Raw genomic sequence first — 55,956 nt, 5'->3', positions numbered from 1 at the left:
GAGCGGATAGGTGCTCGCCAGTTCCTCGAAGCGGGATTCCTCGCCATAGAGGTCCTTGGCGCGCTTCTTCAGCATGTTGAAGATGCGGTCGGTGTTGACCGGGCCGGGATTGACGCCGACGACGCGGATATTGTCGTCGAGGCTGGAACCGCCGAGCGCGCGGGTGAAGTGCATCAGGCTGGCATTGCCGACGGCGCCGGCGATGTAGCGCGGGTCCGTCACCTCGCCGCCATTGCCGATATTGTTGATGATGACGCCGCCGCCGGCCGCCTTCATGCGCGGATAATAGAGCCGGCAGAGATTGATGTAGCCGAACACCTTCAGTTCCCAGCCGGCGCGCCACTTGGCTTCGTCGATGTCGAACAGCGAGCCCGAGGGAATGACGCCGGCATTGTTGACGAGAATGTCGACATCGCCGACCTCGTCGATCAGCGTCTCGGGCGCGCCCGGCACGGTCAGGTCGAGCGGCACCAGCTTGATCGGCAGGTCGGGGTAATCAGCCTCGATATCGGCCTTCACCGCTTCGAGCTTCTCGGTGTTGCGGGCGGTGAGCGCGAGATGGCAGCCCTCCTCGGCGAAGGCCCGCGCCAGCCCGGCGCCGATCCCCTGCGATGCGCCGGTGATGAGAACCGTCTTGCCGGTCAAACGCAGATCCATGGAAAGTCTCCTGTGGTGGTGTGTTGGTGTGGCGGGTCCTTCCTTCGCCTCCACCCTCGCGGGGGAGGTGGGGGGAGACCCAGCTGTCCGGTTGCGCAATCGTCGACGCCCCGCTCGTCGCCCGGCAGGGCGGGCGTTTGGTTGACATCGTCGTTGGCCGCGGGTGCGTCCCCTCTCCCGCGAAGCGGGGGAGGGTTAGGGAGGGGGCGAGCTGCCGAAGCCTGCGTGGTGGAACACCCTTGCTTCTCCCTCCCAATAAAGGGGAGGGGACAAGGAAGATTGGCCGGCCGACTCACGCTTCCACCTCCCGCGTCGCTTCCAGAACGACCGAGAGAGGGACGGGGCGGAGCGGGATGCGGGGGGCGTTGAAGCCGGCGGCCTCCGGTGTCGTGCTGGTGATCCGCGCGGCGATTTCGGCGATGCCCCAGCCGCAGACGCGGCCCTGGCAGCGGCCCATGCCGGCGCGCGTCCACATCTTGGCGCCCGAAACGGCCTGCGTTCCCGCATCGAGAGCGGCGGCGACATCGCGCTTCGTCACTTCCTCGCAGCGGCAGAGCACCGTGTCGTCCTGCGCGAGATCGGCGAGGCTTTCGGGCGGCGCATAGAGCCGGCCGAGGCCATAGGCGAAGCGCCGCGCGGGCATGAGTTTCGCAACGGCCTCCGCCTGCGCGGCGGCGGGGTCTGAACCAATGAAGCCGAGATCGGCGGCGGCGGCGAGGCCGGCGAGGCGGCCGGAGAGGCGCGCGGGCACCGAACCGGCAATGCCGGTCACTTCGCCAGCGGCATAGACGTGTTCGACCGATGTCCTGCCGCTCTTCGGATCGGTGGCGCAGAACCAGCCGCCTTGCGCGCGGTCATACTCATGCCGGCAGCGCAGCAGCGCCGTCACCTCGATCATCGGCCGGAAGCCCCAGCCGACCAGTAGCGCGTCGATGCCGGCGATCACCTCGGCGTCGTCATGCGCGATCACGCCATTGGTCGCGATCGGAGCGATGCGGACGGCGGTGACGCGCTCCGTGCCGAGCGCTTCGGTCACGATCCAGCCCGCGCGGCGGTCGGGTATGGCGCGCGCCGTGGCGAGCAGTCGCGCTGCCTCGCGCCAGCGCGCGGGATGGCGCGCCATATGGGCGAGGATGCCGGCATTGGTGCGCTTCGCCTCAATGAGCGCGATCGGCGGTTTGCCGATCTTGGCCAACGTCTCGGCGACGGCGAGCAGGAACGGACCGCTGCCGGCCAGCACGACGCGGTCGCCGGCGCTCATTCCGCCGAGCTTGGCGAGCCGCTGGCCGGCGCCGGGCGTCATCACGCCGGGCAGCGTCCAGCCGGGAAAGGGCATGACGCGATCATGCGCGCCGCTCGCCACGATGATCGCGCGCGGCACGATCTCGAACGGCCCATCCGGCCCGTTGGCGCCGATCTTCAGATCGGGAAACACGGTCCAGACTTCGGCGCCGGAATGGATGGTGACGCCGGCGGCGCGAATGGTCGCGATCGCGTCGCGGCCCTCGCTCACCTGATCGGAGAGCGGCGGGGCGCCGGTCGGGTCCTGCATCCAGTATTGGCCGCCGGGCAGGAAGCCGGCATCGATGATGTCGACCCTGGCGCCGGCCTTGGCGGCTGCGAGCGCCGCCGAGAGTCCGGCCGGGCCGCCGCCGATGATGGCGATATCGGTCTTGAAAACCTTCATGACCGCCTCGTCTCGACGCGCATGCCGTCGCGGACCGGCGTGACGCAGGCGCGGACATTGGCCCGGCCGTCGATCGTCACGAGGCAATCGAAGCAGACGCCCATGCCGCAGAAGAGGCCGCGCGGCGCATGGCTCTTCGGCGTCTCGCGCAGCACGGCGTTGGTCTCGCGATGCAGGATCGCGCCGAGTGGCCGCCCGGCTTCGGCCGTGACGGCGCGTCCATCGATGTGGATCACGATCGTCATGCCGCCTGCCTCCGCTCGAAGCGGGCGGGATCGTAGAGATCGGTGCGGAAGGGCGAGGGCCGGCCCTCGATCTGGTCGGCGATGATCCGTCCCATGCCGACCGACCGGCAGAAGCCCACCCCGCCATCGCCCGCCGCAATATAGAGGCCGTCGGGGCCGACCGGGCCGGTGAGAAAACGATCGTCCGGCGTCACCGCCTCATAGCGCACCCAGGAGCGCAGCAGCTCGATCTCGGCGAAGCTCGGAAAAAGGAACAGCAGCGTCTCGACCGAATCGCGGATGAAGGCGCGATCAACCTCCGGCACGGCATCCGGGCTGCCATGCGCCGTCACGCCACCTTCGAGGACGGTATTGAACAGGATCTGCCCGCTCATCGCCTGCTGGATCTGGGTATAGCCAGCATCGACGCCACCCTCGGCCTTGCAGGCGCCAACGACGGTGCGGATCGAGCGCGGTTGTGAGACTGTGGCAAGGCATTGCGCCTTGCGCGGCACGATCGGGAGATCGACGCCGGCGGTCGCGGCGAGCTTCGCCGTCCAGGGCCCGCCCGCGATCACGACATGATCGCCATCGATCGGCCCCGCGCTGGTCTCGACGCCGATGACGCGATCGCCCTTGAGGCGCAGCTTCGTCGCCGGCGCGCGGCTGGTGAGTCTTACGCCCTGCGCCTGTGCGGTTTCGAGCAGCATGCGCACGGCGAGGAAGGGGTTCACGACCGCCGAATTGGGCGACCAGGTCGCGGAATGGATCGGCCCGGTCAAAAGCGGCTCGATCCGGCGCACCTCGGCCGGATCGAGCAGTTCGGGCGCGAGGCCGGCGTTCCGCTCGACATCGATCCAGTGCCGCGCCGAATTCAGCTCGCTCTCCTGCTTCAGGAACCGGAGCTGGCCGCAGCGGTCATATTCGAAGGTCGGCGTGTGCGCGTCGAAAGCGGCCCATTCATCGCAGCACCATTTGAGGAACGGCAGTTCCTCCTCGTCGTTCATATGCGTGCCGATGCAGGCGAGGCTGGCGCCGGACACGGCGCCGCCGGGCAGGCCCTGCTCGACGACGTGCACGCTACGGCCGGTCCGGCTCAGCGCCTCCGCGACCGCCGCGCCGACCACGCCGGCGCCGACGACGATGACATCCGCGCCCGCTACCACGATCGGCCCCGGACTGCCTCGGGGGCCGCGCGCCAGAAGCGATCGTCGACGAGGCCGGCCGCGTCACCAACGGCGTGACCCTCGACCTCGCTCATGGCGATCAGCGCCTGCGTCACGTGCCTGGGGTCGGGGAAGCCGAGGCCTTCGGTCAGCGTCGCGCCGGTGAGCGACAGAGCGCGGATGTCGCCAAGCTGGCCCTCATGCTCGAGCCGGCTCATATCGGGGCGGAGCTTGCTGCAAAGCTCGATCGCGGCGTCGAGTTCGTGGAACGCCTTGGTCCAGCCGGTCAGCACCGCGTCGATCACGGCCTGCGTCTCGGCCGGATGGGCGGCGACCCAGTCGCGCCGGGCGATCAGACCGTCCTTCAACAGCGAGGCGTCGTAATCGGCCGCCTTGAACAGTACGAAATCGTCGAGCGAGCCGCTCGCGTGCTCCAGATGATGGATCTCGTGATAGGTCGTCATCTGCGCGCAATCGACCGAGCGGTCGAGCATGGCCGCAACGGTATCGCCAACCGGCACGCGCTCATAGGCATCGACGGAAAGGCCGGCGCGATGCAGCATCCAGGTCAGCTCGAGATCCTCGCGCCCCGGCCAGACGCCGAGCTTGTGGCCGGCGAGATCGGTCGGCTTCTCGATGCCGGCGCTCCTCCGCGCGGGATAGACGAGCGAGCTCGTCTGCTGGATCGCGGCGAGGAAGACGAGTTCGTCGGCGCGGCCCGATTCCAGCATATGCGACGGGCTCGCGACCGCGAAGGTGACGTCGCCATCGAGCAGGGCCTGGATCGGCCCCTTGGCGAAATCGAGCGGCACGCATTGGATGGCGAGGCCGGCATCGCGCGCCAGCGCCTCGTGCTCGGCAATCAGATAGCCGGCAAACTGCGCCTGCGGATGCCAGAGCAGCCGGATGCGGATCGTGGTCAAGGGGGCGTCGTTCATCCGTATCGCTTTCCACCGGCAAACCAGTCGTCGAAGCCGGTCGCCGTGCTCACCACGACGTTTCGCTTCCGCTGGTAGCTCTTGAGCGCGTCCCAGCCGTTTTCCGTGCCGTAGCCGCTATCGCCGAAACCGCCCCAGATCGAGCGCGGGTCGTTCTTGTGATGATCATTGACCCAGATCATGCCGGCGCGGACCTTGCCGGCCATGCGATGGGCGCGGGCGACATCGCGCGTCCAGATCGAGGCGCCGAGCGCATAGGGCGTGTCATTGGCGAGGTTCAGCGCCTCCGCCTCGTCGCGGAACGGTGTCACTGCGGCGATCGGCCCGAACACTTCCTCGCGGAAAAGCGTCATGCTCGCCGTCACATCGGCGAAGACGGTCGGCTGGACATAATTGCCGCTGGAGAAGGGAGCCGGCAGGACGGGCGTGCCGCCGCCGGCGACGAGCCGCGCCCCTTCGGCCTGCGCGCGCTCGATATGGGCGCGGCAGCGCGCCTGCGAGGCGGCCGAAATGACGGGGCCGACATCGGTCGCGACATCGGCGGGGTCGCCGACCTTCAACGCCTTGACGCGCCTGACGAAGGCTTCGAGGAACTCGTCATAGATCGCCTCGGCCACGATGAAGCGGCTGGCGGAGACGCAGGTCTGCCCGGCGGCGACGAAGGCGGCGAAGACCGCACCGGCCGCCGCTTCCTCGATGTTGCTGTCCTCGAAGATCACCACGGGCGTCTTGCCGCCGAGCTCCAGCGTGCAGGGCACGAGCCGCGCGGCCGCCGCTGCCGCGACGCGTTTTCCCGTCACAGTGCCGCCGGTCAGGTCGATATGGCGCACGGCCGGCGCGTCGCAGAGGAGGGCGCCGGTCGTGCCGTCGCCGGTCACGACATTGACGACGCCGGCGGGGAGCCCGGCCTCGGTGCACCATTGCGCGAACAGAAGCGGCGTCGCGGGTGCGAGTTCGGACGGCTTTATCACCACCGTATTGCCAGCGGCGAGTGCCGCCGCGAGCTTCTTGACCAGGATCAGGATCGGATGGTTCCACGGCGTCAGCAGCGCGCAGACGCCGTGCGGCTCATAGGCGGTGTAGGAGAGGAAGCCGCCGCGCAGGCGATTTGATTCCGCTTCCAGTCCTGCCGCTATGCCGCCGAAATAATCGAGCCATTCGGGAATGCGGCCCATCTGCGCCCGCATCTCGCGGATCGGGCGACCGGTGATGGCCGCTTCCATGGTGGCGAGATCGCCCATGCGGGCGCGCACGATGTCGGCCACGGCGCGCAGATGCCGCCCGCGATCGAGCGCATCCATTGCCGCCCAGGCCGGACCGGCAGCCTCCGCCGCCGCCACGGCTGCCTCGACGTCCTCGGCATTGGCTATGGGCACGGCGCCATAGACCTCCTGCGTCGCCGGGCTGGCGACAGCGATCGAGCCGGAGCCCTTCGCGACCTGCCATGTGCCGCCATAATAGAGCCGGTTGCCGCTCCAGAGGGGTTGGTCAGACATGGGACCTCCGGGTCAACAGTGTGGTCGCGGCGCAGTAAGGTGAGGCGCGACGGATGATGCAGTCTCCGCTTAACCCGCCCCTTGCGGGCGGGTCAAAACCGCGTAGCGGTTTTGGGGCGGGGTCGGGTTGGTGCGCCCTGCCGCCGGCCCGGCAGGATAAGGACAAGCTGGCGAAAGAACGCCTCGGCTTCGCCAAGGCTAACCCCGCCCCGAAAACGCGAGGGCGTTTTCGACCCGTCCGCAAGGGGCGGGTTAAGGAAGGCGCACGCCAAGAGCGGCTCGTGCTCATCCCGCCCACTCCCCGACCGCCGGCCGCGTGAGGCCGAGATGGTCGCGCAGCGTCGTGCCTTCGTATTCGGTGCGGAACAGGCCGCGCTCCTGCAGGATCGGCACGACGAGGTCGACGAAATCGTTGAAGCCGTCCGGGAAATAGGGCGGCATGACGTTGAAGCCGTCGGCGGCGCCGTTCTCGAACCAGTATTGCAGCGTATCGGCGATCATCTCGGCCGAACCGCACAGCACCCAATGGCCACGCGCCGCCGCCGTCAGATTATAGATGTCGCGCAAGGTGAGGTTTTCGCGGCGCGCCTTGGCGATCATCACGCTGGTGAAGGAGTGGTAGGTGTCGGGAAACTGGATGTCCGGCACCGGGCCGTCGAGATCATAGGCGCTCATATCGGTGCCGAAGCGTTCCGAGAGCATGGTGAGCGCATTGGTCGTCGAGACGAAGCCCTGCAATGTCGCGAGCTTGTCGAACGCCTCGCGCTCCGTGCGGCCGACGACGGGCATGAAGCCGGGCAGCACCGTCACGTCCTCGGGCCGGCGGCCGAACTGGGCGAGCTGGGCCTTGAAGCCGGCATATTGCTTCGCCGCCTCGTCGAAATCCTGCACCACGGAGAAGATCACGTCGGCCGTGCGTGCCGCCAGGCGTTGGCCGGGCGCGGAGCCGCCGGCCTGCAGGATGACCGGCTGGCCCTGTGGCGAACGGCCGATATTGACCGGGCCCTTGACCTGGAAGAACGCGCCCTCATGGTTCAGCGGGCGCACCTTGGCGGGATCGATATAGAGCCCGGTCTCGCGGTTCGCGACCAGCGCGTCATCGTCCCAGCAATCCCAGAGCCCGCGCACCACGCCGACGAATTCCTCGGCGATCGCATAGCGCTGGCTGTGGTCGGGATGGTCGCGGCCGAAATTCGCCGCCGTGACGGCATTCGCGGTCGTGACTGCGTTCCAGGCCGCGCGGCCCTTGGAGATATGGTCGAGCGAGGCGAAGGCGCGCGCCGTCGAGAACGGGTCGCCATAGGTCGTCGAGGCCGTCGCGCCGAGGCCGATATGGCTGGTCGATTGCGAGAGCGCCGCCAGCATCGTCAGCGGTTCGAGGCGCAGCGTATAGGAGGGGTGCGCGGCCGGATCGGCATAGAGATTGTCGCCCATGAAGATCAGGTCGAACTTGCCGCGCTCGGCGGCGGCGCCGATCTCCTTGATCTGGTCGAAATTCTGGAAGCTGTCGAAGGCGCCGGGATAGCGCCAGCCGGCAATATGGCTACCGGTGCCCATGATGAAGAGGCCGAAATGGATCTGACGCTTCATGCGAGCACCGACATCATCATATTGGCGAAACCCTTGGTGTCGGCGGTGCGCACGATGCGCGCATTGGCGTCGCGATCGGGCCAGCGCTCGACGAGGCGGGCGGGATAGACGCTCGAATGGCCGCGCGAGAGATCGCCGCCGACCTCGACATCGACCACCACAGCGGCGCTTTCGAGAATCAGGCTTTCATCGATCGCCATGGCGCAAGTGAGCGAATCCGGATGGGTCGAGATCGTCTCGCCATAGCGCTCGAACGCGACGCGGCGCGGCGTCTCCGTCACCTGCATGTAGAAGCGCGAGAGCGGCGTATCGAGCTTTTCGATCGCGTCCACGGTCGCCGCGTCGAACGAGCCGGATTTCAGCGTCAGCGTCCAGGTCGAGAGCGTGATGTTGAAGCCGGCGCCGAGCACGATCTTGGCCGCTTCGGGATCGACGAAGAAGTTGAACTCGGCCATCGGCGTGATGTTGCCGAAGGCGTGGTCGGTGCCGCCCATGATCCAGAGATGCTTGAGCGCCTTGGCGATCTTCGGCTCCTTCAGGAAGGCGAGCGCGATATTGGTCAGCGGCGCCTGCGCGATGATCGAGATCTCGCCGGGATTTGCCATGACGAGATCGATGATAGCGTCGATCGCGTGTTTCGACTCCGGCCGCTGCTTCGCCGGCTCGAACTGCCGCTCGCTCATGCCGTTCGAGCCGTGGAAGCTCGCCGCCTGCCAGCGCCCCATCAGCGGCCGCGCGCTGCCGAGATAGACCGGAACCTCGCCGCCGCGCCCGGTCACTTCGATCGTGTGCAGCGCATTCTCGACCTGCTGGTCGAAATCGACATTGCCATTGCAGATCGTCACGGCCTCGAGCTTCGCCTTCGGGTGAAGCAGGCCGAGCAGCAGGGAAAAGCAGTCGTCGCCGGCGGTGTCGGTGTCGATGATCAGGCGGGTGGTCATGGAGGGAACTCGATGTGGGCTATCGGATGGATGGTGCCAACCAGAACGCCGTCATCCCGGGCTTGACCCGGGATCCATTCAGCCGATGTCCGCTGGTGGCTGAATGGGTCCCCGCTTTCGCGGGGATGACGACGTTTTGCATGGTGGCAACGATCGAAGCGGACTTACGCGCCGGCGTCACTCCAGGAACGTGAAACCCATGGTGCGGGCGTGATAATAGAGCCCGCCATCCTGCACGATCAGGAACATGGCGCGCTCGTCGCTGTCATTATGGTGCGAATGCGGATCGGTCGCCGGCGTCACCAGCGTGGCGAAGGGCGACCAGTCGCAGCGCTTCCCGCCCACCATCGAATAGCAATGCTCGCCCTTGAGGATCAGGGTGATCGCCGCCGAATTATGCCGGTGCGCGCGCTGCTGCTCGCCGGCCGGAACGGTGTTCAATGAGAGCGTCAGCGTCGGCAGGATGTTGCGGCTCTTCTCCTGCTCCTCGGAGGAGAAGATCAGCGCGATGCCCGATGTGGTGGCGTTCTGGGAGGCCTGCACGACCTTCTGCAACTGCGTGGCGATTTCGGCCGCCGGATAGTGCACGGCCTTGACCGGCGCGTGGTCGCTATCAGCCGGACGCAGGCTGTCGAAGGCGAGCTGCGGCTCGTTGGTGACGACCCAGAGCACCGCACCCTCGGCGCCGGCGGTGAGGATGGTCGGAGTGCCGCCCGGCGCGAGGAAGACGTCGCCCGCGCCCCATGCGAAGGCTTCGGCGCCGATCGTCGCCGCGCCCGCGCCCTTGATCACGTACCAGATCGCACCGGTCGCGACGAAATCCGCCGTAAGCCGGTCGTTCGGCGCAATCGATGCATAGCGCGCGAGCATCAGAGGCGTCGTTGCCGTGAAGGGCGCGCCGATCGCGGCGGACTGGTCGCAAGGGAAGAACCCGGTCATTGTGGCGCCGAAGGCGGCCGCGATCTCGTCGGTGAAGCCCGCCGCCGGAACTGGCGGCAGCTTGACGTTGAAGGCATTGCCGGAATTGAAGAAGCGCGCCCGCGCCTCGGCGGACCCGGCCGGATGGGCGGGAAGCTGCACCGGCATCTCGGCCATATCGATTGTCCTGGCAGTATCAGCTGTCTTGGCCGTATCGATCGTCTTGGCGATGACCTCGGTCATGGCATTCTCCTTTGAAATCAGAGCGTCGGCCGGCGGTTGTGCCAGGAGGTCGCGCTTTGATAGGCATGGGCGGCGCGGCAGAGCAGGGCTTCGGCGAAGGGCTTGCCGACCAGCTGCAGGGCCATGGGGATGCCCTTGCTGGTCGCGCCGCATGGCGTGGTGATGGTCGGATAGCCGCAGACGTCGAACGGCGCATTGAAGGGGCCGACGGCGAGGATACCATCGGGATCGGGTCCGAGCGAAGCCATGTATTCGAGCGTCGGTCCGGCGACGGGCAGGGCGGGAACGAGGAAGAGGTCGATCTCCGCGAACATCAGCGCGACGCCGCCGTTGAAGGCGCGCCGCGACTTGAGCGCATCGCCCAGTTCGAGGCCGGTGATTTCGGCGCCGCGATCGAGCAGGGCCGCGAGGCGCGGGCCATATTCGGCCCGGCGCGACGGGAATGTGTCGCGGTGCGCGATCGCCGCCTCGACGGCGCATTGCGTGTGCCAGCCATAGAGGATCGCATCGGGATTGGGGAATTCGACGGCGACGAAACGTGCGCCGAGCCCTTCCAGGGTCTTCACGACGCCCTCGATCGAGGCGAGCACCTCGTCATTCGCCCGCGCACGCAGGAATGCCCAGTCGATGCCGATGGTGAGGCCGACGATGCCGTCCTCAATGCCGTCGAGATAGTCCGGCACCGGCAGCGGCGAGGCGGTGGGGTCTGCCGGATCGGCGCCGGCGATCAGCCCGAGCAGTACGGCGGCGTCCCTCGCCGAGCGCGCCATCGGCCCGACATGATCGAGCGATTCCGCGAGCGCCATCACGCCGTGCCGGCTGACGCGGCCCCAGGTCGGCTTGATCCCGACCAGGCCGCAGCAGGAGGAGGGCAGGCGGATCGAGCCGCCCGTATCGGAGCCGAGCGTGGCATAGGCGAGCCCCGACGTGACGGCGACGCCCGATCCGCTCGAGGAATTGCCGGTCCAGTGCGCAGCGCCGAAGGGGTTGATCGGCTCGGTGATGGTCGGATGGTGCTGGGCATAGACGCCCTCGGTCGCGGTGAGCTTGCCGAGCATGACCGCACCGGCATCGTTCAGCCGCTGCGTCGCCGTCGATTCATAAGGCGCCTGCCAGTCGTCATAGATCGAGGAGCCGAGGCCGGTCTTGATCTCGGTCGTGTAGAACACGTCCTTCACCGCCATCGGAATGCCGTGCAGGGGCCCGCGATAGCGACCGGCACGGATTTCGGCATCGGCCTTGCGGGCCCGCTCCCGCGCATGGTCGGAGGCGACCGTGATATAGGAGTGGAGACCGGCATCATGGCGCGCGATCCGCTCCATCATGAGCTCCGTCAGATCGATCGGCGACAGCGCGCCGCTCTGGATCTGAGGCGAGAGCGTCGTGAAGGGGGCGCTCCAGAGCTCGTCGTCAGCCATATCGGATCCTCGTCGAGATACGCGGCAACGCCTGCGTCGCCAAACACAATTATACAATAAACGACGTTTTGGATATTCCGTGCTCATATTCTGAGCGCGACGCGCTCGTTTTGTCGGCTTTGCATCCGGTCCTCGGCAAAATGGCGACGACTCCCCTTGATCCCGGTGCCGTGTGAAGGCTGGCATGTATATTGCTGATGCTCTTCTGCATACATCAACAGGAGTGTCGGGAATGAGGAAGAGTCTGATGCGTGGTGCCGGCGCGGCACTCGTCGCGGCGCTGACCCTTTGGGGCGCCACCCAGCCGGCCGGCGCCGCCGAGCCGGTTTCCGTCCGCCTGAAATGGCTGCCGCAGGCGCAGTTCGCCGGCATCTATGTCGCCAAGGCCAAGGGCTTCTATGAGGCCGGCGGCCTCGATGTCACCGTCAATCCGGGCGGCCCCAACATCAATGTCGAGACGCTCGTCGCCTCCGGCGCCGACACGTTCGGCATCGCCAGCGGTACGGAAGGCGTGCTCTATGCCCGCGAGAAGGGCCTGCCGCTCGTCTGCATCGGCATGTCGCAGCAGATGACGCCCTTCGCCTATGTCGCCTATACGGAATCGGGCATCAATTCCGTCAAGGATTTCAAGGGCAAGAAGGTCGCGACCTGGTTCACCGGCCCGCAATACACGCTCTTTTCCGTCCTCGCCCATGAAGGCCTCGCGCAGTCCGACCTGCAGGTCGTCTCGCAGCCCTTCTCGATGCAGCCCTTCATCGACAAGCAGTACGATGTCGCGACGGTCACGCTCTATAACGAGCTGAACACGCTGAAGGAGCAGGGCATCACCGATATCAAGCTGTTCCTGCCCGATGATTCCGGCGTGACGACGCAGCAGGATTCGATCGTCACCTCCGAGAAGATGATCAAGGAGAAGCCCGAGCAGGTTCAGGCCTTCCTCGATGCCACGCTGAAGGGCTGGAAATACGCCTTCGAGCACAAGGCCGAAGCGGTCGATATCGTGCTCGCCGCCGGCTCCGGCCTCGAGCGCAAGCACCAGGAGCTGATGCTCGACGAGATCGAGAAGCTGATGGTCGCCAAGCTCGGCACCACGGAAGGCCTCGGCGCCATCGACATGAAGTCGATCGCCGCCGTGCAGGACAGCCTCGTCGAATTCAAGGCGATGAAGGCCCCGGTCGACCTCGCCGCCGCGTTCGACACGACATTCTTCGCCAAGGTTCCGGCCGAAGACAAGAAGATGTGAGCGGGGCGCTGCCCCACACGTTCCGCCTCACATTCCGCCATCCCCGCGCCAGCGGGGATGGCGGGATCCATTCGCCGGCCACGGCACACTGACCGTCATTGCCGCGCCCGGCGCGACCGTGACGCGAACAAGGAGAATGCAGTGCTGGACAAGAGAGCAGAGGGCGCCTCCGGCCCCGCCCACCTCCAGCTCGTCAATGTCTGGAAGCGTTTCGGCGAGGGCGAGCGGCAGACGGTTGCCGTGCGCAATGTCGATCTCGCGATCCAGCCCGGCGAATTCGTGACGCTGATCGGCCCGTCCGGTTGCGGCAAGTCCACCCTGTTCAACATGATTGCCGGCCTGCTGCCGCCCGATCCCGACGGTTCGGTCGTCTTCAAGGGCCAGCCGCAGCAGGATGGCGCGCTGCTCGGCAAGATCGCCTTCATGCCGCAGCGCGACCTGCTCTTTCCCTGGCGCACCGTGCTCGACAATGCGACGCTCGCGCTCGAAGTCGAGGGCATGTCGAAGAAGGCCGCGCGGCAGAAGGCCGAGGCGCTCTTTCCGGAATTCGGGCTCAAGGGCTTCGAGAAGCACTATCCGCAGCAGCTTTCCGGCGGCATGCGCCAGCGCGTCGCGCTGATGCGCACCTTCCTGTTCGAGCGCGACCTGATCCTGCTCGACGAGCCCTTTGGCGCGCTCGATGCGCTGACGCGCAGCATGATGCAGCGCTGGCTGCTCGATATCTGGGCGAAGCACAAGCGCACTGTGCTCTTCATCACCCATGACATCGACGAGGCGATCTTCCTCGGCGACAAGGTCGTCGTCATGACGGCGCGGCCGGGCACGATCAAATGCGAGGAGACGATCACGCTGCCGCGCCCGCGCGACGCCTCGGTCGTCACCACGCAGGAATTCATGGCGATCAAGCGCAAGCTCCTCGCCATCGTCGAGGAAGAGAGCATGAAGACCTTCGCCGCCGCGGGGGCCGCATGAGCGGAAGCCCGAACGCGCTGCGACGTGTCCTCGCCAATCCCTTCGCGGCCATCGTGATCGTGGCGCTCGCATGGTGGATCGCGGTGCCGCTCTTCAAGATCGAGCCGCGCTTCCTGCCGCCGATTTCGGTCGTCTTCGCCGATGGAATGTCGGTCTGGCGCGATCTCGCGGCCGGCCTCTGGCGCACGCTGCTCGAGACGGTGCTCGGCTTTCTCGCCGGCGCGATCCTCGGCATCGCCTTCGGCGTCGGCTTCGCCTATCTGCGCTTCCTCGAACGCGCCTTCTTCCCGATCTTCGTGGCGCTGCAGACCGTGCCGGTCATCGCCTTCGGCGCGATCGTCGTGATCTGGTTCGGCAATACCATCATGGCGAAGGTCGTGATCGCGCTCTATCTCGCCTTCTTTCCCGTGGCGGTGAACACGCTGCGCGGGCTGGAGACGACCGATCCGCAGCGCATCGCATTGATGAAGAGCTTCGGCGCCTCGGGGCTGCAGCTCTTCCTGAAGCTCGCTCTGCCGACCGCGCTGCCCTCGATCATGATCGGTCTCAAGCTCGGTATTTCGTTGAGCCTTGCCGGCGCGATCGTCGGCGAATGGTTCGGCGATACGGTCGGGCTCGGCGTGATGCTGCTGCAATCGCTCTATTTCGAGCAGATTCCGCGCGTCTGGGTGCTGATCGTCGCCTGCGGCGCGCTCGGCACGGTTCTCTACGGCTTCCTGGCCCTGATCGAGAGGAGGTTCGTCTGGTGGCGTCCCGATTGAGCTTTCTCCGCTCCGCGCTTCCCGTCGCCGCCGCGCTGATCGGCCTGCTGCTGCTCTGGCAGCTCGGCGCGATGCTGTTCGACGTGCCGACCTATATCCTGCCGCGCCCCGGCGCGATCGTGGCGACCGCGATCGAGAAGGCCGGCCTGCTCGGCAGCGGGCTCTGGATCACCAGCGTCGAGGCCGTGCTCGGCTTTTTCGTCGGCACGCTGATCGGCCTTGCCGCGGCGGTCCTGATGATCCTGGCGCCACCGCTCGAAGTCGCGCTGATCCCGCTCGTCATCGTGATCAATTCCGTGCCCTCGATCGCCTTCGTGCCGCTGGTGCTGATCTGGTTCGGCCTCGGCATCGGCTCCAAGGTCGCCATCGGCGCGCTCGCGGTCTCCTTCGTCGTGCTCCTGAACGCGCTCGCCGGGCTGAAGCGGCCCGAAGCCGACGCGATCAACCTGATGCGCTCCTTCGGCGCTTCGCGGCTCGGCATATTGTGGCGGCTGCAGCTACCCGCCGCCATGCCGTCCATCGTCACCGGCCTGCGCGTCGGCCTCGCGCGGAGCACCATTGCGGTGATCGTGGCCGAGATGATGGGCGCCTATGCCGGGATCGGCCAGATCATCTATCAATCGACGGCCCAGGTGGACTATCTCACCGTCTGGGCCGCCGTCTTCGTCGCCTCGCTGGGCAGCCTCGTCCTCTATGGCGTCCTCGTCGCGATCGATCGCAAACTCGTATGGTGGAGATGAATATGTCGTCCTTCCCGGCCAATGCCGATCCGGCGCTCGAAGTCGCGCCGCAGAACGAGGCGGCGCTGCGCATCCAGCTTGCCGCCTGCTTCCGCCTCGTGGCGCATTTCGGCATGGACGACCTGATCTACAACCACATCTCCGTCCGCCTGCCCGGGCCCGATCATCACTTCCTGATCAATCCTTACGGCCTGCTCTTTTCCGAGATCGACGCCTCCTGCTTCGTCAAGATCGACCTCGACGGCAACAAGGTCGAGCCGTCCGACTATGAGGTGAACCAGGCCGGCTTCGTCATCCACAGCGCCATCCATTCCGGCCGCGAGGATGCGCTCTGCGTGCTCCACACCCATTCGGAAGCCGCGACCGCGATCTCGGCGCTGGAGGAGGGGCTGCTGCCGATCAGCCAGTTCGCCATGCGCTATCAGGGCCATATGGGCGTGCATGATTATGAGGGTGTCGCGATCGATACCGACGAGCGCCAGCGCCTGATCGACGATATCGGGCCGCACAATACGCTGGTCCTGCGCAATCACGGCGTGCTCACCACCGGGCGGACGATCCAGGAGGCCTTCATCCTCGCCTATTATTTCGAGAAGGCGGCGCGCGTGCAGATCCTGGCCCAGAGCGCGGGCGCCGGCGGTGCGAAACTCGCCTTTCCGAGGGAAGAGATCACCACCAAGGCCGCCAGCCAGTTCAACGATCACCATGGCGACATCCGCGCGGCCGGCTCGCGCGAGTGGCCCGCTTTTATTCGGTTGCTCGACCGCATCGATCCGAGCTACCGGAACTAGGGATTGCGACCGAAGAAAATGGCGCAGGGGCAGCGGACGATGTCGACCGTGTCGATCAATGAAGAAGACGGCCCGCGTGGCCGCGCGGCGACGCTTTCCGAAGAGCTTCGCGGCACGCTCGAGGAGATGATCGTCTCGGGCGCGCTGGAGCCGGGCGAGCGCCTCGACGAGGCGGAACTCGCCGCCCGATTCAAGGTGTCGCGCACGCCGGTCCGCGAGGCGCTCAAGGCGCTGATCGCGACGGGCCTGCTCGAGGTCAAGGGCCGGCAGGGCGTCACCGTCGCGACGATCTCGATCCCGATCCTGCTCGAAATGTTCGACATGATGGCGGCGCTGGAAGGGCTCTGCGCCAAGCTCGCCGCCCGGCGCGCCACGGTCGCCGAAAAGGTCGCCTTTCGCGAGATCCATGCCCGCCTGACCGAGGCGCTGTCAAAGAGCGATCCAGACGCCTTCTATGCGATCAATTCGGAGTTCCACGAACTCCTCTATGACGCCGCACACACCCATTTCATCGCGAGCCAGACCCGGGCGCTGCGAAAGCGCGTCGCCGCCTATCGCCGCTACGTGACCTACCAGCCGGGGCGCATGGCCGCGACGATCGGCGAGCATCAGCGCATCCTCGACGCGATCGAGCGCGCCGATGCGGAGGCCGCCTTCAAGGCGGCGAGCGAGCATGTGAACCTGCTCGGCGACGACATGGCCGATTTCATCGCCTCACTGCCGCCGACGCTGACACAGGCCTCATAGGCGCTCCCGCGCTAAGCTTGGCGGCGCAGGATCTCCAGCGCGAGCGCGTTGAAGGCGTCCGGATCTTCCAGCATCGGAAAATGCCCGACGCCTTCGATGAGGCCGATCTCGAGGCGGTCGAGGGCGAGCAGTTCGTTCCGCCGCGCGAGCATGGCGGAATTGATCGTTGCGACGGGAACCGTCAGCGCCGGCCAGCGCGCCGCGATATCCCAGGCCAGCAATTGTTCCAGCACGGCGAGCGCCACGGCGGGCTCGGATGACGCCATGCCGTCGCCGATCGCGTCGATCACGGCCGCATTAGCCGTTTCACCGGTGATGTTGCGCACCATGCCGCGCATCGTGCCGGCGAAATCATGCTCAAAGATGCGCCGCCGCGCGGCGATTTCGTCGGGCGGCCGGGCGCCATAGAAAGCCGCCTCGTCGAAGGTGTCGACGCCGAGGATGAAGCGGCAGCGCGGGCCCATCCGGATCGCCGCCTCGACGGCGACGGCGCCGCCCATCGAATGCCCGACCAGCATGACGCTCTCGGCACCGATCGCGTCGGCGACCGCTTCGACGTCGCCGGCCAAGTCGGCCATCGACCAGGGCCGCTGGTCGGTCGCGGCGGCGGAGCGGCCATGGCCGGCGAGATCGAGCGTCACGACGCGGAATTGCCCGGCAAAGGCCGCGATCTGCGGCGCCCAGAAGGTCTGGTTGCAGCTCCAGCCATGGATCAGCATCAGGGTCGGCTCGCCCGCGCCGGCGACGCGATAGTGCAGCGTCACGCGGTCGCGGTGCACGGTGCCGGCCGTCATGGCGGGATGACGTGAAAATTCCAATCCTGGCGCCAAAACAGCGTCGGTCGTTCGTGACATGCCGGAACTCGGATGTTTGTATGCAACTTCCGCACTTTAGCGCGGAATGGACGTGCCGTTCATGCCTAAAGCGAGTGCATGGCCGACCGCTATTTCCTCAACGCCAAGTCTTGACCCGGCTTATCCACGAGTAGGATAGTCTGCATACAGAATTGGCTTTTGCGTGGACATCATTCGAATGACGGAAAACACCTCCCCCGCAGCCAGCCTGCCGGAGCCCATCGTGAGCGGCGGCCGCTTCTACGCCATGCGGCTGAAGCCGGGCGAGGACGTGCTCGACACGCTGCAGGCCTTCGTCACCGCCAACGACATCAAGGCGGCCGGCATCGTCACCGTGGTCGGCAGCCTGACCCACGCCATGATCCGCTATGCGGCGCGCCCGGTCGGCGCCCTGCGCGAAGGCCTGTTCGAGATCGTCTCGATGATCGGCACGGTCGAGGCCACCGGCTGCCACGTGCACATCTCCTGTTCGGATGAGAATGGCGACATGTTCGGCGGCCACATGCTGTCGGGCTGCCTCACCCGCACCACCTGCGAAATCGTCCTCGTCGAACTCACCGACATGGTCTTCAGCCGGGAATATTGCCCGATCTCGACCTGGGACGAACTGGTGATCCGCCCCAAGGCCTGATCACGGGCTGAGGGACTGGTCACGGGGCTACTGCACTTCAAAACCGGGGAACGACAATGAAATTCGACACCAGGACCTTGATCCTGATCGCGGCGGCGATCGTGATCAACATTGTGGGCGGCCAGATCGCCCATTTCGTCAAGCTGCCGCTCTATCTCGATTCCGTCGGCACCATCCTGGTCGGCATTCTCGCCGGTCCGTGGGCGGGCGGCATTGCCGGTCTGCTCACCAATCTCGTCTGGGGCCTGATCCTCAATCCCGTCGCCGCCGCCTTCGCGCCGGTCGCGCTGGTGATCGGTATCGCCGCCGGCTTCCTCGCCCGCGCCGGCTGGTTCAAGTCCTGGTGGCAGTCGATCATTTCCGGCGCCATCATCGCCGTTCCGAGCACGATCATCGCCGTGCCGATCATCGTCTACATGTTCGGCGGCGTCACTGGCGGCGGCCCGGATTTTGCTGCGGCCTACCTGCTCGCCGTCGGCACGTCGCTGATCCAGTCCGTTGCATTCTCCAATCTCGGCATCAACATTCTGGACAAGGCCTTGGCCGCCCTCATAGCGTGGGTCGTCGCGAGCCGTCTGCCGACCCGGCTGACGTCGAGCTTCGGTTTCTTCAGCTATTCGAAGGCGTGATCTGAATGTCGAGTAGGAGCGGGCCGCAATCCGGCCAGACTGCCCTTCTGTTTCTGCCGGGCGACAGCCTGCTCCACCGTGCCAATCCGCTGACGTCGCTGATCTTCATGCTCTGGATGATCTCGGCCGCAGCGGTCCTGCCGACGATCGGGACCACCATCCTGATCGTCGCAGGCGTCGCGCTCTCCTTCGCCATGGGCGTCGGCCCGCGCGTGACCAAGCGCCTCGTCATCACCATGCTGCCGCTGCTCGTGGCGCTGCTGGTGGTGCACGGCTTTCTCGTGAGCCGGCCCGATTTCATACCCTTGGTCGGGCCGCTCACCTATAGCCCGACGGGCCTCGAATATGCGGCGCAGGTCGTGACGCGCATCGGCGCCATGCTGACGGCCTCGCTGATCTTCGTCACCACGACCCATCCCGGCGACATCCTGAAATCGCTCGACCAGCGCGGCGTCTCGCCCGGCGTCAGCTATCTGATCGCGAGCCCGCTGCTCCTGATCGAGCCGTTCTCCGAGCGCGCCAAGGCGATCCGCGATGCGCAGCGCGCCCGTGGCCTCGATCTGACGAGCACGTTCAAGGCGCGCTTCAAGGCGCTGCCGGCGCTGCTGATCCCGCTGATCACGCTCGCTCTGTCGGATCTCGACCATCGCGCCTCCATCCTGAACAGCCGTGCCTTCCGCGCGCAGAAGCACCGCACCGTGATCGATGCGCCGCCGGACGACCGGTTCCAGGTCTGGCTCCGCCGCGTCCTCATCGTCCTCGCGATCGCTCAATTGGGAATTCCGCTGCTGTGGCGCTGATCAAGGTCGAAGATCTCTTCTTTCGTTATCCGCAGGCCAAGGCGCCGGTTCTCGATGGCTTGTCCGTCGCCTTCGAGCAGGGCGAGCGTGTCGCGATCCTCGCGCCGAACGCCGCTGGCAAGACGACGCTCGCCCGCTGGCTGGCCGGCCTCTATCCCGATGGCGGGCTGGTGGCCGAGCGGGGCCATGTCTCGATGGATGGCAAGCCCTGGCCGCAATGGTCGGCGGCCGAACGCGCCGCCGCCGTGCAGTTCGTGGGTCAGGTGCCCTCGCAGCAGCTTACCGGCTGCGCCTTCACCGTCTATGAGGAAATCGCCTTCGGCCCCTGCAATCTGGCCCTGCCCGAGGGCGAGGTGCGCGCCCGCGTCGAGCAGGCGCTCGCCGTCTGCAATTTGAAGCACCTCGCCAAGCGCGACCCGTTCACGCTCTCCGGCGGCGAACAGCAGCGCCTCTCGATCGCCGCGGCGCTCGCCATGCAGCCGCGCGTGCTGATCCTCGACGAGCCGACCTCCAATCTCGATCCGGAATCGCGCGATGATTTCATCGCGCAGCTCGATGCGCTGCCGGCCGGCCTGACGGTGATCGTGTTCGAAGTCGCGCTCCGGCCGTCGCTCGGCCTGGCCCGCCGCTTCATGCTGCTCGACGAGGGCCGGATCGTCGTCGACGGTACGCCCGAAACGGTCCTGGCCCATCCGCGCTGCATCGAGACGTTGGGCATGACCGCCGTGGCGCGGGCGGCCTTCGAAATTCGCGAAGCCGGCCGCTGGCCCGAGGGCCTCGCTCTGCCGTTGACGCTCGCCGTGGCCGAGCAATCCTTCAGGGAGGCTGCCCGTGCTTGACGTCGCATCCGTCGACTTCGCCTATCCGGGCGGCAATCCGGTGCTGAGCGACATCGCCTTTTCCGTGCGGCGTGGCGAAGTCCTCGCCATTGTCGGGCGCAACGGCGCCGGCAAGAGCACGCTGCTCCGCCTGCTGAACGGCCTCCGCCAGCCCGCATCGGGCACGGTCACCGTCGACGGGCTGAACACGGCCGACACGCCGGTTCACGTCCTCGCGCATCATATCGGCACGGTCTTCCAGGCGCCGGAGCAGCAGATCTTCAATGCCAAGGTGCATGATGAGATCGCCTTCGGCCCGCGCCAGCAGGGCCTGACCGGCGCGGCGCTCGAGGCACGCATTGCCGAGGTGCTCGGCCGCATCGGGCTTGCCGATGCGGCGCAGCTCCATCCGCTCGACCTCGATGCGGCGGCGCGCCGTCTCGTCGCGCTCGGCTCCGTGCTCGCCATGAAGCCGCCCGTGCTGCTGCTCGACGAGCCGCAGCGCGGCCTCGACGCCAATGCCATGGCGCGGCTGGAGGCGATCGTCGCGGAAGAGGCCGAGGCCGGCACCTGCGTCATCCTCGTCTGTCACGACATGGATTTCGTCGCCCGCCGGGCGAGCCGCGTTCTCGCCTTGGCGCAAGGCCGCATCGCGGCCGACCTGCCGACGCTCGATTTCTTCACTAGCGACGAGCTCACCCGCAAGGCCGGCGTCGAAGTGCCGGACCCGGTCGAGTTGGCGCGCTTCCTGGGCCTTCCCCCCGTCCTGACGCCATCGGCCCTGGCGGCGAAATGGTTGGCAGATCATCGGTCTGCCTGATCGACAAAAAACCTTTCCATGCGTGGAACTGGATTTCGCCGTCGGCATTTTCTTCCGTTAAGAAGGGTGAAAGCCCCGATTGATCGCCGTCGGCCGCCCGGCCGTCTCTTTTGAACCAATCCGTTTGCCTGAAGGACGAGCCCGATATGGGAGGTGCGGCCAATGAGTCGATTCTGGTCGTCGAAGACGAACCGATGGTGCGGATGCTTGTCGTCGATTATCTGAACGAGCTCGGCTACACGACGATCGAGGCACGCGACGCGGCGGCGGCGCTGCCGGTCATTGCCAGTTCGGATCCGATCCACCTGCTTCTGACCGATATCGGCCTTCCCGGCATGGACGGCCACGCGCTCGCCCAGGAAGCGCGCAAGCTTCGACCTTCGCTCAAGATCTTGTTCGCGACCGGCTACGCCTCCGCCGGCATGGGCATGCCCGTGCTGGGCGAAGGCATGGATGTCGTCGGGAAGCCCTTCGACATGGACGATCTCGGCGATCGGGTGCGTACCATGATCTCGGGCAATTCAGCGAACAAGGCGTAGAACCGCGTCAGCCGCCGAACCGGTCCCGCCAGGCGGGCTGGGCATTGGCGACCGGCAGGGCGGTCGCCTCATAGACGCCACGCGCGATCGCACGCGCCGCGACCTGGGTCGCGAGATGGCAAATCTCCACCCAATCATCCGGATTTTCGATCGGCTTCTCGCCGGTCGCAGCGGCGAGCACCGTATCGCCATCCATCGGCAGGTGCGTCGGGAACAGCGCGCGGGCGAGCCCGTCATGCGCCATCAGCGCAAGGCGATGGGCGGCCGTCTTGGTCAGCACGGCGTCGGTCGCGATCACGCCAATCGTCGTGCCGGTCGTCTGCACGCCCTTGGCCCTGAGCGCCAGATCGCTGGCGGTGAACGTCGCCGGCCAGCCACGCCCGCCAAATTCGCCGTCGCGCTCGAAGGGCGACGACCAGAAATGCGGCCCGTCGCCAATGGTGGCGGTGCCGACCGCGTTCACCGCGATGACGACGCCGACGCGGTGGCCGGAGCGCGTCGTCGCACTCGCCGAGCCGAGGCCGCCCTTGATCGTCGCCGTCGTGGCGCCCGTGCCGGCGCCGACCGTGCCGAGCGCGAAGGCGCCGGGCCGCGCCGCTTCGGCCGCCGCGAAGCCCATGTCCCAATAGGGCGAGCGCGGACCCCAGTTCTTGTCGCCGCCATTGAGCAGGTCCATCAGGATCGCCTGCGGCACGATCGGGATCAGCACATCGCCGAGCGGGAAGCCGCGCCCCGCCTTGAGCAGCGAGGCCTGCGCCCCGCCGGCCGCATCGAGGCCGAAGGCCGAGCCGCCGGAGAGCACGAAGGCGTCGACCGTCTCGACGGTCATTTCAGGCGCGAGCAGGCCGGTATCGCGCCCGCCCGGCGCACCGCCAAGGGCGACGCCGGAAGCAACCGCCGGCCGATCGAACCGCACGACGGTGACGCCCGAGCCGAGCTTCAGGTCGGTCGCATGCCCGATCGAAATGCCGGCAATGTCGGTGATCAGGTTCAAATCGGTCATGGTCTTCTCCCCGTGGCTGCTTTTCTTGTCTAGAGCGTTGACGCGATCGGCTCCCAGCGGCCATCGGCGGGCACGAATTGCGGGATATGGGCGAGATCATGCACCAGCGCCGCATCGGCGCCGAGAACGTCGCGCCATTCATTCGCTTCCGTCAGCACCACGCCGATGCCGACCACCTCGGCACCTGATGCCCGCACCAGCGCCAGCGAGCCGGCGAGGCTCGATCCCGACGCCACGACATCGTCGACCACAACCACGCGCTTGCCCGTAAGCAGCGGTTCGGCCGCGCGGTCGAGCAGCAGGCGCTGCTCGCCCTTCGACGTGATCGAGGTGATGGTCTGCACGCGCGCGTCGGCCAAATGGATCTTGGGCGATTTCTGCAGGATGACGTAGCGGTCGAGCCCGAGCGCGCGCGTCACCTCGATCGCGATCGGAATGCCGAGCGTCGCTGCGCCGACGACGATATCGGGCTTGAGTGGGGCGAGCTTCTTCGCCAGTTCGGCACCGACATGTTCGCCGAAGCGCACGCCGAGATCGATCACCATCATCAGCGAAATGGCGAAATCAGGCTTGATCGGCACGATCGGCAGCTCGACCGCGAAGCCGGCCACGTCGAGCGGCCAGGTCTGCGGCGGCAGGGGCGATGTCATGGTCAGCGCCTCAATAGGGTGTTTCGCCGGCATCGGCATTGACCGCCTGGCCGCGGATCAGCATCGCATCGTCGGAGAGCAGGAAGGAGGTGACGCGCGCGACCTCGACCGGCTGGAGATGGCGCACGAGCTGCTGCGACAGCATCTTGTCGAAGATCGCCGGCGCCGGCTCCGCCGTGAAGCCCGAATAGGCGACCGAGACCTCGCGCAGCATCGGCGTCGCGACGCCGCCCGGGCAGACGCAATTGACGTTGATGTCATAGGGCGCCAGCGTCTCGGAGAGCATACGCGTCATCGAGATGACGGCGGCCTTGGAGGCGCTGTAGGCGAGCGATTCCTTGTGGCCCTTCTTGCCGGCCTCGGACGCGATCGAGACGATCGCGCCCTTGATGTCGTGGTCGATCATGTGGCGGGCCACCAGCCGCGCCATGTCATAGGCGCCGAACAGGTTGATCTCGAACTGCTTCTGCCAGTCGGCGCGGGGGATGGCGAGCGGGTCGGAATGGAGCACGATCGCCGCGCAATTGACGAGGCCGTCGATCCGGCCCAGCAACTCTGCGCTCTTCGCGACACCGGCCGCGACGGCGGCCTCGGATGCGACGTCGATCGCGACGCCGAAGCAGCCCTTTTCCGCGCCGCCGAACGAGGCGGCGGTCGCGGCCACGGTCTCTTCCCTCAGATCGGCCACCACCACCTTGGCGCCCTGCGCCAGCAGCAATTCGACGATCGCCTTGCCGATGCCGCCGGTCGCGCCCGTCACGATGATGCCCTTGCCCTCATGCACCGGAAAGATGCGGCTTTCACGCACGGGCAGCGTCGTTTCAGCCTTGGTGGTCGTGTATTTCGACATGAGTCATTCCATTGCGCGGCCTTGCGGGGCCGTTTCGTTCAGCAGCACATTGCGTTTGTGACGACGATGGTCGTGGATATCGCCTGCGTGCAGAATAGGCATGATCGAATGAGGGTCAATCGATGTTGTCGGCACCGGGGCGAACCGATATCGTTCCGGCAGTCCAGAATTCAGGAGATTGAGAATGCGGCTTCGGGGTCTTTTGGTTGGCGCGTCCATGATGGCCGCTTCTGTGGCGAACGCGCAGGACAAGCCGCTCATCGTCTATGTTTCGCCCAATCCGATCGGCGTGAACGACTTCCTGAAGCTCGGCAAGGCGGGCACGGAAAAGGTCGCCGCCGAACTCGGCGCCACCGCCAAGACCTATGAGAGCACCGACCCGACCACCGGCCGCCAGAACCTGGAAGCCGCCGCCAAGGAAGGCGCCAAGGTCGTGATCGCGATCTCGTTCCAGTTCGACGACATCGTGCCCGAAGTCGCCGCCGCCTATCCGGACGTGAAGTTCCTCGTCGTCGATTCGTGCCCGAAGACGCTGCATCCCAACATCTTCTGTTCGGTTTTCCGCGAATATGAGGCGAGCTTCCTCGCCGGCGCCGAGGCCGGGCTGACGACCGAGACCGGCAAGGTCGGCGCCATCGGCGCGCTCGATATCCCCTTCATCCACCGCTACACCGACGCCTTCGGCGAGGGCGCCAAGCATGTGAAGGCCGATGTCGAGGTCGCGCCGAGCGTCTGGGTCGGCGGCAATAATCCCTTCTCCGATCCCGCCCGCGGCCAGCAGCGCGCGAGCGTGCTCGTTTCCGACAATGTCGACCGCGTCATGGCGGCCGGCGCCGGCTCCAATGGCGGCATCTTCAAGGGCATGGAAGACCTGCCCGGCGCCGCCGCCTTCGGCGTCGACACCAACCAGTGCCCGCAGGCGCCCGGCCTCGTGATGGACAATGTCGAGAAGCGCACCGACATCGTGATCGAGAAGGGCGTCGCCGGCATCTTCAAGGGCGACCAGCCCCAGGTCGCGGCCCTTGGCCTCGCGGAAGGCGGCATGACGCTGACCGGCATCGAGCCGGGCGTCGAGAGCTCCGGCTGCCTGATCGCGAAATATCCTGACGTCATCACCAAGGTGAAGGCGCTGCGCGACGATATCGTCTCCGGCAAGCTCAAGGTCGCGGACCCGATGCAGCTGACGAAGTAAGCGTCGGCTGCATCGTCATGGCGACGGTCGAACTCGAAGCCATCGGCATCGTCAAGCGCTACGGCCCGCTCGTCGCCAATGATCATATCGACCTCTCCGTCCTGCGCGGCGAGGTTCATGCCGTGATGGGCGAAAACGGCGCCGGCAAGTCGACGCTGATGTCGATCCTCTACGGCATGCAGCCGCCCGACGAAGGCAGCATCATCCTGCGCGGAGCCGAGATGCACTATCGCTCGGCGCTCGATGCCATCGGCGCGGGGATGGGCATGGTTCACCAGGCGTTCAAGCTGTTCAATTCGCTCAGCGTCTGGGAAAACGTCGTCTACGGCATGGAGCCGACCCGCGCCGGGCTGATCGACCGGAAGAAGGCGGCGGCCGATGTGGCGGCGCTCGCCGCGCGCTACCGCCTGCTGGTCGATCCGAACGCGATCGTCGGAAAGCTCTCGGTCGGCGTGCGCCAGCGCGTCGAGATCCTGAAGGCGCTCTATCGTGACGCGCGCGTGCTGATCCTCGACGAGCCGACGGCCGTGCTGACGCCGCAGGAGCGCGACGGCCTGTTCGACGTGATCCGCAACTTGACCGCCGACGACCGCACCATCCTGTTCGTGACCCACAAGCTGCACGAGGTCATGGCGATCACCGACCGCGTCACCGTGTTGCGCGACGGCCGCGTCGTCGAGCGCATGGTGACGAAGGAGACCTCGGCACGCGAGATCATCCGCGCCATGACCGGCCGCGCCGTCAATCTGAAGGTCGAGAAGGGGCCGTCGCAGCCGGGCGCCGTCGTGCTTGCGGCGCGCGGCTTGACTGTGGGCGCCGACGGCGGCAAGCCGGTCGTCGACCATGTCGATCTCGATGTGCGCGCCGGCGAGATCGTCGGCATTGCGGGCGTCGCCGGCAATGGCCAGACCGAGCTGATCGAGGCGTTGACCGGCCTGCGGATTCCCGATTCCGGCACGGTCACGCTGCGCGGCAAGCCCGTCACCGCGCTCGATGTCGAGCGCCATCGCGACGCCGGCCTCGCCTATATTCCGGAAGACCGCGCGACGACCGGCACGGCCTTGCCCGCGAGTGCTGCCGATAATCTCGCCATGGGCTTCCAGCGCCACGCGCCGCTCTCGCGCAGCGGCCTGCTCGACGGCAAGGCGATCACCGCCCATGCCCGCGACCTGATCGCCCGCTTCGGCGTCAAGATCGGCAGCGAGAAGCTGCCCGTGAAGACGCTGTCCGGCGGCAATCTGCAGAAGATCGTCGTCGCGCGCGAACTCTCCCATACCGCGCCGCTGCTGATCGCCGAGCAGCCGACGCGCGGCGTCGATGTCGGCGCGATCGAGTTCATCCACGGTCAGCTCGTCGCCGAGCGCGACAAGGGCAGGGCCGTGCTGCTGGTCTCGGCCGAGCTGACGGAAATCATGGCGCTCGCCGACCGCATCCTCGTGATGTTCGACGGCCGCATCCTCGCCGAGGTCCCGGCGGCTGAGGCCACGGAAGAGACGCTCGGCCTGCTCATGGCCGGCCGCGTCGCGGAGGCGGCATGAGTGCGCTCAATAAGCGGCAGACACTGGTCCGCCGGGCACAGGCCCATCCCCTCTCCCCGAAGGGGGGAGGGCCAGGGAGGGGGTACGGCCTCTCCATGCATATCTTGTCCCGGTTCGAGCCTCTCTCGCCCCAACGAGCCCCCTCTCCAGCTCTCCCCCCTTCGGGGAGAGAGGGCGGGCCGGCGGATTTCATCGGCAAAGCGTCCAACGATGGTGCCGTTTCCTGGCAATACCGGCCGCGTCGCGGAGGCGGCATGAGCGCGCTCAATAGGCGGCACGTGCCGCTCCACCGGGCACAGGCCCGTTCCCTCTCCCCGAAGGGGGGAGGGCTAGGGAGGGGGTACGGCCTCTTCATGCATATCTTGTCCCGGCTCGAGCCTCTCTCGCCCCAACGAGCCCCCTCTCCAACTCTCCCCCCTTCGGGGAGAGAGGGCGGGCCGGCGGATTTCATCGACAAAGCGTCCAACGATGGTGCGGCTCGCAGGCAATACCGGCCGCGTCGCGGAGGCGGCATGAGTGCGCCAGACAAACCGCAGACACTGCTCCGCCGGGCACCGGCCCATCCCCTCTCCCCGAAGGGGGGAGGGCTAGGGAGGGGGCACGGCCTCTCCGAGCAAATTTTTCCCCAGTTCGAGTATCTCTCGCCCCAACGAGCCCCCTCTCCAACTCTCCCCCCTTCGGGGAGAGAGAGCCTGCCGGCGGATTTCATCGGCAAAGCGTCCAACGATGGTGCCGTTTCCTGGCAATGTCGGACGGCCGAGTGGAGCACGCCATGAGCGGCTCCGCGCGTTCGTCCTTCCGTCTGCCGCGCATTCCGGCCGTGCCGCTCGCCGTGCTTGTCGGCGTCGTGCTCGGCGCGCTGCTGGTGCTCGTCTCGGGCGGCGATCCGGTTGCCGCCTATCGCGAGATCCTCATCGGCGCGCTGGCCCCCGCCAACTGGCCGAACACGCTGAACTGGGCCGTGCCGCTGGTCGGCATGACGCTCGTGGCGGCGATCCCGCTGCGCGGCGGCATGGTCAATCTCGGTGGTGATGGGCAACTCGTCGTCGGCGGCCTGGTCGCCGCGCTGGTGCCGCTCTATCTGCCCGGCCCCGGCCCGCTGCTCACCATCGTTGCGATCATCGCGGCGATGATCGCGGCAGGCCTCTACGCCTCGATCGCCGCCTGGGGCGAGACGCGCTTCGGCATTCCGATGCTGATCTCGAGCCTGCTGCTCTCCTATCCGGCGATCGGCGTCGCCTCCTATATCGTCGGCTTCCCCTTGCGCGACACGACGACCGGCCTGGCGCAGACCGTGATGATCCCCGACGCGGCGCGGCTGCCGACTATATCCGGGCCGCTCAATGTCGGGCTGATCCTGATGATGATCGTGGCGATCGCGGTTGTCTTCTATGATCGCCGCACGGTCGGCGGCTATGAACTGCGGATGCGCGGGCTGAACGCGAAATTCGCCGGCTATGGCGGCGTCAGCCTCGGGCCGCAGACGGTGCGGATCATGTTCGCGAGCGGCGCGATCGCCGGCCTCGTCGGCGCGATCATCGTGCTCGGCTCGCAATATCGCTTCCAGGATGGCGCGCTGCTCTCGCCGGGCTACACCTGGTCGGGCCTGATGGCGGCGCTGCTCGCCGGCGGCGAGCCGCTCGGCGCGACTGGGGCTGGCCTGTTCTTCGCCGCCCTCCAGACCGGCGGCTTCGCCATGCAGCGTGAAACCGCCATCCCGCGCGTGCTGACCATGGTGCTGCAGGCGATCATCATCCTGTTCCTGGCGATCCGCCACGGCGTCGGGAGGCGGGCATCATGATGGGCGGCTTCATCACCCCGTTCCTGATCAATTCCGCCGTCCAGGCGATCACGCCGATCCTGCTCGCGGCGCTGGCCGGCACGCTTTGCGGCCGCGTCGGCGTGTTCAACATGGCGATGGAAGGCCAGTTGCTCGTCGGCGCCTTCGCAGCCGTCGTCGGCAGCTTCTATACCGGCAGCGCGCTCGGCGGCGTCATCGTGGCGATCGTGGCGACCGTCGGCTTCTCGCTGATCCTCGCCTATGGCGCAACCGTCTTCCGCGGCGACTCCGTCGTCATCTGCATCGGCATGAACCTGCTCGCCTCGGGGCTCACCGCCTATCTGCTCCGCCAGATGTTCGGCGTCTCCGGCACGTTCAGCGATCCCGGCATTGTCGGGCTGGAGAAGATCAGGATCGCGGCGATCAACACCATTCCGTGGATCGGCTGGATCTTCTCGCGCCAGACGGCGATCACCTGGCTCGCCTGGATCCTGACGGCGATCGTGACCATCGTGATGTTTCGCACCCCGCTCGGCCTGCGCCTGCGCGGCGTCGGCGAAGATGCGAGCGCGGCGGAGACCATGGGCATCGACGTGACGCGCTACCGCGTCGTCACCGTGCTCGTCGCCGGCGCGCTGACGGGCCTCGGCGGCGCGCAGCTCTCGCTCGGCACGGTCAGCATCTTCTCCGAGGATATGAGCGCCGGCCGCGGCTGGATCGCCGTCGTCGCGGTCATGCTCGGTCGCAACCATCCGCTCTGGGCGGCGCTCGCCTGCGTGCTCTTTGGTCTCGCCGATGCGTTTTCGGTGCGCCTCCAGGGCCAGGGCCTCCCCAACCAGCTCACCGATGTCGTACCCTATGTCGTGACATTGATCGCGCTGGTGATCAGCCATCGCCGGCGCAGGAGCCGCGTGAGCGAGACGATCACGGCGCATGCATGACGCCACAAGAAGGAAAGGCCCGATCGTGACCGAAACCTGCCGCATGATCCTCGATGTCGATACCGGCATCGACGACGCCATGGCGATCTTCTACGCCATCCGTCGCCCGGGCATTAAGCTCGAGGCGCTGACGACGACCTTCGGCAATACCGACACGGTGATCGCGACCGAGAACACGCTGAAGATCCTGGAACTGCTCGGCCGGCCAGAGATCCCGGTCGCGCCCGGCGTCGGCCGCTCGCTGATCAAGCCCTACAAGCGGATGGCCGACCACGTCCATGGTTCGAACGGGCTCGGCAATGTCGAATTGCCGGCGCCGAAGATCAAGGCGATCGACGAGCATGCGATCGACCTGATGATCCGCATGATCAAGGAGAATCCCGGCGAGATCACGCTCTGCCCCGTCGGCCCGATCACCAATGTCGCGCTGGCGCTGACCAAGGCGCCGGAGATCGCGAAGCTGGTGAAGGAGATCGTCGTCATGGGTTCGACGATCTTCCATCCCGGCATCCATGGCCCGATCCCGCCCATGGTCGACGCGAATTTCGCCAATGATCCCGAGGCGGCGCACATCGTCGTGCAGTCCGGCGCCAATGTCACGCTGGTCGGCATGGACGTCACCATGACGACCTTGCTTTCGACCGACATGATGGCCGAGATCAGCCGCGAGGGCGACCACGCGGCGCAGGTGCTGATGCAGATCACGGAGTTCTATGTGAACTCCTACAAGGAGATGTATCCGGGCATAAAGGGCTGCGGCCTGCACGATCCGCTCGCGGTGGCGATCGCCGAGGACCCGACGCTCGCCACGATGGAGCGCATGTATATCGACATCGAGCTGCATGGCGAGTTGACACGCGGCCAGACCGTCGCCGACCGCCGCCGCACGGCCGACCATCTGCGCAACTGCAATGTCTGCATGGCGATCGACCGGCCGCGCTTCGAGGGCGATTTCATGGATCTGATGAAGATGAAGGCGTAGACGACCGACTTCGCCTTCGCTCGACCGCGGCGTCCCGTCCTTCCCCCTCTCCCGCGCAGCGGGGGAGGGCCGGGGAGGGGGGCCGCCTGCAGGATCTCAGAAGGCTGTCCGTGTTCGCCCGATGTCACGGCGGTGAGCCCCCTCTCCAACTCTCCCCCGCTGCGCGGGAGAGAGGGCCAGGCTGTAGCCTTCACGCTCGCCGGCGCGCGATGGTTAGCCGGGGATTGCGGACGGCGGAGCCCGCGTTCGCTGACCATGGCCGCCAACCGCCCCTTTCTTCCCCCTCTCCCGCGCAGCGGGGGAGGGTCGGGGAGGGAGCCCACCAGCCGTGTCGTCGACGTCCCTTAGTAGCGTGACCCGGGCCTCTTTCGGCCTCGGCCGTGATGCGCCCTCCCTAACCCTCTCCCGCTGCGCGGGAGAGGGGATTCGCCTCACGCCCAACTCGCGCAGAGCTCCACTTGCAGCTCTTCAAGGCAAGGGCTGGCCCCGCCAACCGCCCCTTCCTTCCCCCTCTCCCGCGCAGCGGGGGAGCGCCGGGGAGGGGGCCCGCCGCCGTGTCGTCGGGCATCGGGATCTGCAGGCACGGCGCTTGCTTCACTCCCGGTCGATCACGATCCGCTCGACCGGGAAATCCATGCTGTTCCAGACCGCCCGCCTCACCGACGAACCAGACCACATCGCGCCTGATGGTTCGCAGGTGCGCATCCTCGCCGGCCTCCCCGGCGGCAGCATGGCGCATTTCACCCTGCCGGCCGGCGCCGTCTCCGTGGCCGTCGCCCACCACACCGTCTCGGAGCTCTGGTTCTTCATCGCCGGGCGCGGCCGCATGTGGCGGGCCCTGGACGGCCGTGAAGAGATCGTCGAGGTCGGCCCCGGAATCTCGATCTCGATCCCCGTCGGCACCCGCTTCCAGTTCCGTGCCGATGGCGACGAGGCGCTGGTCGCCGTTGACGTGACCATGCCGCCATGGCCGGGCGTGCAGGAGGCCTATGTGGTCGAGGGCGCCTGGACCCCGACCGGGTGAGGCCGCGCCTCGCTTTGCCGGGAAAATTCTCCTGCGCCCGTAAGAAAACTGTCAGATCAGCGCGCTAGAACGGGATCGGATCGATCGGCGGGGCCGCTTTCCGGCAGCCGGCGCATGCGATGAAGGCGGGGACATCGATGAAATTCGTTCAGGCGTTCGATCTGATGCAGTTCGTCGATACGATCATTTCCTTCACCGCCGCCTTCATCTTCGGAGCGATGATTGGTGCCGAGCGCCAATACCGCCAGCGCACAGCCGGGCTGCGCACCAATGTGCTCGTCGCGCTCGGGGCCGCCGCCTTCGTCGATCTCGCGCAGCGGATCGCCGGCACGACAGAGGCTGTGCGCGTCATCTCTTATGTCGTGTCCGGCATCGGCTTTCTCGGCGCCGGCGTGATCATGAAGGAGGGCATGAACGTGCGCGGCCTCAACACGGCGGCGACGCTCTGGTGTTCGGCCGCCGTCGGCGCCTGCACGGGAACCGACATGCTCGCCGAAGGGGCGCTACTGACCGTCTTCGTCCTCGTCGGCAATACGCTGCTCCACCCGCTGGCGCATTGGATCGACCGGGCGCCGCTCGACGACAAATCGGCGGAAGCGATCTTCGAGGTCAAGCTGCTGACGACGGCCGACGCCTTGCCGTCTGTACGAGACATGCTGGTCGAACGCCTGGAGGCGGCCAAATATCCGGTTGGCGATGTCGAAACGGTCGACCGCGCCGGCCACACGGTCGAGATTACGGCGACGCTGGTGTCGAGCTCTGTCGAAGCGAAGGAAATTGACGCCGTTGCCGCCGATCTCGAGAAGATCGACGATGTCCTCTATGTGACGTGGGATAGCAGCACGAAGGACTGAGCGATCGGGCGCTGCCCTTCCTAAACCCTACCCTCGAGGGAGGGTCAAAACCGCATGGCGGTTTTGGGGAGGGGGCGCAATGCTCGTGGCGGTCACCGAGACGGCCGATGCAGAAAGAACGCTTCGGCGATCGCCGAAGCTGACCCCGCCCCGAAAACGCGATAGACGCGTTTTCGGCCCTCCCTCAAGGGAAGGGTTAAGGCGGAGAAGCGCGCTAGACGGCGCTAGACTTACGACGTCTGCACTTCCGAGCCGTCCTGGCTCCAGCGCGTGTGGAACTTGCCGGGCTTGTCGAGGCGGGCATAGGTGTGTGCGCCGAAATAGTCGCGCAGGCCCTGCAGCAGGTTGGCCGGGCCGCGGGCGCGGCGCAGGCCGTCATAATAGGCGAGCGACGAGGTGAAGGCGGGCACCGGCACGCCGGCCTCGATCGCAAGCGACACGACCTTGCGCCAGGACGGCTCGGCCTTGACGATCGCGTCGCGGAAATAATCCTGCAGGATCAGGTTCGGCGCGGCCACGCCCGATTCATAGGCCTCGCGGATGCGGTTCAGGAAGGCGGCGCGGATGATGCAGCCGCCGCGCCAGATGGTGGAGACCTCGCCGAGCTTCAGCTCCCAGCCGAATTCCTTGGCGGCCGCCGTCATCTGCTCGAAGCCCTGCGCATAGGCGACGATCTTGGAGGCGTAGAGCGCATCCTTGACCGCTTCGATATCGGCTGCCGTCGGCTTGCGCTTCGGGAATTCGGGATGCGGCAGCAGCTTCTCCGCCTCGATGCGGTGGGCGCGGCGGCCGGAAAGCGCGCGGGCGAACACGGCCTCGGTGATCGAGGTCAGCGGCACGCCGAGATCGAGCGCGGATTGCGCCGTCCAGCGGCCAGTGCCCTTCTGCTCGGCTTCGTCGACGATCGAATCGACCAGCGGCTTGCCGGTCGAATCCGTCTTGCGCAGCACGGCGGCGGTGATCTCGATCAGGTAGGAATCGAGATCGCCCGTCTTCCAGTCGGCGAAGATGTCGGCGATTTCGGGGGCCGAGAGGCCATAGACCGTCTTGAACAGGTCATAGGCCTCGGCGATCAGCTGCATGTCGGCATATTCGATGCCGTTATGCACCATCTTGACGTAATGGCCCGATCCCTCGGTGCCGATATAGACGCAGCACGGCTCGCCATCGACCTGCGCGGCCATCTTGGTGACGATCGGCTCGATGCGCTGATAGGCTTCCAGCGTGCCGCCCGGCATCATGCTCGGCCCTTCCAGCGCGCCTTCTTCGCCGCCGGAAACGCCCATGCCGATGAAGCGGAGCTTCTTGCCGGTCAGATAATGGAAGCGGCGGTTGGTGTCGGTGAAGAGCGAATTGCCGCCATCGATGATGATGTCGCCCTCTTCGAGATAGGGGATCAACTCCTCGATCACGTCGTCGACCGGTTGGCCGGCCTTGACCATGATGATGATCGGGCGCGGACGCTTGATCGAGGCGACGAAGGCCGCGATGTCCTTGGACGGGGTGAAGCGTCCTTCCGAACCATGTTCGGAAATCAACTCGTCCGTGCGGGCGCCGTTCCTGTTGAAGACGGCAACGCCGAAGCCCTTGCGGGCGGCATTGCGGGCGAGATTCGCTCCCATGACGGCGAGCCCAAACACGCCGATGTCAGCCAGTTCTTGCACGCTATTCACCATTTTGAGGCTGTGATTCCGAAAGATGCAGGCACATTACACCGAAGAACCCGGTCTCGGCTATTCGGCATGGCGATTTCAAGCCTGTGCCGAGTTAGGTGGCCGCTCGGCGCCCGCCAAGGGCGAGGCGGCTCATCGCGGAAAAAACGCATCGGCCGTGTCACAGACGCCCCACCTCGCTCGTCTTGCCTTCATCGACAATGATGGAGACTGCCATGTCCGAGAGATTGAAGTTCTACGGGGCTGCGCCGGAGGCCGTTGCGGCGCTGATGGGCGTCAGCAACTACGTCAATGAGTGCGGGCTGGAGCACGCGCTGCTGGAACTGGTCAAGATCCGCGCCTCGCAGATCAATGGCTGCGCGAACTGCCTGCACATGCACACCGCCGATGCCCGCAAGGCGGGCGAGACGGAGGAGCGCATCTATCTCCTGAACGCCTGGCGCGAATCGCTGCTCTATACGCCGCGCGAGCGGGCCGCACTCGCCTGGACCGAAGCACTGACGCTGCTGCCGCAGAGCGGCGCGCCGGATGCGGATTACGAGGCGGTCAAGGCGGAGTTCACGCCGAAGGAGCAGGTTGACCTGACACTGGCGATCAGCGTCATCAACAGCTGGAACCGCATCGCGGTCGGCTTCCGCACGGTGCATCCGAACGACAGGAAGGGTGCGGCGCTGAAGGCGGCGTAAAGGGTGCGCGCCGCGCAGGGCTTTCCTGGCCCTCCGCTTTCCAGAGCCGGGAGGGATGAGGACGAGCGCGGGGCCATCGCCCTCGTCCTGAGCTCGATCGGAAGCCGATCGATCGGCGCCGTCATCCCGGGCGAAGCGGAGCGCAGACCCGGGATCCATCCAGCCGAAGCGCCGATCGCCTTGATGGCAGAGGTTTCGGCTGCATGGGAATTCCGCTCGGGCGGAATGACGGAACTGGCGAGGGGCCTTGCTGAGATGGTGCCGGCCACGATGGACGGCCGGACGCCGACCTCGTCATTGCCGGGACGAGCCGGGTCATGACAGGGTAGAAGGACGACCGCCATCCCAGGCACGAACAGGACCAAGCGCGTGTGATGGACGCATCCGCCGCCGAATTCGAACAGCATCGCCGCTTCCTGACCGGGCTCGCCTATCGCATGCTGGGTTCGTTCGCCGATGCGCAGGATATCGTCCAGGATGCGTTCCTGCGCTGGCATCAGGTGGCGCGGGCCGATCTCGCGAGCCCGCGCGCATGGCTCGCCCAGGTCGTGACGCGGCTCTGCCTCGACGTCATGAAGGCGGCCCGCAGCCAGCGCGTCGATTATGTCGGGCCCTGGCTGCCGGAGCCGATCATCGAGACGCTGGCGGCGCCCGAGAACACCGCGATCGATGATCGGATCGATGCGCCGGTCGCGCTCATGCTGGCGCTGGAGCGGTTGTCGCCGCTGGAGCGCGCGGCCTTCATCCTGCACGACGTGTTCGACATGGATTTCGCGGAGATCGCCATCGCGATCGAGCGGACGGAACCCGCCTGCCGGCAATTGCTCGTCCGTGCCCGCGGCCATATTGGCGAGGCGCGGCCCCGTTATGCGGTCGACCGCGCCGAGGCGGCCCATCTCGCCACCGCCTTCTTCGACGCGATCCGTACTGGCGACGCGGCCGTGCTGCGCGACCTGCTGGCCGAGGGCGCACGGCTTCACAGCGATGGTGGCGGCAAGGTGCTCGCGAACCTCAACATCATCGAGGGCGAGGACAAGGTGCTGCGCTTCTTCGTCGGGCTCGCCGGGCGCTTCGGCCGGGCGGCCATGCCCTGGTCGCGCCCGCTGCTCATCAATGGCCTGCCCGGCTATGTCTCGCGCGACCCGAAGGGCAATCTCCAGACGACGGCGCTCGAGATCACGGACGGCCGGATCACGGCGATCTACATTGTCCGTAATCCGGACAAGCTGGAAGCGGCAAGGGCCGTCGCGCTCGCATAGCGCCGGCGGACTGAAAAGTGGAGGCGGGCTTTCGGGGCGCCGGCGAGCCAACCGCTGCCTAAGTCAGCTACGGGCTGCCGGATTCATGATTTCAAGCGAATGGCCGCGTCGGGGTCGGCAATGCTCCGGCGATCACGGGCTGGTACAGGATGATTGGGTCCAGAGACTGATTTCGCGAAGTGGAAATTCTTCCATCGCGTGCGGCAACAGGCTCTATGACTATTCCGATTATGCGGTCCTCATGAATAGAAATTGGAGCCGCTCTATCACATCGGTATTATAACGTCGCTTCTCGGTGAGCCTCCGAAAGCTCGTTTATACTCGCGATGGAACTGCGAAACGCTGCCATAGCCCACGGCGTAGGCCACATTGGCTATGTTGACGCTGCTCTCCGCAAGGAGCGATCGCGCCTCGAGCAGCCGCATCTGCTTTTGATATTGCAGCGGCGTCATCGAGGTCAGTGCCTTGAAATGATGATAGAAGGACGCTGGGCTCATGGCCGCTGTCGCGGCGAGTTCGTCTATCCGAAGCGGGTGCTGATAGTGCTCGCGCAGGTAATGGACGGCCTCGATCACACGCGCGACGGCCCCTTTCGCCAACACCAGGCGCCGCACGTCCTGTCCTTGTGGATCGGACAGTATCCAGTAGCACAACTCGCGGACGATGAGGGGCTGGATGGCCGGAATGGCTTCCGGGTTCTTGGCCAGCGAAAGCAGCCGGATCAGGCAACCGATCACCTGATCCGGACAATCATAAACGAAAATCCCCCTTCGGCCGACGAGGTCGAGTTGGGCGGCGACGCCAGCGTTTCCGCCGCCTCGCGCATTGGCGTGAAGTCGAGTTCGAGGGCCAGCCCCATATATGGCTCGGCAGGGCTGGCACCCGTGACGCTGGCAAATGCGGGCACATCGATGCCGACGACCAAGGCCTGACCATCGGCATAGCGAAAAATGCTGTCGCCGACACAAACCTGCTTGGTCCCCTGGATGGCGATCGCGAGTACTGGCTTGTAGAGCACTTGCGCTGGCAGCGACTGGCTCTCCGAGCGGATGACCGTCAGGCCCGGCAATAGTGTCGTCGATAGACCGTCCTTGCTCGCATGATCTTTCAGCGCGGCTTCCACGGCAGCCTTCAATGTGGCGAACATGATCGTCTCCTCTGCCGGACACCTCGATAGACAGCAGATACGCCAGGCATCGCTGCGATGCCCTAGAAAATCACAGAATTGGAGGATTGTGCACTAAAGCGAGGGATTTGAGCACGACGGTCTTGGGCTGGGCCGATATGTATACGGTAGCAATATCGAATAAATCAAATCAAGAATTGCGATGGTAAAGCCCAATGAAACTGTATGATTCCAGCATTGCACCAAACCCTTTTACGGTCCGTTTTTTCATAGCCGAACGCGGTTTCTTGTCCATCGATGTAGGCGCCGTCGATCTGTTGAACCTGGCCAATCGTCACGAGCCCTATTTGTCGATAAACCCGCGTGGTGAGCTACCCGCCCTGCTGCTTGATGACGGCACCGCACTGACCGAGATCACCGCGATCTGCGAGTATCTCGATGAGATCGCCATCAATGGCCAAAGCCTGATCGGCGATACGGCCGAACAGCGCGCGGCCACGCGTATGTGGACCCGCCGCGTGGATCTGGAGATCGCGCAGCGTTTCATCGATTGGTGGCGCGGCAGCGAGGATGCCGAGACGTACTATCGCGGCAATCGGGTAACCCAATCGGGAGGACGCGAAGCCAACCGGCTCATGGCCAACCAGGGATTCAATCGGCTGGACCAGGATCTCGCGGGCCGCAGCTTTCTCTTCGGCGACCGTCCGGGCATGGCGGACATCCTGCTCTTTGCTTTCATGTTCACGATGATTGGAGCGATCCCGTGGTTGAACCCGCCGGGTCGGACGAACGTCGCGGACTGGTTCAAGCGCATGAGTGAAAGGCCCTCGGTGGCCGCAGCATGCGAGCCCGTTCGCGCCATTCGCGCTGATGCCGGCGGCCCGGAAGCATGACCATGACCGCCTCCCAGCTCGACAGCAAACTCAGGCAAATTGAACGAGGAGCATTTCTCTTGAGATACCTTTCTGTCGGTCTTGCAGCCGCCCTCCTTTTGCCGTCCTTCGCCAATGCCCAGGCACCATCCGTTCCGAACTCCGCCGCGCCAGACGCTTTCCAGGCCCGGATGGTGCTGGCGCTTTCCGACGCCGACATGGTTCCGTCCGCCTATATTGACGGGCGTCTCGGACCTGCGGTCGGCACCGACGCGCTCAGCGTATTGTCGTTCGACCAGCGCTCCGTGGCGCCTCGCGTCGCGAGCGTCGCGGTCACCAATTCGGTGGCGGGTCCGCCGGCCGCCGTGGCGGCGACCCCGGATGGGCGATATGCCATTGTGATCGAGACGCTCGTTGCCCGGCCAGCGGACGGCGCCGACGTCGGACTGGGCAACCTTGCTCCTGGACGCACCATCAGCGTGGTGGACCTTTCCGATCCGGCGGCTCCGCGTGTGGCCCAAACGGTGACCGGACCAGCGCTCGCGGACTCGGTGTCGATCAGCCATGACGGCAGTCTCGTTGCCATAGCAGTCAATCCGGATGGTGACGGCGTGGAGACGCCGCTTTGGCTCTATCGCTTCGCCGAGGGCCGCCTCGACGAAGGCAGGGCGGTCAGCGTGCCTGGATGGACGGCGGGGCATCGCCTGATGGGCGCCGAGTTCCACCCGACTCGCCCGCTGCTGGCTCTGCTCGACTGGACCGGCCGCGCGGTGCGCTTTGTCGATGTCGATCCAGCGACATTCGAGCTGTCGATGTTCGGCAACCCGGTGGAGGTGGAGAATTACCCGTTCTTGATCCGCTTCACGCCGGACGGCAACTATCTTCTTGCCAACGCGGCCTATGCCGACGTGGCGCCTCGCGGACTCCCCTATCGACCACAGCCCGGGAGCCTCGTAAGCATCCGCCTGGACGCGCGACGCGATGCCGCCGGCGTGCCTCAGAACCTCGTGGCGGCACGGTCCGAGGTCGGCGTCGTGCCGGAGGGACTTGCGATCTCACCCGACGGGCGTTTTGCGGTTACGGTCAATCTCGAGGGAACGACACCGGCCTGGGGTGATCCAGCCCGCACTCGGTATGCCTCGCTGTCGCTGGTACGGATCGACCCCACAAATGGCGGCCTCGCCACGGTCCGCACTTTTCCTTTCGACGGCATGTTGCCCGAATCGGCCGTGTTCGACGCAACCGGCGAATTGCTGATAGTGGCCAATTACGGCGATCTCGACAATCCGAGTGCAAGCGGCACGGTGGACTTGTGGCGTCTGGTCGAGCCCGACTACGCCTCCCGCACCGCGCTGGTGCGAACGCGCACGGCCGTGCCGGTTCAGCGCGGAGTGCACACCCTGGTCGTCGTGCGCTGATTGCGTTGGTCTCTCCGCTCTGGCGGTCCGGTCTTTTGACGGAGGCCAAGCAATTGTGGGTCATTTCGTCGTTTCCGTGAAACGATGAAATGACCCGGCGCCGTTGCCACGCCTCGCGACGGGCAGGGCGCCTTGTCTGGCTCGATGGTGTCGATCGGGCGACCCCGGTGACCTGCGCGCCGACCTCGCCGCAAGCCCCGGCGATCGAGCGGGTACGCGTCGCAAATCATCCGAGAATACTTGGCGGTGTCTGGTCACGGATCTGTGTCTAGCAATAACGTCGAGTCTCTATATCGTCTATCGGTCAATACTGGGAATGACGGAGAATATTCAGCGGGAGGAGAAGCCAATATGTCAACGCCGATGCGTTCAACGTCACCTGAAAGCGAAATGCAATCCGCGCCTTCGCCGGCTTTCTTCATTGAAACGGTGATGGCCTATCAGAAGACAGCCGCAATCAAGGCCGCTGTCGATCTCGGACTGTTCAGCGCCATTGGCGCCGGTGCCGACACGGCCGACCGCCTGGCGAGCGAGACCGGGGCCGCCCGGCGCGGTGTCGAGATCCTCGCCGATTATCTCGCGGTACTCGGTTTCCTGACCAAGGCCGGCGGCCGCTACGGCCTGACGCCGTCGAGCGCCGTCTTTCTCGACCGCAAGTCGCCCGCCTATCTGGGCGGCGTGGTCGATTTCCTCGCCTCGCCGGAAATGACCGGCCTGCTCGTGCAGGACCCCGCCGCCTTCGTGCGCAATGGCGGCTCGGTCGGCCTCGCCAACATGGCGCCCGACAATCCGGTCTGGATCAAGTTTGCCGCTGCCATGATGCCGATGATGGCGCCCTCGGCCGAAGGGATCGCCGCCCGCGTCGCCGCATGGCCGCATCCCCCGCGCAAGGTGCTCGATATCGCCGCCGGCCATGGCCGCTGGGGTATCGCGGTGGGGAGGGCGGTGCCGGGCGCGGAAATCGTCGCGGTCGACTGGCGCGAGGTGCTGAAGCTCGCGGAGCGCAACGCCGCCGAAGCCGGCCTCGGCACGCGCTATCGTACCATCCCGGGCAGCGCCTTCGATGTCGATTGGGGCACGGGCTATGATCTGATTCTGGTGCCGCATTTCCTGCATCATTTCGACGCCGAAACCTGCGCCGGCCTGCTGCGCAAGGTGCGCGGCAGCCTCGCGCCCGGAGGCCAGGTGCTGGTGATCGAGAACGTCATCGACGAGGACGGCCTCGCGCCGCCCTGGCCGGCCGCCTTCTCATTCCTCATGCTGGGCACGACGCCGCACGGCAAGGCCTATACGGCCAGGGAATATGAAGCCATGGGCCGCGCGGCGGGCTTTTCGGGGCTCACGATCGAGGCGATGCCGCCCGCGCCGCACAGCCTGCTCGTCTACGCCTGAGGCAGCCCCACGCATAAAAAGCGAGGCGCGTTTCCGCGCCTCGCTTCGATGTCTGCGTCAGGTGCCTCAGCCCTATTCGGTCTTCAGCGGAACCTTCGGCACGAGCCCGCCGCGCTTCGGCGGGTTCTTGTCCGAGGGCGCGCTCTTCTTGGCCGATGCCGCCGTGGTAGCGGCAGCCGGCTTGCGCTTCCGCGTCGCCGTCTTGGCCTTCGGCTCTTCCGGCTCGGGCTTCGGCGTCACCGGGCCATCCTCGATCGGCTCGAGATGCAGGCCGGTCTCGCCATTCTCCTTGGTCTCGACCGTGACCTTGACCGTGCCGCCCTTGCGGAGCTTGCCGAACAGGACCTCGTCAGCCAGAGGCTGCTTGATGTTCTGCTGGATCACGCGGCCGAGCGGCCTCGCGCCCATCTGGCGGTCATAGCCCTTGTTGGCGAGCCAATCGATCGCTTCCGGCGACAGGTCGAACGTGACGCCGCGGTCGGCCAGTTGGGCCTCGAGCTGCAGCACGAACTTCTGCACGACGCTATGGACCACTTCGATCGGCAGGTTGCCGAACTGGACGATCGCATCGAGACGGTTGCGGAATTCCGGTGCGAACAGGCGGTTGATCGCCTCCTGGTCGTCCTGGTCCCGCGCCGAGCTCTTGAAGCCGATGGCAGGCTTGGCGAGATCCGACGCGCCGGCATTGGTGGTCATGATCAGGATGACGTTCCTGAAATCGACCTGCTTGCCGTTATGGTCGGTCAGCTTGCCGTGATCCATCACCTGCAACAGGATGTTGAACAGGTCCGGATGCGCCTTCTCGATCTCGTCGAGCAGCAGCACGCAATGCGGATGCTGGTCGACGCCGTCGGTCAGGAGGCCGCCCTGGTCGAAGCCGACATAGCCGGGAGGGGCACCGATCAGCCGCGAGACGGTGTGGCGCTCCATATATTCCGACATGTCGAAACGGATCAGCTCGACGCCGAGGCTTTCGGCCAGCGACTTCGCGACTTCGGTCTTGCCGACGCCGGTCGGACCCGCGAACAGGTAGGAACCGATCGGCTTCTCCGGCTCGCGCAATCCGGCACGCGCCAGCTTGATCGCCGAGGTGACCTGCTCGATCGCCCGGTCCTGGCCATAGACGACGCGCTTCAGGGTGGTTTCGAGCCCCTTCAGCACTTCCGCATCGTTCTTCGATACCGTCTTCGGCGGGATCCGCGCCATGGTGGCGATCGTGTCCTCGATCTCCTTGACGCCGATCGTCTTCTTCCGCTTGCCCTCGGGAATGAGCATCTGCGAGGCGCCGGTCTCGTCGATCACGTCGATCGCCTTGTCCGGCAGCTTGCGGTCATGGATGTAGCGCGCCGACAGTTCGACCGCCGACTTGATCGCGTCATTGGTGTAGCGGACGCGGTGGAAGTCCTCGAAATACGGCTTCAGGCCCTTCAGGATCTCGATCGCATCGGGGATCGTCGGCTCGTTGACGTCGATCTTCTGGAAACGGCGGACGAGCGCGCGGTCCTTCTCGAAGAACTGGCGATATTCCTTGTAGGTCGTCGAGCCGATGCAGCGGATCGAGCCGCCGGCCAGCGCCGGCTTCAACAGGTTGGAGGCGTCCATCGCCCCGCCCGAGGTCGCGCCCGCGCCGATCACCGTATGGATCTCGTCGATGAACAGGATCGAGCCCGGATATTCCTCGATCTCCTTGACGACCTGCTTCAGCCGCTCCTCGAAATCGCCGCGATAGCGGGTTCCGGCCAAGAGCGTGCCCATGTCGAGCGAGAAGATGGTGGAGCCGGCGAGCACGTCGGGAACGTCGCCCTCGACGATCCGCTTGGCGAGGCCTTCGGCGATCGCCGTCTTGCCGACGCCGGGGTCACCGACGAAGAGCGGATTGTTCTTCTGCCGGCGGCAAAGGACCTGGATCGTACGCGCGATTTCGATGTCGCGGCCGATCAGCGGGTCGATCTTGCCCTTCTTGGCCTTCTCGTTGAGGTTGACGCAATAGGCTTCGAGCGCGTCGGCCTTCTTCTTGCTGTCCTCACGATTATCCACTGTCGCGGCCTCGTCGTCGACGCCGCGAACGGGGCGGCTCTCGCTCATGCCGGCCCGCTTGGCGATGCCATGAGAAATATAGTTGACCGCGTCATAGCGGGTCATGTCCTGCTCTTGCAGGAAATAGGCCGCATGGCTCTCGCGCTCGGCGAAGATCGCGACGAGCACGTTGGCGCCGGTCACCTCCTCGCGGCCGGAAGACTGGACGTGGATCACCGCGCGCTGGATGACGCGCTGGAAGCCGGCTGTGGGCTTGGAATCTTCCTCGGGCCCGTGGGCCAGGTTCGCGAGTTCGGTGTCGATATAGTCGACGAGGCTGCGGCGCAGCATGTCGAGGTCGACATTGCAGGCGCGCATCACGGCAGCCGCGTCCTGGTCCTCGATCAGGGCCAGCAGCAGATGTTCGAGCGTCGCATATTCCTGATGGCGCTCGTTCGCGAAAGCGAGGGCCTGGTGGAGAGCTTTTTCAAGGCTGCGGGAGAATGACGGCACGTTAGGACCTCACTTCCTTTCCATCACGCATTGGAGCGGATGCTGGTGTTTGCGGGCGAAATCCATCACTTGGGTGACCTTGGTCTCGGCCACCTCGTAAGTGTAGACCCCGCACTCCCCCATGCCATGCTGATGCACATGCAGCATGATCTGCGTCGCTTCCTCCCGGTTCTTGTTGAAGAACCGTTCGAGCACGTGAATGACGAACTCCATTGGCGTGTAGTCGTCATTGAGCAGCAGAACGCGATAAAGGCTCGGCCGCTTGGTTTTCGGCCGGGTCTTGGTGACGACTCCGATTCCGGTGTCGCCGTCATCCGATCGACGCGTATCTTTGCTCATGGCTCGTTCGTGCATCGCATTTGGGAATCCTGCCGAGAATTCCGCCGCAGCGCAATCGCATAATTTGACGATTTTGCACCGCCGCATCGCGGTCAGGCGGGGGAGGTTGGTGAGGACTTATATGGGAGCCGAAATTCCGGATGGAAGTAGGGGCCGCACCGGGCCGCGAAGCCGTCCGGAATCGCGCGCGGCGCGCGCCGATGGATGATAGGAGTGCATCCATCAGCCTGTCCGGCATCTGCCTGTCCGGTGCTCCCCGCCCCAGAAGAGAACGCGTCCCCATGGCCGTCACCACACAGTTCGTCGTCCAGGCCTATCGGCTCAACAAGCGCGGCAAGCTCGAGGCCGAGCCGGCCGTCGCCGCAAGTTCCGCCGACAACGCCAAGGTCCGCGCCCAGAAGCTGTCGGCCTCGCGCGAAGGCGTGATCGCCTTCCAGATCGCCGTCGATGCCGAAATGGGCGACTATGGCGAGCCCGTCACGCTGGCGCGTTTCGGCAATCTGCCGGAAGAGATGGGATAGGGCGGCTTTGCCGCACCCGGCCGGTGACTATTCGCCGGCGTGCAAATGGCGGTCGCGGCGATCGCCACGACGGGCCATCACGAAGATGCCGAGACCGGCCAGACCCATGATGACCGGGGCGATGAAAAGCAGATAGGTTTCCACGGTTCCCTCCAAAAATTCTCGACGCGTTGAAGACGATACTGCCGGATGCGGCTCTCGCCTGGCAAAAATCCCTATCGCCGCGCGATCGCGTGAAAATAGCTGCCTGAGACGCGGCCGCGCACGCCGCCCGTTTCGCCGAGAGGGTCGCCGCGCGCATCGGTGATCGTTGCGAGTGGTGCGTCCTGGCCGGCCTCGGCCAGCGTCGAATAATGGAATTCATGGCCAGCGATCCGCGTTCCGGCCGGTCCGAGCGCAGAATCGTTCGCGATCGTGGCAGAGCGGTAGCCGAGATGCAGCCGGCGCGTGGCGAAGCTCGTGGAATGGCCGAGCAGGCCGGCCATGGGATGGGCGTCGCCCTGCGCGTCGATCAGCACGCGGCCGAGAACCATGTGGCCGCCGCATTCGCCATGGACGGGCCGGTTCTGCGCGAAATGCCGCAGGCCCGTCATGAAGCGGCTGGCCGCCGCGAGCCGTCCGGCATGGAGTTCGGGATAGCCGCCGGGTAGCCAGCAGGCGTCGCAATCGTCGGGCGGCGCCTCGTCGGCGAGCGGCGAGAACGGCACGATCTCGGCGCCGGCCTGCCGCCAGCCGGCCAGTACGTGCGGATAGATGAAGGAAAAGGCGATATCGGCGGCGAGCGCGATGCGGCTGCCCGGCGGCGGCAGTGCGGGTCCCTCGGGTCCCGTGGTGGCGGCCGCCAGCGGACGGGCGAGCGCCAGCAGCGCGTCGATATCGACATGGCGCTCGACCTGGTCGGCGAGGCCCGCTATCAGCCGGGCCGGATCGGGATGTTCGCCGGCCTGGACGAGGCCGAGATGGCGCTCGGGCAAGGCGAGCGCCGCGTCGCGCGGCATGCTGCCGAGGATCGGCAGCCCGATCGGCGCGACGGCATCGGCGATCAGCCTGTGGTGCCGTTCGCTGGCGACACGGTTCAGGATCACGCCGGCGACACGGATGCGCGGATCATGGCCGGCCAGCCCGCGCAGGATCGCGGCGACCGTCTGCGATTGGCCCGACACGTCGAGCACCAGCACCACCGGCAGGCCGAGGCGCACGGCGATATCGGCGGTGGCGCCGCGCGCATCGGCCGGTCCGCCGACGCCATCGAAGAGGCCGAGCGCGCCCTCGACGATGAAAAGATCGGCATTGGCGGCCGCATCGGCCGCCAGGGCGTCGAGCAGCGCCGGCGGCATCGCCCAGCTGTCGAGATTGACGCTCGGCTGGCCCGAGGCCGTGCTGTGGAAGGCGGGATCGACATAATCCGGCCCGTTCTTGGCGCTCCTGACCCGATGGCCCCGCCGGGCGAGCGCCGCCAGCAGCGCCGTCGTCAGGACCGTCTTGCCCTCGCCGGAACGGATCGCGGAGAGGATGAATCCGCGCGCGCTCAAGCGTCGGCCTCGGTCTGCAGCGTCGTCGCGAGTTGGTCCAGCGTGTCGCGGAAGCTGACGATGGAGCCGACGACCAGCAGGGCCGGCGCCGCGACGGCCGCCGCCTCGGCCGCATCGGCGATTTCGGCCAGCGTCGAGACGAGGATGCTTGCCGCCGGCGTCGTGGCGGCGGAGATGATGGCGGTCGCCGTTTCGGGCGCGAGCCCGCCGGCGCGCAACGCCTCGGTGATCGGCGCAATGGTGCGCACCGCCATGTAGATCACCAGCGGCTGGCCGGTCCGCGCCAGCGCCGGCCAATCGAGGCCGCCTTCGGCACCGAGATGCCCCGTCGCCAGGATGATCGCCTGGTTGAGGCCTCGCATGGTGGCCGGAATCGAGAAGGCGGTGAGCCCGGCGAGGCCGGCCGTCAGGCCCGGCAGCACGCGGAAGGCGACATCGTTCTGCGCCAGTGTCAGCACTTCCTCGCCACCGCGCCCGAAGACGAAGGGATCGCCGCCCTTGAGGCGAACGACCCGCTCGCCATTGCGGGCGAGGACGACGAGCCGTTCGGAAATATCGTCCTGGTCGGCGGAGGGTCGGCCGCCGCGCTTTCCCACCGCCTCGAATCGCGCCGTCGGCTTCGCCAGCGCCAGCACGCGCGGATCGATCAGCGCATCATGCACGATCACATCGGCCTGCTGGATGGCGTTGAGCGCTTCGAGGGTCAGGAGTCCCGGTGCGCCGGGGCCTGCACCAACCAGCCAGACCTCGCCACGACCGAGCTCCGGCAGATCGATGGCGGGAAGGACGAGGGAGCGGCTTGCGGCCATGGCAACACCTGTTCGTGGCGGGAGCGGCAGGTCGCAGTATAGCCGAGACGGAGGCGATGCAAGGCCGCTTGCCGCGCGATTGCCTGAATGAACGGCTGGCCTCCGTCCAGCCTTGTCCGCGCGGCGCGAGGGAGGAGGCCTATGCGCCCGCAGCGCCGCGGAAGCGACGCACATAATCGGGGCTGTAGAGGGCGCTGTCGGCGAAATCGGCCGGCGCCAGAGCGGGGCCGACCAGGACGAGCGCGCTCCGCTCGATCGCGGTGCCCTCGAGTTTCGAACGGATATCACCAAGCGTTCCGCGCAGGACCGTCTCGTCCGGCCAGCTCGCGCGGAAGACCACGGCGACAGGGCAATCCGCGCCGTAGAAGGGCAGCAGCTCGGTCTCGATTCGCTCCATCGCCTGGATGGCGAGGTGGATCGCGAGCGTCGCTCCCGTCGCGGCGAACGCGGCGAGCGTTTCGCGTGGCGGCATTTTCGAGGCGCGGCCCGACATGCGCGTCAGCACCACGCTCTGCGCCACTTCCGGCACGGTCAGCTCGCGGCCCAGCACGGCGGCGGCGGCGGCAAAGGCCGGCACGCCGGGCGTCAGCGTATAGGGGATGCCGTGGCGCTCCAGCCGGCGGATCTGCTCGGCGACCGCGCTATAGATCGAGAGATCGCCGGAATGGAGCCGCGCCACGTCGAGGCCGGCGGCATGGGCCGCGACATATTCAGCCTCGATCGCGTCGAGATCGAGCGCGGCGGTGTTCACGAGCCTGGCGTCGTGCGGGCAATAGGCCAGCAATTCGTCGGGCACGATCGAGCCGGCGTAGAGGCAGACCGGCGAGCGGGCGATGATATCGCGGCCGCGTACGGTGATGAGGTCGGCAGCGCCCGGGCCGGCGCCAATGAAATGGACGGTCAAAACGGACCTTTCTGCTCGGCGAGCGCGCAGGTGGCGGCGCCGGCGACGCGGCGCGGCACGATGAGGGCGCTGTCGACGCCTGCGGCCGCGAGCGCCGATGCTTCTGCGACGGAGGGAACGGCGAAGAGCGCGACGACGCGATCGGAATGGGTGACGGCGCGGCTGCCGGCCGCCTGGAGCCGGTCGGACGGGATCAGCACCAGCGGGCGGCCGAGCACGGCCGCCGCCTCGGCAATGCCGTCCTCGCCGCCCTTTTCGGCGGCGGTGGCGATGAGATCAACTGATCCGGGATCGATCGCGGCGGCCTCGACGGCGGCGGCGATCGCCGCGAGCACGTCGGCGCGCGAGGCGCCCTTGCGGCATCCGATCCCGGCAACGATCATGGCTTCACCCAGCTCCATTGCACGACCGGCCGCGCCGGCTCCCAGCCCGTCATGCCAGCCAGCGGCCGGGCGCGGTCGAGGCTGATGCGGATCAGATCGCCGCCATGGGTGCCATGGCGGGCGATCAGCAGCGCCTCGGTCTCCAGCGTCACCGCATTGATCACGAGCCGGCCGCCGGAGGGAAGGGCGGCGATCGCCGTGTCGATCACGCCGGGCCGCGACACGCCGCCGCCGATGAAGATCGCGTCCGGCCGTGGCAGGCCGGCCAGCGCCTCGGGCGCGCTGCCCCGGACGAGCTCAAGCCCAGGGACGCCGAAGGCAGCGGTATTTTGCAGGATGCGGTCGCCGCGCCCGGCATTGGGCTCGATCGCGATCGCCCGCATGCGCCGATCGGCCAGCATCCATTCGATGCCGACGGAGCCGGACCCGGCGCCGATGTCCCAGAGCTGTTCGCCCGGGCGCGGCGCCAGCGCCGAGAGCGTCAGCGCGCGGATTTCCCGCTTGGTGATCTGCCCGTCATTTTCGAAGAGCTGATCCGGCAATCCGGCGCTGCGCGGCAGGATGTGGGCGCCAGGCTCGGCTGCGACCTCGACCGCCAGCACGTTCAACGGATGGATGGTCGCGAGCTTGAACTGCGCGGCCGTGGCCGTCCGGATGGCTTCGGCGGGACCGCCGAGTGCTTCGAGCACGGTCAGTCGCGACGGTCCGAAGCCGGCCTTCGCCATCAGCGTCGCGATCTCGGCCGGCGCGGCACCGTCCGATGTGAGGATCAGCAGGCGGGCGCCGTCGAAGAGGTGCGGCCGGATCAGGTCGAGCGGCCGGCCATGCAGCGACAGCGTCGTGATCTCCGCGAGCGGCCAGCCGAGCCGGCTTGCCGCCAGGCTGAAGGCGGAGGGTGCGGGAACGACCAGCATTTCGGCCGGCGCAACATGCCGGGCGATCAGATTGCCGACGCCGTGCAGGAACGGGTCGCCCGAGGCGAGCACCGTGACGGCAGCGCCCCGCCGCGCCAGCACGCCGTCAATCGCGAAGGGGGACGGCCAGGGGATCGCCTCGCCGGTGATCAGCTCCGCCGCCAGCGCGAGATGGCGTGTGCCGCCAAAGACGAAGGCCGCCCTCTCGATCGCGCGGCGGGCGAGCGGCGACAGGCCGTCGACCCCATCCTCGCCGATGCCGACGATGGACAACCAGCGCTCCGATGCGGCAGGGTCCGCGCTCAATGGTTCACGCTCCGGTCATGACGCGCACGATTCTCATTCTCGGCGGGACGACGGAAGGTCGCCTGCTCGCCGAACGGCTCGCCGGCGATTCCCGCTACCGCGCGATCCTGTCGCTTGCCGGCCGGACCGCCCATCCGGCGCCACAGGCCTTGCCGACGAGGATCGGCGGCTTCGGCGGCGTGGAGGGGCTTGCATACTATATACGATCCGAGGCGATCGACGCGCTGGTGCTGGCGACGCATCCCTATGCCGGCGCGATCGCGGCGAACGTGGCAAGCGCGGCAAACCAGACCCGGCGACTGGCAATCCTTTGGCAACGCGCGCCTTGGGCCGTTGCCCTCGGCGATTGCTGGACCCACTGGCCGAGCCTCGATGCTCTCGCCGACGCGGTCGGCCCGGTTCCGAAACGGGTCTTTGTGACCATCGGTCGGCAGGGTGCCCATGCCTTCGAGCGCGCGCCGCAGCATCGCTATCTCTTCCGCAGCGTCGATCCGATCGATCCGCCGCTCGCCCTGCCGCATGCCGATCTCATCCTTGATCGCGGACCCTTTGATATCGCTGCCGAAATCGCGCTGATGCAGCGCCACGGCATCGAGGTCGTGGTCAGCAAGAACAGCGGCGGCGAGGCCACCTATGCCAAGATCGAGGCCGCGCGTCATCTGGGCCTGCCGGTCATGATGCTGGATCGCCCCCCGTCGCCCGCAATTCCGACCGTGTCCACGCTCGACGAGGTCCAGGCCTGGCTCGATCACGGCTTCGCCCCGAAAAATCGCGGCGAATAGACCAGAGGCGGCAGTTCCCCCCGCTCGATGATCCGCGTTTCGGGCGATCCGATCATTACCAAAGTCGCCATATCGGCGAGGGTCGGATCGGCCTCGGCGAGCGGACGGATCACGATGCTCTCGTCGTCCCGCCCGACGGCGCGGCCGAAGATGACGGGCGTCTCGGCCGGGAGATGAGCGCGCAGCCGCTCGAAGGCCGCGCCGAGCTGCCAGGGCCGGGCGCGCGAAATCGGATTATAGAGCGCGATCACAAAGCCTGCCGAAGCGGCGGCATCGAGGCGCTTTTCGACGATTTCCCAAGGCTTTAGGTTGTCGGAGAGCGAGATCGCGCAGAAATCATGGCCAAGCGGCGCACCCGCCGCGGCCGCGACCGCCAGCATGGCGGTAACGCCCGGCACGATCCTGATCTCGAGACGGCGCCACGCCTCCGGCCCGCTCTCGACCTGCTCGCAGACCGCGGCCGCCATGGCGAAGACGCCGGGATCGCCGCCCGAGACCATGGCCACCTGCGCCCCCGCCACGGCCTTTTCCAGCGCGGCGCGCGCACGCGCCCCTTCCTCGCGATTATCCGAGGCGAGACGGGTCTGGTCCGGCCTGAGCGCCACGCGGTCGAGATAGGGACCATAGCCGAAGAGGAATTCCGCCCGGCCCAGTTCCTCGGCCGCCTCCGGCGTCAGGAAGCGCGGGTCGCCCGGCCCGAGCCCGATGACCGTGAGCCGTCCGCTCATGAGTTTGTCTCCCAGCCGGGGACGAGCAGGAGCGAGAAATAGGGCGCCACATCATCGGTCTTATCGGCAAGGCGCATGGTGATCGCGGCCGCCGTCGTCGCGCGCTCGACATAGATGGCGCGGTCCAGCTTGCCGGCGGCCGCGAGCGCGCGGCGGACTTTCGCCAGATTGCGGCCGAGTTTCATCACCACGGCCGCGTCGGCCTCCGCAAAGCGGACGGCGAGCACGGCTTCGTCGAGCGTTCCCGGCACAACGACCAGTATGTCGTCGCCCTGCGCAATCGGCGCCCCGGCGGCCGACCAACTCCCGGACATGGCCGTGATGCCCGGTATCACCTCGGTCTGGTAGCGATCGGCGAGGCGGCAATGGATATGCATGTAGGAGCCATAGAAGAGCGGATCGCCCTCCGAGAGCACCGCGACCGTTCGCCCGGCATCGAGATGGGCGGCGACGGCTGCGGCCGATTTTTCGTAGAAGTCGAGGATCGCGCTCTTGTAGCGCTCGTCATGGCGATGGATTTCCGTCGTCACCGGATAGAGCAGCGGCAGTTCCGCGACATGGCCGAGCCGGTCGGCCACGATCGCATGCGCGTTGCTCAGATTTCCCGCCTTGGCGAAATAGGCGACGATATCGGCGGTTTCGATCGCCTTGACGGCCTTCAGCGTCAGGAGCTCGGGGTCGCCCGGTCCGACCCCGACGCCAATCAAACGTCCGGGCACGGTCATATCAGGTCGCTCGCAAGCGCATTGACGGCGGCGGCCGCGATCGCGCTGCCACCGAGCCGGCCGCGCACGATCAGATAGGGAATGCCGAGCGCGTCAGCGGCCAATGCATCCTTCGATTCCGCCGCGCCGACGAAGCCGACGGGTACGCCGATGATCGCCGCCGGACGTGGCAATCCGGCGTCGAGCCGTTCCATAAGGTGAAAGAGTGCGGTCGGCGCATTGCCGATCACGACCAGCGCGCCTTCGAGCCGTTCGCCCCAGAGATCAATGGCCGCGGCAGAGCGCGTCGTCCCCAGGCGCGCGGCGATTTCGGGCACGTGTGGGTCGCGCAGCGTGCAGACGACATCGTTGCGTGCCGGCAGCCGGGCCCGCGTCACGCCACGCTCGACCATCTCCGCGTCGCAGAAGATTGGCGCACCGGCCTCGATCGCCCGGCGTGCGACACGGGCAAAATCATGGCCGAATTCAATGACATCGGCCAGGGGGACCAGCCCGGCGGCATGGATCATGCGGACGACGATATGGGCCTCGGCGTCGGAAAATCGGGCGAGATCGGCCTCGGCGCGGATGATGGCGAAGGAGCGCTCATAGATCGCCTGACCTTTACGCAAATAGTCGTGGCTTTCCGCCATATTGTGCCGATCCGTCCCCAACTGGCTCGCCCAGTGCCTCGATGATCGCGCGCTCGCCGATCCGTTCGAGTGCGGATCGCACGGTCTCGCCGGGCCGCTTCAGCCTCTCGACGGTCTCGCCGAGCCGGATCAGTCGGTCGGAGAGGGCGTCGATCGGCACGAATCCGCTCGGAACGTCGCGCGCCCGACCCTGAAGCACAAGAGCGGCGCCTTTGTCGATCCCCGCGAGTGTGATCAGCGCCGGCTCCGGATGGGCGCAGCCCTTGGCGCAACCGGAAAGATGCAGCGAAAATGAGCCGTCGAAGAGGCCAGGCACCACTTGGGCGAGGTCGGATGCGATAGCGCGGGCCGGCCAATGTCCGGAGGCACAGCCGGCATTGCCGATGCAGGCCGAGACGAAGCGGCGGCGATCATCGGCACTGACGATGAAGCCGCGCCGCCCGGCAAATGCGGTCACATCGTCGAGCGGAGCGGTTGGGCCCGCCAGCAGGAGGCTGCGCTCTGGCGCCGGCGCCAGTGCGCGGATGCCGATATTGCGCGCGGCCTCAGCGAGCGCCGAAAGATCGGCCGCTGTCGCCTGGCCGAAGGGGAACGCGATGGCCTGGATGGCCTCGATCTCACGGCCGGGCGGGAGAATGGTTCGGCCGATCGAACGCGCTGCTTCCCTCGTTTCCGGGGCTCCCCTCGCGACGATGAGGTCCGCAATAGCCGCATCGAATGCGGGCTGGTCGCGTAAGCTTGACGAGCCGGCCAGACGGGCGAGAGGGCCGAATGTGGCGAGACGTTCGAGAATGGCGACAGCGGCATCGACAGCGCATTCCGCCTTCACCGCGCCGAGCCAGCGCGCCGTGGCCGCATTGCCGCCGAGCCCGATATGAGCCAATCCGCCATCGAATTGCAGGCGCAGATCGGCCGTGAGCGCGCCGACGTGAAAGGCCGTGCCGAGATCGAGCAGGATCGCGACCTTGGGTGCCAGGCGAGCGGTCAGCCCTGTCTGGTCGAGCCGGGCGTGGAGCGCATCGATGATCCCGGCGATATCGATTTCGGGTGCAAGGATCGCGGCGAGCGGATCGACGGCAATCGGCACGCCTGTGGGCAGGAAAAACCCGAGCGCATCGAGCTCTAGGGCGATCGGCACCGCGGCGGCGGGGTCGGGCAGACCCCGGATCTGGATATTGCCGCGCTTCGAGATTTCGACCAGCCCGTTGCCGTGGGCCGCGGACAATTCGGCCAGCCCTGCCAGTTGATCCGGTGTCACCGGGCGGACGAGGGGCGGCAGGCGCGCAAGCCAGCCATCGCCGGTCCGCATCGGATCGGCCAAAGTGGGGCAGGCGTTGCGCGCTGTGATCGTCAAAGGGCCGCTCGGTCTTTGGGCGAGATCGTCCGTCTGGTTTGATCCCCGAACGCCCGCGCGTCAACGTCGGCACTGGTCGTGCCGAAGCGCGCTACAGCCGATAGGCCGCCTTGGCGAGGCCATATGCGAGGTCGTGCGCCAGTTCCTGCGCCTCGTCCTCGTCGAGGCGATGGGTCATCACCAGTTCGGCCAGGTAGCCGCAATCCACCCGGCGGGCGACGTCGTGGCGAGCCGGGATCGACGGGAAGGCGCGCGTATCGTCGTTGAAGCCGACTGTGTTGTAGAACCCGGCCGTTTCCGTGACGAGTTCGCGATAGCGCCGCATACCCTCGGGCGAATCGTAGAACCACCAGGCCGGACCGAGCTTCAGCGCCGGATAATGGCCGGCGAGCGGGGCAAGTTCGCGCGAATAGGCGGTCTCGTCGAGCGTGAACAGGATGATCGAGAGATCGCGCTCGTTGCCGAACCGATCGAGAAGAGGTTTCAGCGCGTGGACGTAATCCGTCCGGGTCGGGATGTCGGCGCCCTTGTCGCGGCCGAAGCGGGCGAGCAGCGCCGGATTATGGTTGCGCATCGAGCCCGGATGGATCTGCATGACGAGGCCGTCATCGAGGCTCATCGCCGCCATTTCGGTCAGCATCTGGGCGCGGAACAATTCGGCTTCGCTCGCCGTGGCCCGGCCTGTCCGCACGACGTGATAGAGCGCCTCAGCCTCTACCGGCCCCAGATCGGCGGTCAGGGCCGTGGGGTGGCCGTGGTCGGTCGAGGTGGCGCCATGCGCCTTGAAGAAGGCACGCCGCGCGCGATGTGCCTCGAGATAGCCGGAAAACGTCGTGACGTCGCAGCCGGTCAGCGTGCCCAGAGCGTCGATATTGGCGACGAAGCCCGCAAAATCTGGATCGACCACCGGATCGGGCCGGTAGGCCGTAATGACGCGCCCAGCCCAGCCCGATTCGCGGATCGTGCGATGATGGCGGAGTTCGTCGAGCGGGCTCTCGGTCGTCGCGATCACCTCGATATTGAAACGGTCGAACAGGGCGCGCGGACGATAGTCCGGCCGGGCCAACCGCTCGGCGATACGGTCGTAATAGAGGTCGGCCGTCACGGCGGAGAGCCGCTGGTCGAGATCGAACAGCGTGGCGAAGGCATGATCGAGCCACATGCGCGTCGGCGTGCCGCGGAAGAGGTGATAGTGCCCGGCAAAACGGCGCCAGATCGCCCGCGGGTCGGTTTCGACCGCGGCGCCATCGACCGTCGGCACGCCCAGATCTTCGAGCCTGACGCCCTGGCTGTAGAGCATGCGGAAGACATAGTGATCCGGCACCACGAAGAGCTGGGCGGGGTTCGGAAAGGGCTGGTTTTCCGCATACCAGCTCGGATCGGTATGGCCGTGCGGAGAGATGATCGGCAGCGCCTTGACCGTGTCGTAGAGCCGGCGCGCGACGGCGCGTGTCGCCGGATCGGCCGGAAGAAGACGGTCCTCATGAATCAGCATCGATTCCTCCCAGAACGATGACCCGGCCCGAGCCGGGGAGAACGAGATGATCGCTGGCCGTGACCTCAGCGCGCGCCCAAGACGGCGCGAAGACTATCCACCGTGGTCCCCGTCGGTCGATATTCGAGCCCGATCAGCCCGGCATAGCCATTGTCCATAAGCCAGTCGACCCGTTGCCGCCAATCGAGAGCGCCGCTGCCGGGTTCGTGCCGGCCGGGTGCATCGGCGAGATGGGCATGGGCGATCCGGTCGACGCGGCCGGCCAGAACGGCGGCTATATCCTCGGACATGACCGCCGAATGATAGATGTCGTAGATCAGCCCGATTTCCGGCCGGCCGACCTCATCGACGATATCGAGACCCTCGGCGGTGGAAGGCAGGAAATAGCCGACGTGGTCGACCAGCGTGTTGAGCGGCTCGATCGCGAGCACGACGCCGGAGCCCGCAAGGATCGGCGCCGCCTTGCCGAGGCCTTCGACCAGCGCGGCGCGCTGTTCGGCTCGGTCGTGCCCAGGCAGGTCGTCGCCGGTCTGCGCGATCAGGACGGGTGCGCGAAGCCGGCGGGCGACATCGATCGAGCGACGCAGGCCCTCCAGGAATTCGCCATGCCGCGCCGGGTCGGTCAACGGCACCATCGGTTCCGCCACCATGCCGGCGAGCGGCAGCCCGGTCTCGTCGAGCGCCGTGGCGATCGCATCGATATCCTTGTTGCTCCAGAGCCAGAATTCGACGGCGTCGAGGCCCGCGCGATGGGCGAGGCGGACTCGATCGGCAAATTCAGGCGCTTCGGCGGCGAAGAGCCATTCGATACAGGCAGAAAGGCGCATGTCCTCGGTCTCTTCGGATCGGCGTTCTGGTTCTCGGGGCGGGCCGCGGGACGAATCGCGACCGGCCCATCCAATCATGGATCCAGCCGCCCGGCGACCGCCCTGCGCACGGGCTGATCGAAGGAGCGACCGAAAATGATGCGGTCTGACGGGATTTTCGGCATTGATCTCGATCAATCTCGGTATACAGTATCCATTATTGGTGATCGATTGATGCGGAGTTGCGGCGTTCTTCCGGGACGTCCCTCCGCTGCGATCGCCCCGGACCCGAGCCCCACGACGAGGAGACGCCCGATGAGCCAGACGGCAGTAA

Annotated in this window: 57 protein-coding genes (2 of these 57 only partly in view); 27 read left to right on the top strand and 30 right to left on the bottom strand. The window is 66.6% G+C overall.

Annotated elements, in window-relative coordinates; translation table 11 throughout:
* The 10 genes from QO014_RS18475 to QO014_RS18430 all read right to left on the bottom strand — a co-directional run.
* On the bottom strand, window positions 1-657 hold the 5' portion of the coding sequence (locus QO014_RS18475) for an SDR family oxidoreductase (protein WP_266350214.1). It extends 129 nt beyond the left edge of the window; the window shows 657 of its 786 coding nt (coding positions 1-657); the start codon lies at window positions 655-657; its stop codon lies beyond the left edge, outside the window.
* A gap of 292 nt (window positions 658-949) precedes the next feature.
* Window positions 950-2,344, bottom strand: coding sequence for an FAD/NAD(P)-dependent oxidoreductase (locus tag QO014_RS18470; RefSeq protein WP_266350213.1), 1,395 nt, complete (start codon window positions 2,342-2,344; stop codon window positions 950-952).
* Window positions 2,341-2,589 (bottom strand): (2Fe-2S)-binding protein, encoded by a 249-nt coding sequence (locus QO014_RS18465; RefSeq protein ID WP_266350212.1) that lies wholly within the window; start codon window positions 2,587-2,589, stop codon window positions 2,341-2,343. Before QO014_RS18465 ends, QO014_RS18470 begins: the two co-directional genes overlap by 4 nt.
* Window positions 2,586-3,734 (bottom strand): NAD(P)/FAD-dependent oxidoreductase, encoded by a 1,149-nt coding sequence (locus QO014_RS18460; protein WP_266350211.1) that lies wholly within the window; start codon window positions 3,732-3,734, stop codon window positions 2,586-2,588. The genes QO014_RS18465 and QO014_RS18460 overlap by 4 nt, the downstream gene beginning before the upstream one ends.
* Window positions 3,728-4,672: an ABC transporter substrate-binding protein gene (locus QO014_RS18455; RefSeq protein WP_266350210.1), complete on the bottom strand. Its 945-nt coding sequence runs from the start codon at window positions 4,670-4,672 to the stop codon at window positions 3,728-3,730. The genes QO014_RS18460 and QO014_RS18455 overlap by 7 nt, the downstream gene beginning before the upstream one ends.
* Window positions 4,669-6,168, bottom strand: a complete 1,500-nt coding sequence (locus tag QO014_RS18450) for an aldehyde dehydrogenase family protein (protein WP_266350209.1) — start codon at window positions 6,166-6,168, stop codon at window positions 4,669-4,671. Before QO014_RS18450 ends, QO014_RS18455 begins: the two co-directional genes overlap by 4 nt.
* Window positions 6,169-6,453: 285 nt before the next feature.
* A complete protein-coding gene (locus QO014_RS18445; RefSeq protein WP_266350208.1) occupies window positions 6,454-7,758 on the bottom strand; it encodes an LLM class flavin-dependent oxidoreductase in 1,305 nt (434 codons plus the stop codon).
* Window positions 7,755-8,699: a nucleoside hydrolase gene (locus tag QO014_RS18440; RefSeq protein ID WP_266350207.1), complete on the bottom strand. Its 945-nt coding sequence runs from the start codon at window positions 8,697-8,699 to the stop codon at window positions 7,755-7,757. The genes QO014_RS18445 and QO014_RS18440 overlap by 4 nt, the downstream gene beginning before the upstream one ends.
* A 177-nt stretch (window positions 8,700-8,876) precedes the next feature.
* Window positions 8,877-9,860 (bottom strand): cupin domain-containing protein, encoded by a 984-nt coding sequence (locus tag QO014_RS18435; RefSeq protein WP_266350206.1) that lies wholly within the window; start codon window positions 9,858-9,860, stop codon window positions 8,877-8,879.
* A 17-nt stretch (window positions 9,861-9,877) separates the two neighbouring features.
* Window positions 9,878-11,278 carry an amidase gene (locus tag QO014_RS18430; RefSeq protein WP_266350205.1) on the bottom strand — a complete coding sequence of 467 codons (1,401 nt, stop codon included), beginning with the start codon at window positions 11,276-11,278 and terminating at the stop codon, window positions 9,878-9,880.
* A gap of 232 nt (window positions 11,279-11,510) precedes the next feature.
* On the opposite strand from QO014_RS18430, the gene QO014_RS18425 reads away from it, so the two are divergent.
* The 6 genes from QO014_RS18425 to QO014_RS18400 all read left to right on the top strand — a co-directional run bounded on the left by QO014_RS18425 (window position 11,511) and on the right by QO014_RS18400 (window position 16,532).
* Window positions 11,511-12,521: an ABC transporter substrate-binding protein gene (locus tag QO014_RS18425; RefSeq protein WP_266350204.1), complete on the top strand. Its 1,011-nt coding sequence runs from the start codon at window positions 11,511-11,513 to the stop codon at window positions 12,519-12,521.
* 141 nt (window positions 12,522-12,662) lie between these two features.
* A complete protein-coding gene (locus tag QO014_RS18420; RefSeq protein ID WP_266350203.1) occupies window positions 12,663-13,493 on the top strand; it encodes an ABC transporter ATP-binding protein in 831 nt (276 codons plus the stop codon).
* Window positions 13,490-14,254, top strand: a complete 765-nt coding sequence (locus QO014_RS18415; protein WP_266350202.1) for an ABC transporter permease — start codon at window positions 13,490-13,492, stop codon at window positions 14,252-14,254. Before QO014_RS18420 ends, QO014_RS18415 begins: the two co-directional genes overlap by 4 nt.
* Window positions 14,239-14,994: an ABC transporter permease gene (locus QO014_RS18410; RefSeq protein WP_266350201.1), complete on the top strand. Its 756-nt coding sequence runs from the start codon at window positions 14,239-14,241 to the stop codon at window positions 14,992-14,994. The genes QO014_RS18415 and QO014_RS18410 overlap by 16 nt, the downstream gene beginning before the upstream one ends.
* A 2-nt stretch (window positions 14,995-14,996) precedes the next feature.
* A complete protein-coding gene (locus QO014_RS18405) occupies window positions 14,997-15,785 on the top strand; it encodes a class II aldolase/adducin family protein (RefSeq protein ID WP_266350200.1) in 789 nt (262 codons plus the stop codon).
* Window positions 15,786-15,788: 3 nt separating this feature from the next.
* On the top strand, window positions 15,789-16,532 hold the full coding sequence (locus QO014_RS18400; protein WP_266350199.1) for a GntR family transcriptional regulator: 744 nt from the start codon (window positions 15,789-15,791) through the stop codon (window positions 16,530-16,532).
* A gap of 11 nt (window positions 16,533-16,543) precedes the next feature.
* Here the strand turns inward: QO014_RS18400 and QO014_RS18395 are convergent, their stop codons facing one another.
* Window positions 16,544-17,350: an alpha/beta fold hydrolase gene (locus tag QO014_RS18395; protein WP_266350198.1), complete on the bottom strand. Its 807-nt coding sequence runs from the start codon at window positions 17,348-17,350 to the stop codon at window positions 16,544-16,546.
* Window positions 17,351-17,564: 214 nt separating this feature from the next.
* Here QO014_RS18395 and QO014_RS18390 point away from each other — a divergent pair, with 214 nt between their 5' ends.
* From QO014_RS18390 to QO014_RS18365, 6 genes are all read left to right on the top strand, one after another.
* Entirely contained in the window at window positions 17,565-18,017 is a 453-nt protein-coding gene (locus QO014_RS18390) for a PPC domain-containing DNA-binding protein (RefSeq protein ID WP_266350197.1), read from the top strand.
* A 56-nt stretch (window positions 18,018-18,073) separates the two neighbouring features.
* Window positions 18,074-18,646 carry an ECF transporter S component gene (locus tag QO014_RS18385; protein ID WP_266350196.1) on the top strand — a complete coding sequence of 191 codons (573 nt, stop codon included), beginning with the start codon at window positions 18,074-18,076 and terminating at the stop codon, window positions 18,644-18,646.
* A 5-nt stretch (window positions 18,647-18,651) separates the two neighbouring features.
* Entirely contained in the window at window positions 18,652-19,446 is a 795-nt protein-coding gene (locus QO014_RS18380; protein ID WP_266350195.1) for an energy-coupling factor transporter transmembrane component T family protein, read from the top strand.
* The gene (locus QO014_RS18375; protein ID WP_266350194.1) at window positions 19,437-20,285 is read left to right on the top strand and encodes an energy-coupling factor ABC transporter ATP-binding protein; all 849 of its coding nucleotides are present in this window, start codon (window positions 19,437-19,439) and stop codon (window positions 20,283-20,285) included. Before QO014_RS18380 ends, QO014_RS18375 begins: the two co-directional genes overlap by 10 nt.
* Entirely contained in the window at window positions 20,278-21,084 is an 807-nt protein-coding gene (locus QO014_RS18370) for an energy-coupling factor ABC transporter ATP-binding protein (protein WP_266350193.1), read from the top strand. Before QO014_RS18375 ends, QO014_RS18370 begins: the two co-directional genes overlap by 8 nt.
* 146 nt (window positions 21,085-21,230) lie before the next feature.
* Window positions 21,231-21,623, top strand: coding sequence for a response regulator (locus QO014_RS18365; protein WP_266350407.1), 393 nt, complete (start codon window positions 21,231-21,233; stop codon window positions 21,621-21,623).
* 7 nt (window positions 21,624-21,630) lie between these two features.
* Here the strand turns inward: QO014_RS18365 and QO014_RS18360 are convergent, their stop codons facing one another.
* From QO014_RS18360 to QO014_RS18350, 3 genes are read right to left on the bottom strand one after another with little or no spacing between them, the layout of a single operon-like run.
* Window positions 21,631-22,626 carry a P1 family peptidase gene (locus tag QO014_RS18360; RefSeq protein WP_266350192.1) on the bottom strand — a complete coding sequence of 332 codons (996 nt, stop codon included), beginning with the start codon at window positions 22,624-22,626 and terminating at the stop codon, window positions 21,631-21,633.
* A 29-nt stretch (window positions 22,627-22,655) separates the two neighbouring features.
* A complete protein-coding gene (locus QO014_RS18355) occupies window positions 22,656-23,276 on the bottom strand; it encodes a phosphoribosyltransferase family protein (RefSeq protein WP_266350191.1) in 621 nt (206 codons plus the stop codon).
* A 10-nt stretch (window positions 23,277-23,286) separates the two neighbouring features.
* On the bottom strand, window positions 23,287-24,126 hold the full coding sequence (locus QO014_RS18350; protein WP_266350190.1) for an SDR family NAD(P)-dependent oxidoreductase: 840 nt from the start codon (window positions 24,124-24,126) through the stop codon (window positions 23,287-23,289).
* A 217-nt stretch (window positions 24,127-24,343) separates the two neighbouring features.
* On the opposite strand from QO014_RS18350, the gene QO014_RS18345 reads away from it, so the two are divergent.
* The 7 genes from QO014_RS18345 (at window position 24,344) to QO014_RS18315 (ending at window position 32,437) form a co-directional block, all read left to right on the top strand.
* Window positions 24,344-25,318, top strand: a complete 975-nt coding sequence (locus QO014_RS18345; RefSeq protein WP_266350189.1) for a BMP family ABC transporter substrate-binding protein — start codon at window positions 24,344-24,346, stop codon at window positions 25,316-25,318.
* A 17-nt stretch (window positions 25,319-25,335) separates the two neighbouring features.
* Window positions 25,336-26,856: an ABC transporter ATP-binding protein gene (locus QO014_RS18340; protein ID WP_266350188.1), complete on the top strand. Its 1,521-nt coding sequence runs from the start codon at window positions 25,336-25,338 to the stop codon at window positions 26,854-26,856.
* A gap of 772 nt (window positions 26,857-27,628) precedes the next feature.
* The gene (locus QO014_RS18335) at window positions 27,629-28,657 is read left to right on the top strand and encodes an ABC transporter permease (protein WP_266350187.1); all 1,029 of its coding nucleotides are present in this window, start codon (window positions 27,629-27,631) and stop codon (window positions 28,655-28,657) included.
* The gene (locus tag QO014_RS18330; protein WP_266350186.1) at window positions 28,654-29,577 is read left to right on the top strand and encodes an ABC transporter permease; all 924 of its coding nucleotides are present in this window, start codon (window positions 28,654-28,656) and stop codon (window positions 29,575-29,577) included. The genes QO014_RS18335 and QO014_RS18330 overlap by 4 nt, the downstream gene beginning before the upstream one ends.
* Window positions 29,578-29,602: 25 nt before the next feature.
* Window positions 29,603-30,559 (top strand): nucleoside hydrolase, encoded by a 957-nt coding sequence (locus tag QO014_RS18325; protein ID WP_266350185.1) that lies wholly within the window; start codon window positions 29,603-29,605, stop codon window positions 30,557-30,559.
* A 589-nt stretch (window positions 30,560-31,148) separates the two neighbouring features.
* Entirely contained in the window at window positions 31,149-31,583 is a 435-nt protein-coding gene (locus QO014_RS18320) for a cupin domain-containing protein (protein ID WP_266350184.1), read from the top strand.
* Between the two features lie 137 nt (window positions 31,584-31,720).
* Window positions 31,721-32,437: an MgtC/SapB family protein gene (locus QO014_RS18315; protein ID WP_266350183.1), complete on the top strand. Its 717-nt coding sequence runs from the start codon at window positions 31,721-31,723 to the stop codon at window positions 32,435-32,437.
* Window positions 32,438-32,667: 230 nt separating this feature from the next.
* Here the strand turns inward: QO014_RS18315 and gnd are convergent, their stop codons facing one another.
* Window positions 32,668-34,101 carry an NADP-dependent phosphogluconate dehydrogenase gene (gene gnd / locus QO014_RS18310; RefSeq protein WP_266350182.1) on the bottom strand — a complete coding sequence of 478 codons (1,434 nt, stop codon included), beginning with the start codon at window positions 34,099-34,101 and terminating at the stop codon, window positions 32,668-32,670.
* Window positions 34,102-34,325: 224 nt separating this feature from the next.
* Here gnd and QO014_RS18305 point away from each other — a divergent pair, with 224 nt between their 5' ends.
* Complete coding sequence (locus tag QO014_RS18305; RefSeq protein ID WP_266350181.1) at window positions 34,326-34,796, top strand: carboxymuconolactone decarboxylase family protein; 471 nt, start codon at window positions 34,326-34,328, stop codon at window positions 34,794-34,796.
* Window positions 34,797-35,170: 374 nt separating this feature from the next.
* A complete protein-coding gene (locus QO014_RS18300) occupies window positions 35,171-36,055 on the top strand; it encodes a sigma-70 family RNA polymerase sigma factor (protein ID WP_266350180.1) in 885 nt (294 codons plus the stop codon).
* 266 nt (window positions 36,056-36,321) lie between these two features.
* Here the strand turns inward: QO014_RS18300 and QO014_RS18295 are convergent, their stop codons facing one another.
* Both QO014_RS18295 and QO014_RS18290 read right to left on the bottom strand, forming a co-directional pair.
* Window positions 36,322-36,792, bottom strand: a complete 471-nt coding sequence (locus QO014_RS18295) for a helix-turn-helix domain-containing protein (RefSeq protein WP_266350179.1) — start codon at window positions 36,790-36,792, stop codon at window positions 36,322-36,324.
* Window positions 36,789-37,202 (bottom strand): AraC family transcriptional regulator, encoded by a 414-nt coding sequence (locus QO014_RS18290; protein ID WP_266350178.1) that lies wholly within the window; start codon window positions 37,200-37,202, stop codon window positions 36,789-36,791. Before QO014_RS18290 ends, QO014_RS18295 begins: the two co-directional genes overlap by 4 nt.
* A gap of 194 nt (window positions 37,203-37,396) precedes the next feature.
* On the opposite strand from QO014_RS18290, the gene QO014_RS18285 reads away from it, so the two are divergent.
* From QO014_RS18285 to QO014_RS18275, 3 genes are all read left to right on the top strand, one after another.
* Window positions 37,397-38,074, top strand: a complete 678-nt coding sequence (locus QO014_RS18285; RefSeq protein ID WP_266350177.1) for a glutathione S-transferase family protein — start codon at window positions 37,397-37,399, stop codon at window positions 38,072-38,074.
* A 2-nt stretch (window positions 38,075-38,076) separates the two neighbouring features.
* A complete protein-coding gene (locus QO014_RS18280) occupies window positions 38,077-39,471 on the top strand; it encodes a lactonase family protein (RefSeq protein WP_266350176.1) in 1,395 nt (464 codons plus the stop codon).
* 432 nt (window positions 39,472-39,903) lie between these two features.
* A complete protein-coding gene (locus QO014_RS18275) occupies window positions 39,904-40,863 on the top strand; it encodes a methyltransferase (protein ID WP_266350175.1) in 960 nt (319 codons plus the stop codon).
* A 72-nt stretch (window positions 40,864-40,935) separates the two neighbouring features.
* On the opposite strand, the gene clpA is transcribed toward QO014_RS18275, so the two are convergent.
* Together clpA and clpS are read right to left on the bottom strand one after the other, a co-directional pair.
* The gene (gene clpA, locus QO014_RS18270) at window positions 40,936-43,392 is read right to left on the bottom strand and encodes an ATP-dependent Clp protease ATP-binding subunit ClpA (protein WP_266350174.1); all 2,457 of its coding nucleotides are present in this window, start codon (window positions 43,390-43,392) and stop codon (window positions 40,936-40,938) included.
* A gap of 9 nt (window positions 43,393-43,401) precedes the next feature.
* Window positions 43,402-43,731 carry an ATP-dependent Clp protease adapter ClpS gene (gene clpS / locus QO014_RS18265; protein ID WP_266350173.1) on the bottom strand — a complete coding sequence of 110 codons (330 nt, stop codon included), beginning with the start codon at window positions 43,729-43,731 and terminating at the stop codon, window positions 43,402-43,404.
* A gap of 281 nt (window positions 43,732-44,012) precedes the next feature.
* Between clpS and QO014_RS18260 the strand changes: the two genes are divergently transcribed.
* Window positions 44,013-44,252, top strand: a complete 240-nt coding sequence (locus QO014_RS18260; RefSeq protein WP_266350172.1) for a hypothetical protein — start codon at window positions 44,013-44,015, stop codon at window positions 44,250-44,252.
* A 215-nt stretch (window positions 44,253-44,467) separates the two neighbouring features.
* Here the strand turns inward: QO014_RS18260 and QO014_RS18255 are convergent, their stop codons facing one another.
* The 5 genes from QO014_RS18255 to cbiE form a co-directional block, all read right to left on the bottom strand.
* Entirely contained in the window at window positions 44,468-45,784 is a 1,317-nt protein-coding gene (locus QO014_RS18255; protein WP_266350171.1) for a cobyrinic acid a,c-diamide synthase CobB, read from the bottom strand.
* Window positions 45,781-46,593 carry a uroporphyrinogen-III C-methyltransferase gene (gene cobA / locus QO014_RS18250; protein WP_266350170.1) on the bottom strand — a complete coding sequence of 271 codons (813 nt, stop codon included), beginning with the start codon at window positions 46,591-46,593 and terminating at the stop codon, window positions 45,781-45,783. Before cobA ends, QO014_RS18255 begins: the two co-directional genes overlap by 4 nt.
* Window positions 46,594-46,732: 139 nt before the next feature.
* Complete coding sequence (gene cobM / locus QO014_RS18245) at window positions 46,733-47,497, bottom strand: precorrin-4 C(11)-methyltransferase (RefSeq protein WP_266350169.1); 765 nt, start codon at window positions 47,495-47,497, stop codon at window positions 46,733-46,735.
* Window positions 47,494-47,880, bottom strand: coding sequence for a cobalamin biosynthesis protein (locus QO014_RS18240; RefSeq protein ID WP_266350168.1), 387 nt, complete (start codon window positions 47,878-47,880; stop codon window positions 47,494-47,496). Before QO014_RS18240 ends, cobM begins: the two co-directional genes overlap by 4 nt.
* The gene (cbiE, locus tag QO014_RS18235) at window positions 47,877-49,100 is read right to left on the bottom strand and encodes a precorrin-6y C5,15-methyltransferase (decarboxylating) subunit CbiE (RefSeq protein ID WP_266350167.1); all 1,224 of its coding nucleotides are present in this window, start codon (window positions 49,098-49,100) and stop codon (window positions 47,877-47,879) included. The genes QO014_RS18240 and cbiE overlap by 4 nt, the downstream gene beginning before the upstream one ends.
* A 17-nt stretch (window positions 49,101-49,117) precedes the next feature.
* Here cbiE and QO014_RS18230 point away from each other — a divergent pair, with 17 nt between their 5' ends.
* Window positions 49,118-49,882, top strand: a complete 765-nt coding sequence (locus QO014_RS18230) for a cobalt-precorrin-6A reductase (RefSeq protein ID WP_266350166.1) — start codon at window positions 49,118-49,120, stop codon at window positions 49,880-49,882.
* On the opposite strand, the gene QO014_RS18225 is transcribed toward QO014_RS18230, so the two are convergent.
* The 6 genes from QO014_RS18225 to QO014_RS18200 all read right to left on the bottom strand — a co-directional run bounded on the left by QO014_RS18225 (window position 49,849) and on the right by QO014_RS18200 (window position 55,643).
* Window positions 49,849-50,610 (bottom strand): precorrin-3B C(17)-methyltransferase, encoded by a 762-nt coding sequence (locus QO014_RS18225; RefSeq protein ID WP_266350165.1) that lies wholly within the window; start codon window positions 50,608-50,610, stop codon window positions 49,849-49,851. The genes QO014_RS18230 and QO014_RS18225 overlap by 34 nt on opposite strands.
* Complete coding sequence (locus QO014_RS18220; RefSeq protein WP_266350164.1) at window positions 50,607-51,335, bottom strand: precorrin-2 C(20)-methyltransferase; 729 nt, start codon at window positions 51,333-51,335, stop codon at window positions 50,607-50,609. The genes QO014_RS18225 and QO014_RS18220 overlap by 4 nt, the downstream gene beginning before the upstream one ends.
* Window positions 51,332-51,967, bottom strand: a complete 636-nt coding sequence (locus tag QO014_RS18215) for a precorrin-8X methylmutase (RefSeq protein ID WP_266350163.1) — start codon at window positions 51,965-51,967, stop codon at window positions 51,332-51,334. Before QO014_RS18215 ends, QO014_RS18220 begins: the two co-directional genes overlap by 4 nt.
* Window positions 51,939-53,321 carry a ferredoxin-like domain-containing protein gene (locus QO014_RS18210; protein ID WP_266350162.1) on the bottom strand — a complete coding sequence of 461 codons (1,383 nt, stop codon included), beginning with the start codon at window positions 53,319-53,321 and terminating at the stop codon, window positions 51,939-51,941. Before QO014_RS18210 ends, QO014_RS18215 begins: the two co-directional genes overlap by 29 nt.
* 91 nt (window positions 53,322-53,412) lie before the next feature.
* Window positions 53,413-54,816 (bottom strand): glucuronate isomerase, encoded by a 1,404-nt coding sequence (gene uxaC, locus QO014_RS18205; RefSeq protein WP_266350161.1) that lies wholly within the window; start codon window positions 54,814-54,816, stop codon window positions 53,413-53,415.
* Window positions 54,817-54,881: 65 nt separating this feature from the next.
* On the bottom strand, window positions 54,882-55,643 hold the full coding sequence (locus tag QO014_RS18200; protein WP_266350160.1) for a hydroxypyruvate isomerase family protein: 762 nt from the start codon (window positions 55,641-55,643) through the stop codon (window positions 54,882-54,884).
* A gap of 294 nt (window positions 55,644-55,937) precedes the next feature.
* On the opposite strand from QO014_RS18200, the gene QO014_RS18195 reads away from it, so the two are divergent.
* Window positions 55,938-55,956, top strand: the start of a protein-coding gene (locus QO014_RS18195) for an iron-containing redox enzyme family protein (RefSeq protein ID WP_266350149.1). It continues 719 nt past the right edge of the window; 19 of the gene's 738 nt are visible here — the first part of the coding sequence; the start codon lies at window positions 55,938-55,940; its stop codon lies off the right edge, out of view.

Origin of the sequence: Kaistia dalseonensis, from assembly GCF_030814715.1 — a bacterium.
In the GTDB taxonomy this organism is placed as follows: Bacteria; Pseudomonadota; Alphaproteobacteria; order Rhizobiales; family Kaistiaceae; genus Kaistia; species Kaistia dalseonensis.
Note: the sequence above shows the minus strand (reverse complement) of the source record. Positions and strands in the feature narration are given on the sequence as shown.

Excerpts from the sequence above, each read along its gene's own strand:
- QO014_RS18470 (WP_266350213.1), bottom strand. The coding sequence starts at position 2,344 with ATGAAGGTTTTCAAGACCGATATCGCCATCATCGGCGGCGGCCCGGCC.
- QO014_RS18465 (WP_266350212.1), bottom strand. The coding sequence starts at position 2,589 with ATGACGATCGTGATCCACATCGATGGACGCGCCGTCACGGCCGAAGCC.
- QO014_RS18455 (WP_266350210.1), bottom strand. The coding sequence starts at position 4,672 with ATGAACGACGCCCCCTTGACCACGATCCGCATCCGGCTGCTCTGGCAT.
- QO014_RS18450 (WP_266350209.1), bottom strand. The coding sequence starts at position 6,168 with ATGTCTGACCAACCCCTCTGGAGCGGCAACCGGCTCTATTATGGCGGC.
- QO014_RS18445 (WP_266350208.1), bottom strand. The coding sequence starts at position 7,758 with ATGAAGCGTCAGATCCATTTCGGCCTCTTCATCATGGGCACCGGTAGC.
- QO014_RS18440 (WP_266350207.1), bottom strand. The coding sequence starts at position 8,699 with ATGACCACCCGCCTGATCATCGACACCGACACCGCCGGCGACGACTGC.
- QO014_RS18435 (WP_266350206.1), bottom strand. The coding sequence starts at position 9,860 with ATGACCGAGGTCATCGCCAAGACGATCGATACGGCCAAGACAGCTGAT.
- QO014_RS18430 (WP_266350205.1), bottom strand. The coding sequence starts at position 11,278 with ATGGCTGACGACGAGCTCTGGAGCGCCCCCTTCACGACGCTCTCGCCT.
- QO014_RS18425 (WP_266350204.1), top strand. The coding sequence starts at position 11,511 with ATGAGGAAGAGTCTGATGCGTGGTGCCGGCGCGGCACTCGTCGCGGCG.
- QO014_RS18415 (WP_266350202.1), top strand. The coding sequence starts at position 13,490 with ATGAGCGGAAGCCCGAACGCGCTGCGACGTGTCCTCGCCAATCCCTTC.
- QO014_RS18405 (WP_266350200.1), top strand. The coding sequence starts at position 14,997 with ATGTCGTCCTTCCCGGCCAATGCCGATCCGGCGCTCGAAGTCGCGCCG.
- QO014_RS18390 (WP_266350197.1), top strand. The coding sequence starts at position 17,565 with ATGACGGAAAACACCTCCCCCGCAGCCAGCCTGCCGGAGCCCATCGTG.
- QO014_RS18385 (WP_266350196.1), top strand. The coding sequence starts at position 18,074 with ATGAAATTCGACACCAGGACCTTGATCCTGATCGCGGCGGCGATCGTG.
- QO014_RS18380 (WP_266350195.1), top strand. The coding sequence starts at position 18,652 with ATGTCGAGTAGGAGCGGGCCGCAATCCGGCCAGACTGCCCTTCTGTTT.
- QO014_RS18365 (WP_266350407.1), top strand. The coding sequence starts at position 21,231 with ATGGGAGGTGCGGCCAATGAGTCGATTCTGGTCGTCGAAGACGAACCG.
- QO014_RS18360 (WP_266350192.1), bottom strand. The coding sequence starts at position 22,626 with ATGACCGATTTGAACCTGATCACCGACATTGCCGGCATTTCGATCGGG.
- QO014_RS18355 (WP_266350191.1), bottom strand. The coding sequence starts at position 23,276 with ATGACATCGCCCCTGCCGCCGCAGACCTGGCCGCTCGACGTGGCCGGC.
- QO014_RS18350 (WP_266350190.1), bottom strand. The coding sequence starts at position 24,126 with ATGTCGAAATACACGACCACCAAGGCTGAAACGACGCTGCCCGTGCGT.
- QO014_RS18345 (WP_266350189.1), top strand. The coding sequence starts at position 24,344 with ATGATGGCCGCTTCTGTGGCGAACGCGCAGGACAAGCCGCTCATCGTC.
- QO014_RS18340 (WP_266350188.1), top strand. The coding sequence starts at position 25,336 with ATGGCGACGGTCGAACTCGAAGCCATCGGCATCGTCAAGCGCTACGGC.
- QO014_RS18335 (WP_266350187.1), top strand. The coding sequence starts at position 27,629 with ATGAGCGGCTCCGCGCGTTCGTCCTTCCGTCTGCCGCGCATTCCGGCC.
- QO014_RS18330 (WP_266350186.1), top strand. The coding sequence starts at position 28,654 with ATGATGGGCGGCTTCATCACCCCGTTCCTGATCAATTCCGCCGTCCAG.
- QO014_RS18315 (WP_266350183.1), top strand. The coding sequence starts at position 31,721 with ATGAAATTCGTTCAGGCGTTCGATCTGATGCAGTTCGTCGATACGATC.
- QO014_RS18305 (WP_266350181.1), top strand. The coding sequence starts at position 34,326 with ATGTCCGAGAGATTGAAGTTCTACGGGGCTGCGCCGGAGGCCGTTGCG.
- QO014_RS18300 (WP_266350180.1), top strand. The coding sequence starts at position 35,171 with ATGGACGCATCCGCCGCCGAATTCGAACAGCATCGCCGCTTCCTGACC.
- QO014_RS18290 (WP_266350178.1), bottom strand. The coding sequence starts at position 37,202 with ATGTTCGCCACATTGAAGGCTGCCGTGGAAGCCGCGCTGAAAGATCAT.
- QO014_RS18285 (WP_266350177.1), top strand. The coding sequence starts at position 37,397 with ATGAAACTGTATGATTCCAGCATTGCACCAAACCCTTTTACGGTCCGT.
- QO014_RS18280 (WP_266350176.1), top strand. The coding sequence starts at position 38,077 with ATGACCGCCTCCCAGCTCGACAGCAAACTCAGGCAAATTGAACGAGGA.
- QO014_RS18275 (WP_266350175.1), top strand. The coding sequence starts at position 39,904 with ATGGCCTATCAGAAGACAGCCGCAATCAAGGCCGCTGTCGATCTCGGA.
- clpS (WP_266350173.1), bottom strand. The coding sequence starts at position 43,731 with ATGAGCAAAGATACGCGTCGATCGGATGACGGCGACACCGGAATCGGA.
- QO014_RS18260 (WP_266350172.1), top strand. The coding sequence starts at position 44,013 with ATGGCCGTCACCACACAGTTCGTCGTCCAGGCCTATCGGCTCAACAAG.
- cobA (WP_266350170.1), bottom strand. The coding sequence starts at position 46,593 with ATGGCCGCAAGCCGCTCCCTCGTCCTTCCCGCCATCGATCTGCCGGAG.
- QO014_RS18240 (WP_266350168.1), bottom strand. The coding sequence starts at position 47,880 with ATGATCGTTGCCGGGATCGGATGCCGCAAGGGCGCCTCGCGCGCCGAC.
- QO014_RS18230 (WP_266350166.1), top strand. The coding sequence starts at position 49,118 with ATGACGCGCACGATTCTCATTCTCGGCGGGACGACGGAAGGTCGCCTG.
- QO014_RS18225 (WP_266350165.1), bottom strand. The coding sequence starts at position 50,610 with ATGAGCGGACGGCTCACGGTCATCGGGCTCGGGCCGGGCGACCCGCGC.
- QO014_RS18220 (WP_266350164.1), bottom strand. The coding sequence starts at position 51,335 with ATGACCGTGCCCGGACGTTTGATTGGCGTCGGGGTCGGACCGGGCGAC.
- QO014_RS18215 (WP_266350163.1), bottom strand. The coding sequence starts at position 51,967 with ATGGCGGAAAGCCACGACTATTTGCGTAAAGGTCAGGCGATCTATGAG.
- uxaC (WP_266350161.1), bottom strand. The coding sequence starts at position 54,816 with ATGCTGATTCATGAGGACCGTCTTCTTCCGGCCGATCCGGCGACACGC.
- QO014_RS18200 (WP_266350160.1), bottom strand. The coding sequence starts at position 55,643 with ATGCGCCTTTCTGCCTGTATCGAATGGCTCTTCGCCGCCGAAGCGCCT.